56 protein-coding genes and 4 tRNA genes (2 of these 60 only partly in view) are annotated in these 55,213 nt (G+C 67.9%); 42 read left to right on the forward strand and 18 right to left on the reverse strand.

Translation table 11 applies throughout. The features are described from left to right. On the forward strand, positions 1–1,543 hold the 3' portion of the coding sequence (locus M2421_RS07000; RefSeq protein ID WP_259204500.1) for an FMN-binding glutamate synthase family protein. It extends 80 nt beyond the left edge of the window; only the last 1,543 of its 1,623 coding nucleotides appear in the window; the start codon falls outside the window, past its left edge; it ends in the stop codon at positions 1,541–1,543. Continuing rightward, complete coding sequence (locus M2421_RS07005; protein ID WP_259204501.1) at positions 1,543–2,040, forward strand: GNAT family N-acetyltransferase; 498 nt, start codon at positions 1,543–1,545, stop codon at positions 2,038–2,040. Before M2421_RS07000 ends, M2421_RS07005 begins: the two co-directional genes overlap by 1 nt. 56 nt (positions 2,041–2,096) lie before the next feature. Here M2421_RS07005 and M2421_RS07010 read toward each other — a convergent pair whose 3' ends face one another. Further along, positions 2,097–3,338, reverse strand: a complete 1,242-nt coding sequence (locus tag M2421_RS07010; RefSeq protein ID WP_259204502.1) for a TIGR03862 family flavoprotein — start codon at positions 3,336–3,338, stop codon at positions 2,097–2,099. Between the two features lie 9 nt (positions 3,339–3,347). Next, positions 3,348–3,788, reverse strand: coding sequence for an FKBP-type peptidyl-prolyl cis-trans isomerase (locus M2421_RS07015; protein WP_259204503.1), 441 nt, complete (start codon positions 3,786–3,788; stop codon positions 3,348–3,350). A 64-nt stretch (positions 3,789–3,852) separates the two neighbouring features. On the opposite strand from M2421_RS07015, the gene M2421_RS07020 reads away from it, so the two are divergent. The 4 genes from M2421_RS07020 to M2421_RS07035 all read left to right on the forward strand — a co-directional run bounded on the left by M2421_RS07020 (position 3,853) and on the right by M2421_RS07035 (position 7,016). After that, positions 3,853–4,218, forward strand: a complete 366-nt coding sequence (locus M2421_RS07020) for a DUF6164 family protein (RefSeq protein WP_259204504.1) — start codon at positions 3,853–3,855, stop codon at positions 4,216–4,218. Between the two features lie 54 nt (positions 4,219–4,272). Beyond that, positions 4,273–5,028, forward strand: a complete 756-nt coding sequence (locus M2421_RS07025; protein WP_259204505.1) for a sulfurtransferase — start codon at positions 4,273–4,275, stop codon at positions 5,026–5,028. Positions 5,029–5,345: 317 nt separating this feature from the next. Continuing rightward, a complete protein-coding gene (locus M2421_RS07030; protein WP_259204506.1) occupies positions 5,346–6,332 on the forward strand; it encodes an LLM class flavin-dependent oxidoreductase in 987 nt (328 codons plus the stop codon). Positions 6,333–6,506: 174 nt separating this feature from the next. Continuing rightward, entirely contained in the window at positions 6,507–7,016 is a 510-nt protein-coding gene (locus M2421_RS07035) for a pyridoxamine 5'-phosphate oxidase family protein (RefSeq protein WP_259204507.1), read from the forward strand. Between the two features lie 51 nt (positions 7,017–7,067). On the opposite strand, the gene M2421_RS07040 is transcribed toward M2421_RS07035, so the two are convergent. After that, positions 7,068–7,724 (reverse strand): exopolysaccharide biosynthesis protein, encoded by a 657-nt coding sequence (locus M2421_RS07040; protein ID WP_259204509.1) that lies wholly within the window; start codon positions 7,722–7,724, stop codon positions 7,068–7,070. Continuing rightward, positions 7,708–9,018: a hemolysin family protein gene (locus M2421_RS07045; RefSeq protein ID WP_259204511.1), complete on the reverse strand. Its 1,311-nt coding sequence runs from the start codon at positions 9,016–9,018 to the stop codon at positions 7,708–7,710. The genes M2421_RS07040 and M2421_RS07045 overlap by 17 nt, the downstream gene beginning before the upstream one ends. Positions 9,019–9,301: 283 nt before the next feature. Between M2421_RS07045 and M2421_RS07050 the strand changes: the two genes are divergently transcribed. Next, positions 9,302–9,928 carry a DUF47 family protein gene (locus M2421_RS07050; protein WP_259204513.1) on the forward strand — a complete coding sequence of 209 codons (627 nt, stop codon included), beginning with the start codon at positions 9,302–9,304 and terminating at the stop codon, positions 9,926–9,928. Positions 9,929–9,941: 13 nt separating this feature from the next. Beyond that, the gene (locus tag M2421_RS07055) at positions 9,942–11,063 is read left to right on the forward strand and encodes an inorganic phosphate transporter (RefSeq protein ID WP_259204515.1); all 1,122 of its coding nucleotides are present in this window, start codon (positions 9,942–9,944) and stop codon (positions 11,061–11,063) included. 130 nt (positions 11,064–11,193) lie between these two features. On the opposite strand, the gene M2421_RS07060 is transcribed toward M2421_RS07055, so the two are convergent. Both M2421_RS07060 and parE read right to left on the reverse strand, forming a co-directional pair. Beyond that, complete coding sequence (locus M2421_RS07060; RefSeq protein ID WP_259204517.1) at positions 11,194–11,745, reverse strand: GNAT family protein; 552 nt, start codon at positions 11,743–11,745, stop codon at positions 11,194–11,196. Positions 11,746–11,979: 234 nt separating this feature from the next. Continuing rightward, on the reverse strand, positions 11,980–13,869 hold the full coding sequence (parE, locus tag M2421_RS07065; RefSeq protein WP_259204524.1) for a DNA topoisomerase IV subunit B: 1,890 nt from the start codon (positions 13,867–13,869) through the stop codon (positions 11,980–11,982). 165 nt (positions 13,870–14,034) lie between these two features. Here parE and M2421_RS07070 point away from each other — a divergent pair, with 165 nt between their 5' ends. The 8 genes from M2421_RS07070 to truD all read left to right on the forward strand — a co-directional run bounded on the left by M2421_RS07070 (position 14,035) and on the right by truD (position 20,732). Continuing rightward, positions 14,035–14,274 (forward strand): hypothetical protein, encoded by a 240-nt coding sequence (locus M2421_RS07070; RefSeq protein ID WP_259204526.1) that lies wholly within the window; start codon positions 14,035–14,037, stop codon positions 14,272–14,274. 381 nt (positions 14,275–14,655) lie between these two features. Continuing rightward, positions 14,656–16,314 carry a CTP synthase gene (locus tag M2421_RS07075; protein WP_259204529.1) on the forward strand — a complete coding sequence of 553 codons (1,659 nt, stop codon included), beginning with the start codon at positions 14,656–14,658 and terminating at the stop codon, positions 16,312–16,314. Positions 16,315–16,351: 37 nt separating this feature from the next. Next, entirely contained in the window at positions 16,352–16,705 is a 354-nt protein-coding gene (locus M2421_RS07080; protein WP_259204530.1) for a hypothetical protein, read from the forward strand. Between the two features lie 124 nt (positions 16,706–16,829). Continuing rightward, a complete protein-coding gene (gene eno, locus M2421_RS07085) occupies positions 16,830–18,116 on the forward strand; it encodes a phosphopyruvate hydratase (RefSeq protein WP_259204532.1) in 1,287 nt (428 codons plus the stop codon). 4 nt (positions 18,117–18,120) lie between these two features. Further along, on the forward strand, positions 18,121–18,471 hold the full coding sequence (gene ftsB, locus M2421_RS07090; protein WP_259204535.1) for a cell division protein FtsB: 351 nt from the start codon (positions 18,121–18,123) through the stop codon (positions 18,469–18,471). Beyond that, on the forward strand, positions 18,468–19,163 hold the full coding sequence (gene ispD, locus M2421_RS07095; protein WP_259205043.1) for a 2-C-methyl-D-erythritol 4-phosphate cytidylyltransferase: 696 nt from the start codon (positions 18,468–18,470) through the stop codon (positions 19,161–19,163). Before ftsB ends, ispD begins: the two co-directional genes overlap by 4 nt. A gap of 37 nt (positions 19,164–19,200) precedes the next feature. After that, entirely contained in the window at positions 19,201–19,698 is a 498-nt protein-coding gene (gene ispF, locus M2421_RS07100; protein WP_259204539.1) for a 2-C-methyl-D-erythritol 2,4-cyclodiphosphate synthase, read from the forward strand. Beyond that, positions 19,695–20,732, forward strand: a complete 1,038-nt coding sequence (gene truD, locus M2421_RS07105) for a tRNA pseudouridine(13) synthase TruD (protein WP_259204549.1) — start codon at positions 19,695–19,697, stop codon at positions 20,730–20,732. The genes ispF and truD overlap by 4 nt, the downstream gene beginning before the upstream one ends. A 747-nt stretch (positions 20,733–21,479) precedes the next feature. Here the strand turns inward: truD and M2421_RS07110 are convergent. Beyond that, a complete protein-coding gene (locus M2421_RS07110; RefSeq protein ID WP_259204560.1) occupies positions 21,480–22,019 on the reverse strand; it encodes a Smr/MutS family protein in 540 nt (179 codons plus the stop codon). Positions 22,020–22,206: 187 nt separating this feature from the next. On the opposite strand from M2421_RS07110, the gene surE reads away from it, so the two are divergent. From surE to M2421_RS07130, 4 genes are read left to right on the forward strand one after another with little or no spacing between them, the layout of a single operon-like run. Further along, on the forward strand, positions 22,207–22,986 hold the full coding sequence (gene surE, locus M2421_RS07115; RefSeq protein ID WP_259204569.1) for a 5'/3'-nucleotidase SurE: 780 nt from the start codon (positions 22,207–22,209) through the stop codon (positions 22,984–22,986). Next, positions 22,983–23,660: a protein-L-isoaspartate(D-aspartate) O-methyltransferase gene (locus M2421_RS07120; RefSeq protein ID WP_259204577.1), complete on the forward strand. Its 678-nt coding sequence runs from the start codon at positions 22,983–22,985 to the stop codon at positions 23,658–23,660. The genes surE and M2421_RS07120 overlap by 4 nt, the downstream gene beginning before the upstream one ends. A gap of 19 nt (positions 23,661–23,679) precedes the next feature. Next, complete coding sequence (locus M2421_RS07125) at positions 23,680–24,294, forward strand: DedA family protein (RefSeq protein WP_259204578.1); 615 nt, start codon at positions 23,680–23,682, stop codon at positions 24,292–24,294. Further along, positions 24,291–25,067 (forward strand): peptidoglycan DD-metalloendopeptidase family protein, encoded by a 777-nt coding sequence (locus tag M2421_RS07130; protein WP_259204579.1) that lies wholly within the window; start codon positions 24,291–24,293, stop codon positions 25,065–25,067. Before M2421_RS07125 ends, M2421_RS07130 begins: the two co-directional genes overlap by 4 nt. Before the next feature lie 97 nt (positions 25,068–25,164). Here M2421_RS07130 and M2421_RS07135 read toward each other — a convergent pair whose 3' ends face one another. Beyond that, positions 25,165–25,539 (reverse strand): Mth938-like domain-containing protein, encoded by a 375-nt coding sequence (locus M2421_RS07135; protein ID WP_259204580.1) that lies wholly within the window; start codon positions 25,537–25,539, stop codon positions 25,165–25,167. 14 nt (positions 25,540–25,553) lie between these two features. Continuing rightward, positions 25,554–25,859, reverse strand: coding sequence for a ribosome assembly RNA-binding protein YhbY (gene yhbY / locus M2421_RS07140; RefSeq protein ID WP_259204588.1), 306 nt, complete (start codon positions 25,857–25,859; stop codon positions 25,554–25,556). 65 nt (positions 25,860–25,924) lie between these two features. Between yhbY and rlmE the strand changes: the two genes are divergently transcribed. The 20 genes from rlmE to M2421_RS07240 all read left to right on the forward strand — a co-directional run bounded on the left by rlmE (position 25,925) and on the right by M2421_RS07240 (position 48,037). Continuing rightward, a complete protein-coding gene (gene rlmE, locus M2421_RS07145) occupies positions 25,925–26,557 on the forward strand; it encodes a 23S rRNA (uridine(2552)-2'-O)-methyltransferase RlmE (protein WP_259204595.1) in 633 nt (210 codons plus the stop codon). A gap of 53 nt (positions 26,558–26,610) precedes the next feature. Further along, complete coding sequence (gene ftsH, locus M2421_RS07150; RefSeq protein WP_259204603.1) at positions 26,611–28,557, forward strand: ATP-dependent zinc metalloprotease FtsH; 1,947 nt, start codon at positions 26,611–26,613, stop codon at positions 28,555–28,557. A 100-nt stretch (positions 28,558–28,657) separates the two neighbouring features. Next, positions 28,658–28,846 (forward strand): hypothetical protein, encoded by a 189-nt coding sequence (locus M2421_RS07155; protein ID WP_259204604.1) that lies wholly within the window; start codon positions 28,658–28,660, stop codon positions 28,844–28,846. A gap of 92 nt (positions 28,847–28,938) precedes the next feature. Next, on the forward strand, positions 28,939–29,442 hold the full coding sequence (locus tag M2421_RS07160; protein ID WP_259204605.1) for a hypothetical protein: 504 nt from the start codon (positions 28,939–28,941) through the stop codon (positions 29,440–29,442). 57 nt (positions 29,443–29,499) lie between these two features. After that, on the forward strand, positions 29,500–30,399 hold the full coding sequence (folP, locus tag M2421_RS07165; protein WP_259204606.1) for a dihydropteroate synthase: 900 nt from the start codon (positions 29,500–29,502) through the stop codon (positions 30,397–30,399). Beyond that, positions 30,399–31,352, forward strand: coding sequence for a tRNA (adenosine(37)-N6)-dimethylallyltransferase MiaA (miaA, locus tag M2421_RS07170; protein ID WP_259204607.1), 954 nt, complete (start codon positions 30,399–30,401; stop codon positions 31,350–31,352). Before folP ends, miaA begins: the two co-directional genes overlap by 1 nt. Positions 31,353–31,458: 106 nt before the next feature. Next, positions 31,459–31,743, forward strand: coding sequence for an RNA chaperone Hfq (gene hfq / locus M2421_RS07175; RefSeq protein ID WP_038689130.1), 285 nt, complete (start codon positions 31,459–31,461; stop codon positions 31,741–31,743). A gap of 26 nt (positions 31,744–31,769) precedes the next feature. Beyond that, the gene (gene hflX / locus M2421_RS07180) at positions 31,770–33,080 is read left to right on the forward strand and encodes a ribosome rescue GTPase HflX (RefSeq protein ID WP_259204608.1); all 1,311 of its coding nucleotides are present in this window, start codon (positions 31,770–31,772) and stop codon (positions 33,078–33,080) included. Positions 33,081–33,232: 152 nt separating this feature from the next. Next, positions 33,233–33,727 carry a CinA family protein gene (locus M2421_RS07185; RefSeq protein WP_259204609.1) on the forward strand — a complete coding sequence of 165 codons (495 nt, stop codon included), beginning with the start codon at positions 33,233–33,235 and terminating at the stop codon, positions 33,725–33,727. 35 nt (positions 33,728–33,762) lie between these two features. Further along, entirely contained in the window at positions 33,763–35,439 is a 1,677-nt protein-coding gene (gene ubiB, locus M2421_RS07190) for a 2-polyprenylphenol 6-hydroxylase (RefSeq protein ID WP_259204610.1), read from the forward strand. Positions 35,440–36,463: 1,024 nt separating this feature from the next. Continuing rightward, positions 36,464–37,114: a transcriptional repressor LexA gene (gene lexA, locus M2421_RS07195; RefSeq protein WP_259204611.1), complete on the forward strand. Its 651-nt coding sequence runs from the start codon at positions 36,464–36,466 to the stop codon at positions 37,112–37,114. A gap of 204 nt (positions 37,115–37,318) precedes the next feature. Next, the gene (recA, locus tag M2421_RS07200) at positions 37,319–38,359 is read left to right on the forward strand and encodes a recombinase RecA (RefSeq protein WP_259204618.1); all 1,041 of its coding nucleotides are present in this window, start codon (positions 37,319–37,321) and stop codon (positions 38,357–38,359) included. 112 nt (positions 38,360–38,471) lie between these two features. Then, positions 38,472–38,963, forward strand: coding sequence for a recombination regulator RecX (gene recX, locus M2421_RS07205; RefSeq protein ID WP_259204619.1), 492 nt, complete (start codon positions 38,472–38,474; stop codon positions 38,961–38,963). A gap of 105 nt (positions 38,964–39,068) precedes the next feature. Further along, positions 39,069–41,717: an alanine--tRNA ligase gene (alaS, locus tag M2421_RS07210; RefSeq protein WP_259204621.1), complete on the forward strand. Its 2,649-nt coding sequence runs from the start codon at positions 39,069–39,071 to the stop codon at positions 41,715–41,717. A gap of 142 nt (positions 41,718–41,859) precedes the next feature. After that, positions 41,860–42,063 (forward strand): carbon storage regulator CsrA, encoded by a 204-nt coding sequence (gene csrA, locus M2421_RS07215; RefSeq protein ID WP_019183311.1) that lies wholly within the window; start codon positions 41,860–41,862, stop codon positions 42,061–42,063. 81 nt (positions 42,064–42,144) lie between these two features. Further along, positions 42,145–42,237 (forward strand) — tRNA-Ser (locus M2421_RS07220). Positions 42,238–42,694: 457 nt separating this feature from the next. Next, positions 42,695–43,375: an ankyrin repeat domain-containing protein gene (locus M2421_RS07225; RefSeq protein WP_259204623.1), complete on the forward strand. Its 681-nt coding sequence runs from the start codon at positions 42,695–42,697 to the stop codon at positions 43,373–43,375. 113 nt (positions 43,376–43,488) lie between these two features. Continuing rightward, positions 43,489–44,637 (forward strand): aldo/keto reductase, encoded by a 1,149-nt coding sequence (locus M2421_RS07230; protein ID WP_259204624.1) that lies wholly within the window; start codon positions 43,489–43,491, stop codon positions 44,635–44,637. A gap of 139 nt (positions 44,638–44,776) precedes the next feature. Next, positions 44,777–45,679, forward strand: coding sequence for a hypothetical protein (locus tag M2421_RS07235; protein WP_259204625.1), 903 nt, complete (start codon positions 44,777–44,779; stop codon positions 45,677–45,679). Positions 45,680–45,940: 261 nt separating this feature from the next. Further along, entirely contained in the window at positions 45,941–48,037 is a 2,097-nt protein-coding gene (locus M2421_RS07240; RefSeq protein WP_259205044.1) for a TonB-dependent siderophore receptor, read from the forward strand. Positions 48,038–48,094: 57 nt separating this feature from the next. Here M2421_RS07240 and M2421_RS07245 read toward each other — a convergent pair whose 3' ends face one another. Then, on the reverse strand, positions 48,095–48,796 hold the full coding sequence (locus M2421_RS07245; RefSeq protein ID WP_259204626.1) for a pirin family protein: 702 nt from the start codon (positions 48,794–48,796) through the stop codon (positions 48,095–48,097). A gap of 141 nt (positions 48,797–48,937) precedes the next feature. Between M2421_RS07245 and M2421_RS07250 the strand changes: the two genes are divergently transcribed. Both M2421_RS07250 and M2421_RS07255 read left to right on the forward strand, forming a co-directional pair. Beyond that, positions 48,938–49,864 (forward strand): LysR family transcriptional regulator, encoded by a 927-nt coding sequence (locus M2421_RS07250; RefSeq protein WP_259204627.1) that lies wholly within the window; start codon positions 48,938–48,940, stop codon positions 49,862–49,864. A 126-nt stretch (positions 49,865–49,990) separates the two neighbouring features. Continuing rightward, on the forward strand, positions 49,991–51,133 hold the full coding sequence (locus tag M2421_RS07255) for an alpha/beta hydrolase (protein WP_259204628.1): 1,143 nt from the start codon (positions 49,991–49,993) through the stop codon (positions 51,131–51,133). Positions 51,134–51,455: 322 nt separating this feature from the next. Here the strand turns inward: M2421_RS07255 and M2421_RS07260 are convergent. The 8 genes from M2421_RS07260 to M2421_RS07295 form a co-directional block, all read right to left on the reverse strand. Then, positions 51,456–51,532: transfer RNA gene (locus M2421_RS07260), tRNA-Arg, on the reverse strand. Positions 51,533–51,614: 82 nt separating this feature from the next. Further along, a tRNA-Arg gene (locus tag M2421_RS07265) sits at positions 51,615–51,691 on the reverse strand. Positions 51,692–51,744: 53 nt separating this feature from the next. Continuing rightward, positions 51,745–51,821 (reverse strand) — tRNA-Arg (locus M2421_RS07270). Positions 51,822–51,882: 61 nt separating this feature from the next. After that, on the reverse strand, positions 51,883–52,722 hold the full coding sequence (locus M2421_RS07275) for an alpha/beta fold hydrolase (protein WP_259204629.1): 840 nt from the start codon (positions 52,720–52,722) through the stop codon (positions 51,883–51,885). Further along, positions 52,719–53,528, reverse strand: a complete 810-nt coding sequence (gene thiD / locus M2421_RS07280) for a bifunctional hydroxymethylpyrimidine kinase/phosphomethylpyrimidine kinase (RefSeq protein WP_259204632.1) — start codon at positions 53,526–53,528, stop codon at positions 52,719–52,721. Before thiD ends, M2421_RS07275 begins: the two co-directional genes overlap by 4 nt. 34 nt (positions 53,529–53,562) lie before the next feature. Continuing rightward, the gene (locus M2421_RS07285) at positions 53,563–54,234 is read right to left on the reverse strand and encodes a YoaK family protein (protein ID WP_259204633.1); all 672 of its coding nucleotides are present in this window, start codon (positions 54,232–54,234) and stop codon (positions 53,563–53,565) included. A 30-nt stretch (positions 54,235–54,264) separates the two neighbouring features. Continuing rightward, on the reverse strand, positions 54,265–54,759 hold the full coding sequence (locus tag M2421_RS07290) for a hypothetical protein (protein ID WP_259205046.1): 495 nt from the start codon (positions 54,757–54,759) through the stop codon (positions 54,265–54,267). An 8-nt stretch (positions 54,760–54,767) separates the two neighbouring features. Continuing rightward, positions 54,768–55,213, reverse strand: partial view of a PhoH family protein gene (locus M2421_RS07295; protein ID WP_259204636.1) — the final stretch only. Its footprint extends 952 nt past the window's final position; 446 of the gene's 1,398 nt are visible here — the last part of the coding sequence; its start codon lies off the right edge, out of view; the stop codon is at positions 54,768–54,770.

The raw sequence follows: 55,213 nt of genomic DNA on the forward strand, positions 1-55,213 counted from the left end.
GTACTGGGGCGTCGGCACCAGCGCGGCGCTGGTCGTGCTGGGCACCTGGGATCTGCTGCAGACGCGCAGCACGCTGCGGCGCAACTACCCGGTGATGGCGCATTTCCGTTACGGCCTGGAGTCGATCGGCCCGGAGATCCGCCAGTACTTCGTGCAGAGCGACCTGGAGGACGTGCCGTTCTCGCGCCAGCAGCGCGCGCTGATCTACCAGCGCTCCAAGAACGAAATGGACGTGGTGCCGTTCGGCACGCTGCGCAGCACCTACGCGGTGGATTACGAGTGGATCAACCATTCGCTGGCACCGACCGAGATCGCCCACAGCGATTTCCGCGTGCTGATCGGCCCGAACTGCGCCAAGCCGTACTCGGCCAGCGTGTTCAACATCTCGGCGATGAGCTTCGGCTCGCTGTCGGCCAACGCGATCCGCGCCCTCAACGAGGGCGCGCGCCGCGGCAGCTTCTACCACGACACCGGCGAAGGCTCGATCTCGCCCTATCACCGGGAAATGGGCGGGGACCTGGTCTGGGAGATCGGCTCGGGCTACTTCGGCTGCCGCGATGAGGCGGGCGGTTTCAGCGAAGAAAAGTTCGTGGCCAATGCCAACACCGACCAGGTCAAGATGATCGAGATCAAGCTGTCGCAGGGCGCCAAGCCCGGCCATGGCGGGGTATTGCCGGCGGCCAAGGTCAGCGAGGAAATCTCGATCACCCGGGGCGTGCCGATGGGCGTGGACTGTGTCTCGCCGTCGAAGCATTCGGCCTTCAGCACGCCGGTGGAACTGCTGCAGTTCGTCGCGCGCCTGCGCGAGTTGTCCGGTGGCAAGCCGGTCGGGTTCAAACTGGCCATCGGCCATCCGTGGGAATGGTTCGGCATCGCCAAGGCGATGCAGGAAACCCAGCTGCTGCCGGACTTCATCGTGGTCGACGGGGCCGAAGGCGGGACCGGTGCGGCCCCGGCCGAGTTCATCGACCACGTGGGCGTGCCGATGCACGAAGCCCTGCTGCTGGTGCACAACACGCTGGTCGGGCTGGACCTGCGCGAGCGGATCAAGGTCGGCGCAGCGGGCAAGGTCACCAGCGCGTTCGAGATCGCCCGGACCATCGCGCTGGGCGCGGACTGGTGCAACGCCGGGCGCGGCTTCATGTTCGCGCTGGGCTGCATCCAGTCGCTGAGTTGCCACAGCGACAAATGCCCGACCGGCATCGCCACCCAGGACCCGCACCGCTGGCGCCACCTGGACGCCGCCGACAAGGCCACCCGCGTGCACCGTTACCACGACAACACCGTGCGCGCGCTGCGCGACCTGCTGTGCGCGGCGGGCCTCAATCATCCTGCCGAGCTGGGGCCCGAGCACATCCTGCGTCGGGTGTCGCCGGTGGAAATCCGCTCGCTGGCGTCGCTGTATCGTTACCTCAGCCCGGGCGAGCTGCTGCGCCAGGTGCCCGACCACGCGGTCTTCCATGACTACTGGAGCGATGCGCGCAGCGATTCGTTCCAGCCACCGGCGCGCATCCAGGCGCTGCGCAGCAGCAAGTCGCGATGATGACCGGGCATGCACCGCCAGCGCGGGATGCCGATACTGCCGTGCTGCGGGCGGGCCGGGTGGACGACGCCGATCGGTTGTGGGCGCTGCGCACGCGCTGCGTGCGTGAGCTGTGCAGCGCGGCGTATCCGCCGGAGGTGATCGCACCCTGGTCGGCCTCGCCGCCGCCGGCGCACTACCACGCGCTGATCGCTCAGGGCGGCTGCATCGTCGCCGAGGACGCGCAGGGACGGCTGCTGGGGTATGCGGTGATCGACCGCGACGGCAACGAGATCGACGCGTTGTTCGTGGATCCCGACTGCGGCGGGCGCGGGATCGGCATGCGGCTGATGGGGGCGATGCAGGCGCTGGCCGATCCGGGCCGGCCGTTGGTGTTGTCGGCATCGCTCAACGCCGTGCCGTTCTACCAACGCGCCGGGTTCGTGGCCCTCCGCGAAGAAACCTACCCGCACCCCAGCGGCATCGCCCTGGCCTCGGTGCGCATGCAGCGCGGTTGATGCCGGCCGGATGACGGCGCAGGGGGCCCCGGCCGCTGGCCGGCCCACGACGGGCACTACCCCAGGTAGGCGACCACGCCGCGTCCGGCACGCAGGCCGCTGGCGTAACAGGCGGTCAGCAGGTAGCCGCCGGTGGGCGCTTCCCAATCCAGCATCTCGCCAGCGCAGAACGTGCCGGGCAGCGCACGCAGCATCAGCTGCCGGTCCAGCGCTTCCAGCCGCACGCCGCCGGCGCTGCTGATCACCTCGGCGATCGGGCGCGGGCGCTGCGGCGACAGCGGCAACCGCTTGAGCGATGCGGCGATGCGCTCGGCCGGCAACTGCCCGGCATCCTTGCCCAGCACCTCGAACAGCAGCGCGGACTTGACCCCGCCCAGGCCGAGCTGGCGGCGCAGGTGTTCGCCGAAACTGCGGCCCTGTCGCGGCCGCAGCAGCTTGTCCAGCACCTGGGCTTCGGTCTGCCCCGGCAGCAGGTCCAACTGCAGCTGCGCCTGGCCATCGCGGGCCAGGGTGTCGCGCAGGTCGGCGGCCATCGCATACACCAGGCTGCCTTCGATGCCGTCGGCGCTGATCACGCACTCGCCCTGCTGCACGCACGCCTGCCCATCCAGCGCCGTCCAGTGCGCCACCACCGGTTTCAACGGCGCGCCGGCCTGGCGCTCGCGGAAGTAGTCGCTCCATGCGATGTCGAAGCCGCAGTTGGCCGGCTGCAGCGGGGCGATGTCGATGCCACGCGCCAGCAACGGGTCCACCCACCCCGCGTCCGAGCCGAGTTCGGGCCAGCTGCCGCCGCCCATCGCCAGCACCACCGCATCGGCCTGCACCCGCACCTCGCCCTCGGGCGTGGCCAGGCGCAGTGCGCCGTCGGCGTCCCACCCGACCCAGCGGTGTTGCACATGCAGGCGCACGCCTTGTTCCTTCAGTCGGCGTACCCATCCGCGCAGCAGCGGCGCGGCCTTGCGGTCGACCGGGAAGACCCGGCCGGAGCTGCCCACGTAGGTCTCCACGCCAAAACCGCGCGCCCAGTCGCGCAACGCCGGGCCGTCGAAGTCGGCCAACCAGTCGCCCACCTCGGCGGCCCGCTCGCGATAACGCGCGACGAACAGCGCCTGCGGATCGGAGTGGGTCAGGTTCAGGCCGCCCTTGCCGGCGATCAGGAACTTGCGCCCCGGCGATCCCTTGGCCTCGTACACATCGACCTGGTGGCCGGCCGCGCGCACGGTCTCGGCGGCCATCAACCCGGCCGGGCCGCCGCCGATGATCGCCACGCGCCGCGCCGGGCTGTCTGGACTACGCATGCAGCAGGCTCAGTTCGGCTTGACGTCGAGCAGCTCGACATCGAACACCAGCGAGGAACCCGGTTGGATCGGGCCGGCACCGCGGTCGCCGTAGCCGTACGCCGCCGGGATCATCAGCGTGCGCTTGCCGCCCACTTTCATGCCGGCAAAGCCTTCGTCCCAGCCCCTGATGACCTGGCCCTTGCCGAGGTCGAAGCTGAAGGGCTCGCCGCGGTCCACCGAGCTGTCGAACTTGTCGCCATGCTTGTCGGCGGCATGCTCGTTGTAGATCCAGCCGGTGTAATGCACGGTCACCTTGTTGCCGGGCGTCGCCTCGGCGCCGGTGCCCGGCTGGGTGTCGATCTTCTCGAACTGCGTGATCGTGCCTCCCGGCGGCGGGCCGGGCGGGGTGCAGGCGGCGAGCGCCAGCAGCATCAGGGGGGCGAGCAGGTAGGTGGGCAGACGGCGCATGACGGCTCCGGAATGCAAAAACGGGACGCAAGGGTAGCGCATCGCCGGGCGCTATCATGGGCGCATGTCAAAACTGCTGCTCAACCTGCGCAACGTCGCGGACGATGAAATCCAGGACGTCACCGCCCTGCTGGACCAGGCGGGCATCGCCCATTACCGGACCGAGCCGAGCCCCTGGGGCATCTCCTCGGGCGGGATCTGGATCCGCGAAGACCAGGACCATCCGCGGGCCAGGGTCCTGATGGCCGAGTACCAGGATGCCCGCGGGGTGCGGGTGCGCGCCGAGCGCGAGGCCGCGCTGCGCGACGGCACCGCCGAGACCTTCGGCAGCCTGCTGCAGCGCCGACCGCTGTTCGTGGCCGCGGTGCTGCTGGGGATGGTCGCGGCGGCGGCGCTGGTGCTGCTGCCATTCGTGCTGCTGCGCGGCTGAACCCCTCGGGCGAAGGGTCGGGGCAGCGCCGTCGGCGCGATTTATACTGCGCGCATGATCGCCAATACTGCCGCCTACCTGTTCACCCCCATCGCCGACACGGACGCGCTATGCGCGACCCTGTTGGCGCGGGCAACCGCCGCCGACCTGCGCGGCACGATCCTGGTGGCGGGCGAGGGCATCAACCTGTTCCTGGCCGGCAGCCGGGCCGGCATCGACGGCTTCTACGCCGCCCTGCAGGCCGATGCGCGTTTTGCCGACCTGCGGGTCAAGACCAGTATCAGCCAGAGGCAGCCGTTCGCCCGACTCAAGGCCAAGGTCAAGCCGGAGATCATCAGCTTCCGCATCGATGACGGCCAGCCGCTGGCCTATCCGCGCGCGCCGTCGGTCGACCCGGCCACCGTGCAGCGCTGGCTGCGGCAGGGCCACGACGATGCCGGCAAGCCGTTGGTGATGCTGGATACCCGCAACACCCAGGAAATCGCATACGGCACTTTCCAGGACGCCCTGGTCCTGCCGATCACCAAGTTCACCGACCTGCCCGATGCACTGGCCCCGCACCGCGATGCCCTGCGCGACAGCACCGTGGTCAGCTTCTGCACCGGTGGCATCCGCTGCGAGAAGGCCGCGCTGTGGATGCGCAACGACGGCATGGACAACGTGCTGCAGCTCGACGGCGGCATTCTGGGCTACTTCGAGGCGGTTGGTGGCGAAGGCTACGACGGCCGCTGCTTCGTGTTCGACGAACGCGTGGCGCTGGATGCCGAGCTGAAGCCGCTGGTCGATCAAGCGGAGACCGGGGCGGCCTGAGGGCGGTTTGCCGGGGGTGTCGGGGTTGCCGAAGGTGTCGGGGCTGCCGAGCATGGCTCGGCACTACCGGTCACGTGTACCAGGTAGTGCCGAGCCATGCTCGGCAGCCAGGCAGCCAGGCAGCCAGGCAGCCAGGCAGCCAGGCAGCCAGGCAGCCAGGCAGCCAGGCAGCCAGGCAGCCAGGCAGCCAGCAGCCCAGACCTCATCCGGCAACCTCACGAACCCGAACCGCAGGAATCAGCATCCCGCGATCGGCACTGGCGCGCGGCCGGCGCCGGCCCCATGTCAGTGGAATACTTTCTGGATGGAACGCGTTCATGCACCTGTCGATTCTTGACCTGGCCCCGGTCTGCGAGGGCAGCGACACCACCCAGGCCTTCGCCAACATGCTGGACCTGGCCCAGCACGCCGAAGGCTGGGGCTACCATCGCTACTGGCTGGCCGAACACCACAACATGCCCGGCATCGCCAGCGCCGCCACCGCGGTGCTGATCGGGCACGTGGCCGGCGGTACCCGGCGCATACGGGTGGGCTCCGGCGGCATCATGCTGCCCAACCACTCCCCGCTGCAGGTGGCCGAGCAGTTCGGCACGCTGGCCTCGCTGTATCCGGACCGCATCGATCTCGGCCTCGGGCGTGCCCCCGGCACCGACCAGCCCACCGCGCGCGCACTGCGCCGTTACTTCGACAGTGCCGACCAGTTCCCGCAGGACGTGCGCGAACTGCTGCACTACTTCGAACCGGCACAGGCCGGCCAGGCCGTGCGTGCCGTGCCCGGGGCCGGGATTCCGGTGCCGGTGTGGCTGCTCGGCTCCAGCCTGTTCAGTGCGCGCCTGGCCGCCGCGATGGGCCTGCCATTCGCGTTCGCCTCGCACTTCGCGCCTGACGCGATGGATGAAGCACTGGCCGTGTACCGTCGCGAGTTCCGTCCCTCGCAGTACCTGACCGCGCCGTACGCGGTGCTCGGCTTGAACGTCGTGGCTGCCGAATCGGAGGCCGCGGCCAAGCGCCTGTTCACCACCCAGCAGCAGAGCTTCGTCAACCTGCGCCGCGGCAAGCCCGGGTTGATCCCGCCGCCGATCGACGACATCGAGGCCTTCTGGCAGCCGCACGAAAAGCTCGGCGTGCAGAACGCGCTGGCCTGCGCGGTGGTCGGCGACGTGCGCCAGGTGGGCGAGGGCATGGCCGCGTTCGCCGCGCGCCACAGGCCGGACGAGATCCTGCTCACCGCCAACATCTACGACCACGCCGCGCGCAAGCGCTCGTTCGGTCTGGCGATGCAGGCGTGGCAGGCGAACGCTTGATCCCCACGGTAGAGCCACGCCATGCGTGGCCGGCGTCACCCCGCCTCGTTCAAGGTGCAGCCACGCATGGCGTGGCTCCACCCGGCAAGGATGCGAAGGGGATGTGACCCTGCGATTCACGCTGCCGTGGCCGCCGATCCGCTGTGATGGGGCCCCCGTTGCAGGAGTTACCCCATGGCAGAGCACGATCGCCAACAGCACATCAAACAACTGGCCGGCATGATCCGTGACGTGGACATCGCGATGTTCACCACGGTCGGCGTCGACGGCCGTCTTTACAGTCGCCCGCTCGGTACCCAGGAAGTCGAGTTCGACGGCGACCTGTGGTTCGCCACCGAAGCCGACAGCCCCAAGGTGGCCGAGATCGCGCTCAATCCGCGGGTCAACGTCTCCTATTCCTCGCCGTCGGGCAACACCTATGTGTCCGTGGCCGGTACCGCGCGCGTCGTTGATGACCGCGCCAAGATCGAGGAACTGTGGTCGCCGGCGATGAAAGTGTTCTTCCCCGGCGGCAAGGACGATCCGAACCTGCGGCTGATCCACGTCAGTGCCGAATCGGCCGAGTACTGGGATGGCCCGGGCGGCCTGCTCGGCAGCGCGCTGTATTTCGTGTTGTCGGCGGTGACCGATGATCCGGGCGCGTTGTCCGATACCGGTACGGTGGATCTCAAGCCGGGGGCGTAACGTCCCGGTGACCGGGGTGGCGCCGACCGATGGTCGGCTCCCCCTGGCCGCTCAGAACCAGCGCTGGACCTGCTCCATCGTGTAGCTCACCAGCTGGCCGGAACTGAAGCCGAAGAACAGCACCGCGGCCACCGCGCCGACCCAGTTGAACAGCATCAGCATGCCGTCGCGTTCCAGCAGGGCCAGGGCGAACAGCAGCAGCTGGAAGCCGAACAGATAATTGGTGAACGGGATCGGCAGCGACAGCAGCATCGCTACCAGGATCAGCAACAGGCCGGTGAACGCATGCGCCGGCCGCGGCACCAGCAGCGCCGGCAGGCGCGGCTTCAGCAAGCGGTCCAGCCGTCGCAGCGGCCGGTCGATGCGGGCCAGGAAGCGATGCATGGTGCCGCGCTTGGGCCCGCGGTTGGCCACGAAACCCGGCAGCCACGGGCGGCGCATCCCGAACAGCATCTGCGCACCGATCAACACGATCAGCGGCCCGCTGACCGCGCCGCCCACGCCGGGGATCGGAATGAACGCCGGCAGGATCGCCACGAACAGGAAGACGCCGAACGCACTCTGCTGCAGGTCGCGCAGGATCTCGCCCAGCAGCAGGCGGTGCTCCGGGTCGCCATGATCGAACATGGCCAGCAGCGTGCGGATGCCCTCGTTGCGGTACGCGGGCCGGCCGTCTTCCGGCGGCGTTGGCTCAGCCGGTGAGTTCATCGGTCTCTTCTTCGGACAGCGTGCGCAGCAGCAGCTTGTCCACCCGCGCGCCGTCGAGGTCGACGATCTCGATGCGCCAGCCGGCCCAGTCGAAATACTCGCCGGCGTGCGGAATGCGCCCGAAATAATGGATGCACATGCCGGCGAGGGTGTAGTAATCGCCGTCCTCGGCATCGGGCAGTTCGGCATTGCCCATCAGTTCGCGCAGGTCTTCGATCGACAGCGAGCCATCGACCAGGAACGAACCGTCCTCGCGCGTCACCACCAGCGCGTCTTCGTCCACGTTCTCCACCGACTGCAGGCGTCCGACCACCGCGCCCATCAGGTCGCTGATGGTCACCAGGCCCTGGATCTCGCCGTACTCGTCCACCACCAGCGCCATCGACTGCTGTTCCTCGCGGAAGATCTCCAGCAGCTTCATCGCATGGGTCGACTCGGACACGTACAGCGGTTCGCGCAGGTGCTGGAACAGCGAGTGGTCATCGCGCACCAGCCGCGTGACCAGGCTCTTTACCTCGAGCACGCCGACGATGTCCTGGTCGTTGTCGCGGTACACCGGGTAACGCGAGAACTCGTGCTCGCGCATCGTGGCGATGTTCTTTTCCGGGTCGGCCACGGTGTCCAGCCAGGCGATCCGGTTGCGCGGGGTCATCAGGCTGTCGGCGGTGCGGTCGCCCAGGCGCATCACCCGGTTCATCATGTCGCGCTCATGCGCGTCGATCACGCCGGCTTCGTGGCTCTCGGCCACCAGCATGCGGATCTCTTCTTCGGTGACCGAGGCGGCCTCGTCCTTGCCCAGGCCCAGCACCCGCAGCACCAGCCGGGTGCTGTGCGAGAGCAGCCACACCGCCGGGAAGGCGATCCGGGACAGCCAGCCCATCGGCCAGGCCACCAGGCCGGCGATGTCTTCCGAGCGGGTGATCGCCAGCCGCTTGGGCACCAGTTCGCCGAAGATCAGCGTCAGGAAGGTGATCAGGGCCACCGCCAGCGCCTTGCCGACCTGGGCGGCGTAGACGAAGTCGGGGAACAGGCCGTGCAGCCAGGTGGCGATGGCCAGGCCGATCGCCTCGCCGCCGAACACACCGGTCAGCACGCCGATCAGGGTGATCCCGATCTGGACGGTGGACAGGAAGCTCTCGGGCTTCTCGGACAGTTCAAGCGCGCGCTCGGCGCGCTTGCTGGTGCTGGCCATCTGCTTGAGGCGGCTCTTGCGCGAGGTCATGACCGACATCTCGGACATGGCGAAGAAGCCGTTGAGCAGGATCAGGGCCAGGACGATAATCAGTTCAAACACGGGCGGCGTCCCCGGTTGGTGGCAGGGAGGGCGTGTTCAAGCGGTGGCGGCATCCGGAGGGCGCGCAGGCGCGGCGGAGCGGCGGAGGGTAAGGGTCGTCTTCCATAGAGTGCACCCGAAGGTGCCCGCGCATCTTAACAAAAGGCCGGGGGAGGTAGGCAACCAGAGTCGTTCAGACTGGGGCGTCGGGATGTGAAGGGCAGGGGGGAGTACCCGCAATGGACATCAAACCGTCATAATTCCGCCCGGTGCCGTCCTTCCTCGACGGCGAATAGGTTTCTCAATGTTCTCTCTGCAGACCATTTTCGGCTCCGGCAAACAGTTCTACACCCTGCTGGACGAGGCTGCGCAGGCCGCCCAGGACAGCGCCAAGGCGCTGCACGCGATGCTGCGCGAGGCTGACCGCCAGCCGGCGCTGGACGCCTTCAAGCTGGCCCGCCTGCGCGAGCGCGCCGCCTCGGACAAGATCAGCCAGGCGCTGGTGGACAGCTTCATGACCCCGATCGAGCGCGAGGACATCGAAGCGCTGGGCTCGGCGCTGTACAAGATCCCCAAGCAGGTCGAGAAGTTCGCCGACCGCTACTCGCTGGCGACCAAGCACCTGGAACACATCGATTTCGCGCCCCGCGCCGCCATGCTCGAGCAGGCCGCCAGCGTGGTCGTGGAGATGGTCGGTGACCTGCGCCACATGAACCTGGACCGGATGACCGCGCTCAACGAGAAGCTGCGTTCGCTGGAAAACGAAGCTGACCGGCTGATGCTCGAGCTGTACCGCGACATCTACTCCGGCCGCCTGGACAACCTGCAGATGTTCCTGCTCAAGGAGTTCTTCGAGATCCTGGAAAAAGCCATCGACCGCTGCCGCGAGGCCGGCGTGGTGGCGTACCAGATCGTGCTGAAGAACAGCTGACGGACGCCACAGCATGCTGACCCTTGTCCTGGTGGTGATCCTGGCCGCGCTCGTCTTCGAGTTCATCAACGGCTTCCACGACACCGCCAACTCCATCGCCACCGTGGTGGCGACCAAAGTGCTCTCGCCCGGCTGGGCGGTGATGCTCGCCGCGTTCATGAACCTCATCGGCGCGCTGACCGGCACCGCCGTCGCGCTGACCATCGCCTCGGGCCTGCTCAACACCAACGTGGTCGACGTGACCCCGCAGGTGATCCTGTGCGCCCTGCTCGGCGGCATCATCTGGAACCTGATCACCTGGTGGAAGGGCCTGCCGTCCTCGTCCTCGCACGCGCTGATCGGCGGCCTGTGCGGCGCCGGCCTGGCCGCGGCCCACAACAACTGGGATGCGCTGATCTGGTCCGAACGGATCGGCACCTGGGCCCAGAACAAGGGCCTGCTGTGGAAGGTGTTCCTGCCGATGATCACCTCGCCGATCGCCGGCTTCCTGCTCGGTATCGTGGTGATGCTGCTGCTGTGGGCGATCATCGCCGGCATGGCCAAGGCCGGCGGCTGGCTGGGTCGCCTGGCCCGCCCGCGCATCGTCAACGCGTTCTTCGGCAAGGCGCAGATCGCGTCGGCCGCCTACATGGGCTTCGCCCACGGCCACAACGACGCGCAGAAGACCATGGGCATCATCGCCATGACCCTGATCGGCGCCGAGGCCACCGGTGCATTGAACGACCTGCCGTCCTGGCTGGCCTTCATGCATCCGCAGGCCAGTGCCGGTGACGGCATCGCGATGTGGATCGTACTCACCTGCGCGGTGGTGATGGCGGCCGGTACCGCGTCCGGCGGCTGGAAGATCATCAAGACCCTGGGCCACAAGATGGTGAAGCTGCACCCGATCCACGGCTTTGCCGCGGAGACCAGCTCGGCCACCATCCTCACCCTGGCCGCGCATTTCGGCATGCCGGTTTCGACCACGCACAGCATCTCGACCGCGATCATGGGCGTGGGTTACGCCAAGAACCCGCGTTCGCTGCGGTTCGGCGTGATCGAACGCATCGTGTGGGCCTGGATCCTGACCATCCCCGCCGCCGGCGGTTGTGCGTATCTGATCCTGCGCCTGTTCGAGCTGTTCGGCTGGGCGTAAGCCGCGTCGAACCGGCGGTGCCGGGCCATGCTCGGCTGCAACGAAAAACCCGCCGAAAGGCGGGTTTTTCGTTTCTTCTCCCAGCGCCCGAGCCAGTGACCACCGCCGAGCGCGGCGCCGCGCTATCCCCTCAGCGCCCGCGTTCCCGTGCCAGCAACCCGTACAACGCCGAATCGGACAGCTCACCGCCCACGCACCAGCGTTCGCGCAGCAGGCCTTCGCGCTGGAATCCGATGCGCTCCAGCACGCGTGCCGACGGCGCGTTGCGCGGATCGATCTCCGCCTCGAGCCGGCGTAGCCCGCGATCATCGAACAGGTGGTCCACGAAACACCGCAGCGCCTCGCCCATGTAGCCCTTGCCCTGTGCCAGCGGCGACAGGTGGTAGCCGATCTCCGCCCGGCGCGCATCGGCATCGATCGCAAACACCACGCAGATGCCGAGCAACGGCGCATCGGCATGCTCGCGGATGCCGAGTTTGAGCTGGGTGCCGGCCCGCTGCGCAGCCAGGTCGTCGAGGATCTGCGCATAGGCCTGCTGGATGTCGGTCCAGGCCGGGTGGTTCCAGTAACGCATCACCGCCGGGTCGGACTGGATGGCAAACAGCGCGGCACCGTCGCTGGCCCGGATCGGGCTCAGCACCAGCCGCGGGCTGCGCAGTTGAAGGGTCGAATCGAAGTACATGCAGGTCCGTGTCGGCAGCCGGCACGCGGCCGGTCGTGTCCGGGGATTATGCCGGGCCCCCCACGCTCGCGACAGACCCGATCCCGACACCGCCCGATCCCGACACCCCGTCCAGCCGCGCATCGCCGTACTCGATCCCCTGCGGCCCTTGGGACAGTCGCCCCTCGATCAGGAAGGAAACCCAAAAAAAAGCCCGCCGGGATGGCGGGCTCCTCTGCAGCGGTCAGGCGACTCTCAGACTTCAAGCGATGCCAGGTCGCCCTTGTTCTCCAGCCACTGCTTGCGGTCGCTGGCGCGCTTCTTGGCCAGCAGCATGTCCATCAGCGAATGGGTCTGCTCGCCATCATCGATCGTCAACTGCACCAGGCGGCGCGTATCGGGATGGATGGTCGACTCGCGCAGCTGCGGCGGATTCATCTCGCCCAGGCCCTTGAAGCGGGTCACGCTCACGGTGCCCTTGATCTTCTCGCGCTCGATCTTGTCCAGCATGGTGCGCTTTTCTTCTTCATCCAGCGCGTAGAACACCTGCTTGCCCACGTCGATGCGGAACAGCGGCGGCATCGCCACGAACACGTGGCCAGCATCCACCAAGGCCGGGAAGTGCTTGAGGAACAGCGCGGTCAGCAGCGTGGCGATATGCAGGCCGTCCGAGTCGGCGTCGGCCAGGATCACCACCTTGCCGTAGCGCAGCCCGGTGATGTCGTCCTTGCCCGGGTCGCAGCCGATCGCGATCGCCAGGTTGTGCACTTCTTCCGACGCCAGCACGCTGCCCGAGGACACTTCCCAGGTGTTCAGGATCTTGCCGCGCAGCGGCATGATCGCCTGGAAGTCCTTGTCGCGGGCCTGCTTGGCGCTGCCGCCGGCCGAGTCGCCTTCCACCAGGAACAGCTCGGTGCGCGACAGGTCCTGGCTGATGCAGTCGGCCAGCTTGCCGGGCAGGGCAGGGCCCTGGGTGACCTTCTTGCGGGTCACCAGCTTCTCGGTCTTCAGGCGCGCACTGGCGCGCTCGATGGCCAGCTGGGCGATCTTCTCGCCCATCTCCACGTTCTGGTTGAGCAGCAGGCTGAAGGCATCGTGCGCGGCACCTTCGACGAAACCGGCGGCCTGGCGCGAGGACAGGCGCTCCTTGGTCTGGCCGCTGAACTGCGGGTCGGTCATCTTCAGCGACAGCACGAAGGCGACCCGGTCCCACACGTCTTCCGGGGCCAGCTTGACCCCGCGCGGCAACAGGTTGCGGAAATCGCAGAACTCGCGCAGCGCTTCGGTCAGGCCGGTGCGCAGTCCGTTGGCGTGGGTGCCGTGCTGGGCCGTCGGGATCAGGTTGACGTAGCTTTCCTGGACCAGTTCGCCCTCGGGAATCCAGGCCAGGGCCCAGTCCACCACCTCGTTTTCCTTCTTCAGGTGACCCACGAACAGGTCGGCCGGCAGCATCTCGCGCTCGCCCAGCTCGGCCTTCAGGTAGTCGCTCAGGCCATCTTCGTAGTACCAGGTGTCCTGCTCGTCGGTGGCTTCATCGCGAAGCTTCACGGTCAGGCCCGGGCACAGCACCGCCTTGGCGCGCAGCAGGTGGCGCAGCGCGCGCAGGTTGTACTTGGGCGTGTCGAAGTACTTCGGGTCGGCCCAGAAGCGCACGCGGGTGCCGGTGTTCTTCTTGCCGACGCTGCCGACCACTTCCAGCGGAGTGGCGCGGTCGCCGTTGCGGAAGGTGATGCGGTGTTCGCTGCCGTCGCGCTTGATGTGCACCTCGACCAGGGTCGAGAGCGCATTGACCACGCTGACGCCTACGCCATGCAGGCCGCCGGAGAAGGTGTAGTTCTTGTTGTTGAACTTGCCGCCCGCGTGCAGGCGGGTGAGGATCAGTTCGACACCGGGGATCTTCTCCTCGGGGTGGATGTCCACGGGCATGCCGCGGCCGTCATCGCTGACCTCGCAGCTGCCATCCTTGTACAGGGTGACCTCGACCGTACGGGCATGCCCGGCCAGGGCTTCGTCGACGGCATTGTCGATGACTTCCTGCGCCAGATGGTTCGGGCGCGCGGTGTCGGTGTACATGCCGGGGCGGCGCTTGACCGGGTCCAGGCCGGACAGGACTTCAATATCGGCGGCGTTATAGCGGGCGTTCATCTGTCTTCAAAAAGCGCAAAGCGACGGCGAAGTTTGCGGTCTGGACGGTTTTTTTGCACGCCACACGTTCAGGGGCCGGCCGACCGGGGTTGGATAGAATGTGCGTGGTGGAAACCGGGCCCCCCGGCAACCCCATCCCAAGCCGAGACCGCGAGGAGTGACCCCATGAAGAAGTTGCTGACCGTCATCGCCATTGCCGCCGCCGTCGTGGCCGTGCCGCTGGCCATGGCCCAGAACGCCGGACAGGGCCAGCCCACGCCGCAGCAGGGCGAGCAGGCCGACAAGGCGCAGTCCGAGGCCGATGCCAAGGCCAAGCGCCGGGCCCAGGCCACCGCCGAGATGAAGGCCAGGGGCGAACAGGCCCCGCAGAAGGAAGAAGAGGAAGAAGCCAGGAAGAAGCGCTGACCCCTTCCGACCGCGTCATGGACGCCCCGGCACTGCCGGGGCGTCTTTTTTTTGTGAAGGGCGCACGCCAGTGCTTGGGCTTGTGGCCTCCAATCTGTAAACTAGCGCTTTCCGGGAGCAGTACGTGTCATCCATCAGCGAATGGACTGGCCTGATCGTGCGCGATCGCCAGCAGGGTAGGCAGAAGGTGACGGTCCGTTCAGCGACCGGCACGGCCAACCCGACCTCGCCGACCGGCCTGCCTGCTGCCCCCCTGATCCCGTCCCTGGCGCGTGTAGTGCCCGCAGCCAGCGGCCCGATCGCCCCCGTTTTCCCCTTCACGCCGTCCGTCGCCCCCCGCGCCGGCGTCGTTTCCCCCTTCCTGACAGGACACCCCCAGCCATGACTCCCTTGATCTTCGTAACCGGCGGCGTAGTGTCCTCGCTCGGCAAAGGTATTGCCGCCGCGTCACTTGCCGCCATCCTCGAAGCCCGTGGCCTGACCGTCACGATGATGAAGCTCGACCCGTACATCAACGTCGATCCGGGCACCATGAGCCCGTTCCAGCACGGCGAGGTGTACGTCACCGACGACGGCGCCGAGACCGACCTGGACCTGGGCCACTACGAGCGTTTCGTGCGCACCCGCCTGAGCCGCAAGAACTCGGTCACCACCGGCCGCATCTACGAGAACGTGATCCGCAAGGAGCGCCGCGGCGACTACCTGGGCGCCACCGTGCAGGTCATCCCGCACATCACCGATGAAATCCGCCGCTGCATGGACGAGGCCACCGAAGGCTTCGACGTGGCCCTGGTGGAGATCGGTGGCACCGTCGGCGACATCGAATCGCTGCCGTTCCTGGAGGCGATCCGCCAGGTGCGCACCGAGCGTGGGCCGGAGAAGGCCCTGTTCATGCACCTCACCCTGGTGCCGTATATCGCCGCCGCCGGCGAACTGAAGACCAAGCCGACCCAGCACTCGGTCAAGGAACTGCGCTCGATCGGCATCCAGCCGGACGTGCTGCTGTGCCGCTCCGAGCAGGTCGTGCCGGATTCGGAGCGTCGCAAGATCGCCCAGTTCACCAACGTGTCCGAGCGCGCGGTGATCAGCGTGCCCGACGTGGACGTGCTGTACCGCATCCCGATGGGCCTGCACGCGCAGGGCCTGGACGAAATCGTCATCAACCAGCTCAAGCTCGCCGACAAGGCCGGCCCGGCCGACCTGCACGAGTGGGAAGCAGCGGTGGATGCCACCCTGCACCCGCTGGACGAGGTCACCATCGCGGTGGTGGGCAAGTACGTGGACCACCAGGACGCCTACAAGTCGGTCGGCGAGGCCCTCAAGCACGGCGGCCTGCGCCAGCGCACGCGGGTCAACCTGAAGTGGCTCGAAGCCCAGGACCTGGAAGGCACCGACATGGGCGCGCTGAAGGACGTCGACGGCATCCTCGTGCCCGGCGGCTTCGGCGACCGCGGTTTCGAAGGCAAGGTGCTCACCTCGCAGTTCGCCCGTGAGCAGAACGTGCCGTACTTCGGCATCTGTTACGGCATGCAGGCCGCGGTGGTCGATTTCGCCCGCCACGTGGCCGGGCTGGACGGGGCCAACAGCACCGAGAACGACCGCCAGTCGCCGAACCCGGTGATCGGCCTGATCACCGAGTGGCGCACCGCCACCGGCGACGTGGAGAAGCGCGACGACAAGAGCGACCTCGGCGGCACCATGCGCCTGGGCCTGCAGGAGCAGCGGCTCAAGCCGGGCACGCTGGCCCGCGCGCTGTACGGCAAGGACGTGGTCTCCGAACGCCATCGCCACCGCTACGAGTTCAACAACCGCTACCGCACCCAGCTGGAAGATGCCGGGCTGGTGATCGCCGGCAAGTCGATGGACGACACCCTGGTGGAAGTCATCGAGCTGCCGCGCGACCAGCACCCGTGGTTCCTGGCCTGCCAGGCCCATCCCGAGTTCCTGTCCACCCCGCGCGAAGGCCACCCGCTGTTCATCGGCTTCATCCGCGCCGCGCGGGAGCGCAAGGCCGGTGGCGCCCTGGAAGCAGGCGCCTGACCGCGCCATGGCGCGGCCGCCCGCGCGGGCGGCCCGCATGAGCCAGGACCCGTGGGCGGCGCTGGAAGCGCGCCGCCAGCGCCGGCACTGGCGCCAGTGGCCGTGGGGCTGGGCCGCACTGCTGCTGTCCTTCGGCGCCTGGGTGTGCACCTTCATGCTGACGGTGCTGGTGATGGCCAGCGTCGGCATGCCCGGTGACGGCAGTCACGCCATGCAGGCCACCGCGCCCTATCTGTACATCACCCTGGCGCTGGGCGGGACCGCCCTGCTGGGCAGCGTGATCGCCAGCGTGCTGGCCCTGCGCCTGCGCCGCCAGGCCGGTGGCGGCGTGTCCGCGCTGGTGCTCGACGCGCTGCTGTTGGCGGTGCTGCTCGCTCCTGCGCTGTTGTAGACGCGCGCCGCCTGCCAGGCCGCACGCCGATTTGGCAAGCGGCAGGTGGATGGCGATAATCACGCGGCAGCTTTTCAGCGCTACTTTTTGGCGTCTCCCCTTCCTGACTGGTAACCGGCCCGCTATGACCACGATCCGCAGCATCCACGCCCGTGAAATCCTCGACAGCCGTGGCAATCCCACGCTGGAAGCCGATGTCATCCTCGAGGACGGTTCGTTCGGCCGCGCCGCGGTTCCCTCCGGCGCCTCGACCGGCTCCAAGGAAGCGGTCGAGCTGCGTGACGGCGACAAGACCCGTTACCTGGGCAAGGGCGTGCGCAACGCCGTGGCCAACGTCAACACCACCATCGCCAACGCGCTCAAGGGCTACGACGCCGCCGACCAGGACGCCCTGGATCGCCGCCTGATCGACCTGGACGGCACCGAGAACAAGGGCCGGCTGGGCGCCAACGCGCTGCTGGCCGTGTCCATGGCCAATGCCCATGCCGCCGCCGCGTCCAACAAGCAGGCGCTGTGGCAGTACCTGGCCAAGGGCCGCGACGTGACCCTGCCGGTGCCGATGATGAACATCATCAACGGCGGCGCGCATGCCGACAACAACGTCGACTTCCAGGAGTTCATGGTCCTGCCGGTCGGTTTCACCTCGTTCTCCGAAGCGCTGCGCGCCGGCACCGAAATCTTCCATTCGCTCAAGTCCGTGCTCAAGGGCCATGGCCTGAGCACCGCCGTGGGCGACGAAGGCGGCTTCGCGCCGGACTTCCGCAGCAACGTCGAGGCGCTGGACACCATCCTGGAGGCGATCGGCAAGGCCGGCTACACCGCCGGTGAAGACGTGCTGCTGGGCCTGGACGTGGCCTCCAGCGAGTTCTACGAGAACGGCAAGTACAACCTGGTGGGCGAGAACAAGCGCCTGACCTCCGAGCAGTTCGTCGACTTCCTGGCCGACTGGGCTGCCCAGTACCCGATCATCACCATCGAAGACGGCCTGGCCGAGAACGACTGGGCCGGCTGGAAGCTGCTCACCGACCGCATCGGCAGCAAGGTGCAGCTGGTCGGCGACGACCTGTTCGTGACCAACCCGAAGATCTTCAAGGAAGGCATCGCGTCGGGCACCGCCAACGCCATCCTGATCAAGGTCAACCAGATCGGCACCCTGACCGAGACCCTGGAAGCGATCGCGATGGCGCACGACGCCAACTACGCGGCCGTGGTCTCGCACCGTTCGGGCGAAACCGAAGACACCACCATCGCCGACATCGCCGTGGCCACCACCGCCACCCAGATCAAGACCGGCTCGCTGTGCCGCAGCGACCGCGTGGCCAAGTACAACCAGCTGCTGCGCATCGAAGAAGCCCTCGGTGCCGGTGCGCGTTACGCCGGTCGCGACGCGTTCGTGTCGCTGAAGCGCTGATCCCATGCGCAACTGGCGCTGGATGCTGCTGCTGCTCGCGCTGCTGCTGGCGTGGCTGCAGTACCGCTTCTGGTTCGGCCCGGGCAATTCAGGGGAAGTGATGGCCCTGGAGGCCCAGGTCGCCAGCCAGCAGCGTGACAACGCCGGTCTGCAACAGCGCAACGACGCGCTCGCCGCCGAGGTCAAGGATCTCAAGGAAGGCCAGGCGGCGATCGAGGAGCGCGCGCGCAGCGAGCTGGGCATGATCAAGCCCGGCGAGAAGTTCTACCGCGTGGTCGAAGACGCCCCGGTCGCGCCTGCGCGCGCACCGGTGGCGCCGGTCGATCCGGATGCACCGCACCAGGAGGTGCCCTGATGGGTACCGTATGGGCGGTGGTGCCGGCGGCCGGTCGCGGCACCCGCTTCGGCGGAGAGACCCCCAAGCAGTACCTGGTCGCGGGCGACCGGGTGCTGCTGGCGCACACGTTGGAGGCCCTGTTGTCGCACCCGGTCGTGGCCGGCGTGATGGTCGTGGTCGCCGAGGGCGACACCGACTGGCCGGGCTGGCAGTCGCTGGCGGACAAGCCGATCCTGACCTGCACCGGCGGCGCCACTCGCGCCGCGTCGGTGCTGGCCGGGCTGCAGGCTTTGCCGGACAGCGTGCGTGCCGATGATTTCGTGCTGGTCCACGACGCGGCGCGGCCCAACCTGGCCGCCGCCGACCTGGGCCGGCTGCTGGAAGTAGGGCGCAACGACCCGGTCGGGGCGATCCTGGCCGCGCCGGTACGCGACACCCTCAAGCGGGCCGGCGATGACGGTGGCATCGATGCCACCGAACCCCGTGCGCGCCTGTGGCGTGCGCTGACCCCGCAACTGTTCCGTCGCCACCAGTTGGCGCGCGCGCTGCAGGAGGCCGCCGCCGCCGGGATCGAGGTGACCGACGACGCCATGGCGATGGAGCGGCAGGGGCTGCGCCCGTTGCTGGTGGAAGGCAGCGAGGACAACTTCAAGGTCACCACGCCGGCCGACCTGTCCCGATTCGAATTCGAGCTGTCGCGCCGCGGATGACCCTCCGCGCGCGGCGCCACAACCGCAGGTCCTTGTCATGAACACCGCTCTTTTTCCCCCGGTCCGGATCGGACAGGGCTACGACGTCCACGCCTTCGGCGAGGGCGACCACATCATGCTCGGCGGCGTGCGCGTCGCGCACGAACGCGGCGTGCTGGCGCACAGCGATGGCGATGTGATCCTGCACGCGCTCTGCGATGCGATGCTCGGCGCGCTGTCGCTGGGTGACATCGGCCAGCACTTCCCGCCGTCGGACATGCGCTGGAAGGACGCGGACAGCAGCCAGTTCCTGGCGCATTGCAACGGCCTGCTGCGCGAGCGTGGCTGGCAGGTCGGCAACACCGATATCACCGTCATCTGCGAGCGGCCCAAAGTGGGTCCGCATGCGCTGGCCATGCGCGAGCGCATCGCCGCGCTGCTGGGGGTCGCGCTGGATGCGGTCAGCGTCAAGGCCACCACCTCGGAGAAGCTGGGCTTCACCGGGCGCGGTGAAGGCATCGCCGCCCAGGCCGTCGTGCTGCTGGTGGCGCTGTGATCCCGTTGCCGCTGGCGTTTGGCGCGCCCCTGCTGAGCGCGAAGATCCGCAGCGTCCCGGAGGATTTCCAGGTCGATGAACTGCCGGCCTTCGAGCCGAGCGGCGAGGGCGAGCACCTGCTGCTGACTCTCCGCAAGCGCGGCGCCAACACCGTGCACGTGGCCAAGGTGCTGGCGAAGTGGGCCGGGTTGCCGGAAATGGCAGTGAGCTATGCCGGCATGAAGGACCGCCATGCGGTGACCACCCAGCGCTTCAGCGTGCACCTGCCCAAGCGCGTCGCGCCGGATCCGGCCTTGTTGGCATCCGATGAGATCGAGGTGGTCGAGGCGACCTGGCACAACCGCAAGCTGCAGCGCGGTGCGCTGGCCGGCAATCGCTTCAAGCTGGTGCTGCGCGACGTGCGCGGAGACGCGGCGGCCATCGAGGAGCGCGTGTCGCTGATCGCCGCGCGTGGCCTGCCCAACTGGTTCGGCGAACAGCGCTTCGGGCGCGACGGCGGCAACGTGCCGGCGGCGCTGGCGATGTTCGGCGGCCGACGCGTGCGCCCGGACCAGCGGTCGCTGCTGTTGTCGGCGGCACGCTCGGCGCTGTTCAACCAGGTGCTGGCCGAGCGCGTCGCGCAGGGCAACTGGGACACCCCGCTGGACGGAGAGGTGTGGATGCTGGATGGGAGCCGCAGCGTGTTCGGCCCCGAGCCGTGGACCGACCTGCTGGCGGATCGCCTGGCGCGCTTCGACATCCATCCCAGCGGACCGCTGTGGGGCGAGGGCGAGCTGCGCAGTACCGGTGCGGCTGCAGCACTGGAGTTGGGGGCGATCAGCGACGAGCAGTCACGTGCCCTGCGCACCGGGCTGGAAGGCGCGCGCCTGAAGCAGGAGCGCCGCGCGCTGCGCCTGCGTCCGGCGATGCTGCAGCACGCCTGGTTGCAGCCGGACGTGCTGGAGCTCAGCTTCGCGCTGCCGCCCGGCTGCTATGCCACCGCCGTGCTGCATGAGTTGGGCCCGGTGCAGGACGCCAGCCAGGCCGACGCCTGACCCGGTAGAGCCGACCGTTGGTCGGCCGAGCGCGGTGCGTGGCGTCTTGGTGCCGGAGCGGAATGCAGCCGACCAACGGTCGGCTCTACGCGCGAAATGCGCGTCCCGAGCCACATCCGATCCGCGCTCCAATCCGCACCCGATGCGACCAGACCCCGATGCGATCCCGATCCGATCCCGATCCGACCCCGATCCGACCCCGATCCGACCCCGATCCGCGATCGGAACCCGGGTAGAGCCGACCGTTGGTCGGCTGCGCGCGGCGCGCGGGTTCTCGGTATCGGGGTGGGATGCAGCCGACCAACGGTCGGCTCTACGCGCGAGATGCGCGTCCCGAGCCACGTCCGATCCACACCCGATCTGCCTCCGATCCGCCTCCGATCCCGCCTCCGATCCCGCACCCGATCCGAACCCCGGTAGAGCCGACCGTTGGTCGGCTGCGCGCGGCGTGTGGCTTCTCGGTATCGGAGCGGAATGCAGCCGACCAACGGTCCGCTCTACGCGCGAGATGCGCGTCCCGAGCCACACCCGATCCGCGTCCGATCCACGCACGATCCGAACCCGATCCGCGTCCGATCCACGCACGATCCGAACCCGATCCGCGTCCGGTCCGCACCCGATGCGCACCCGATCTGCGTCCCGATCCGCGTCCCGATCCGAACCCGGGTAGAGCCGACCGTTGGTCGGCTGCGCGCGGTGCGTGGCGTCTTGGTGCCGGAGTGGAATGCAGCCGACCAACGGTCGGCTCTACCGATTGCTCAGCAGCACCAGCACCGCGCCGGTGCCGCCTTGCCCGGCTGGCGCCGAATGGAATGCCAGCACATCGTTGCGCTGGCGCAGCAGGCGATCGACCAGGTTCTTCAACACCGGCGCGCCGCCATCGGACTGCAGGCCCTTGCCGTGGATGATGCGCACGCAGCCGTACTCGTGTGCGTGCGCTTCGAGCAGGAACTGGCGGAGCAGGTTTTCCGCCTGCACTACCGTGGCGCCGTGCAGGTCCAGCTCGTCCTGCACCGAGTACTGACCCCGCTTGAGCCGCTGGAACATCCGCGCCGGCAGGGTGTCGCGCCGGTAGCTGGCGGTGTCGCCGGCCTCCAGCGGCGCGCTGTCGCGCAGCAGTCGCGCGAATTCGCCGCGCGCTTCGTCGTCGTCACGTTCGGCCATGCGCGCGCGCGGTTTCGGCTTCGGCGTGGGCGGCGGCGCGGCCGCCGGCTTGCGCAGCGGCTTGACCTCACCGATCGCCGAACGGAACAGGGCGGCGGGGTCTTCGTCTTCAGAATGTGACATGCGTACAGCCTACTGCCATGGCACGGCCGCTGCCTACCGTCGCCGGGGTAGGCCGATCTGCCCGCTTGCGGCACAATAGCTGACGCACTTGCGCGGTCGACCCGCCCCATCTGGGGCCGCGCCGGCTCCGCCAACGCTGGAAAGTGATGGAATCGAAGTCTTGAAAAATCAAGCGGTTAAATCGCAGATGCGGATTCTGGTCAGCAACGACGATGGCGTCGACGCGCCGGGGATCAGGATGCTTGCCTCGGTATTGCGTGACGCAGGGCATGAGGTGACGGTGTTCGCGCCGGATCGCGACCGCTCCGGTGCCAGCAACTCGCTCACCCTGGACCTGCCGATCCGGCTCAAGCGCATCGACCACTACACCTGTTCGGTGGCGGGCACCCCGACCGACTGCGTGCACCTGGCACTCACCGGCGTGCTCGAGTACGAACCGGACATCGTGGTCTCCGGCATCAACAACGCGGCCAACCTGGGCGATGACGTCATCTACTCCGGCACCGTGTCGGCGGCGATGGAAGGTCGGTTCCTGGGGTTGCCGGCGGTGGCGATGTCGCTGGTGACGCACAACCACGAGCCGCGCAACTTCGAGACCGCCGCGCGCGCCGCCGTGGAGATCGTGACCCGGCTCAAGGCCGATCCGCTGCCGGCCGACACCATCCTCAACGTCAACGTGCCGGACCTGCCGTGGAGCGAGATCCGCGGCTTCGAGGTGACCCGCCTGGGCAACCGTCACCGCGCCGAAGGCTGCATCGCCCAGCGCGACCCGCGCGGCAACGAGGTGTTCTGGATCGGGCCGGCCGGGCGCGAGCAGGATTCGGGCCCGGGGACCGATTTCCACGCAGTGCGCAGTGGCTACATCTCCATCACCCCGATCCAGGTCGATCTCACCCGTTACCAGGCGCTGGAAAAGGTGGCCAGTTGGGTCGGTGGCCTGACGGCTGCGCTGGACCGACCGGCATGAGCCAGCGTCTGCGCCTGCAACCTGAAGCGGTCGGCATCGGCATGACCTCCCAGCGCGTGCGCGACCGCCTGGTCGAACGCCTGCGCGAGGCCGGGATCGTCGACGAGGACACGCTCAACGCGATCCGCGTGGTGCCGCGCCACCTGTTCATCGACGAGGCACTGGCCTCGCGCGCGTATGAAGACACCGCGCTGCCGATCGGCCACGGGCAGACCATCTCCCAGCCCTGGGTGGTGGCGCGCATGACCGAGGCGGTGCTGCAGTCGGCGCCGAAGAACGTGCTGGAGGTGGGCACCGGCTCCGGTTACCAGGCCGCCATTCTGGGCGCGCTGGGGCTGGAGGTCTACACCGTCGAACGCATCGGCGACCTGCTGCGCCAGGCGCGCAAGCGCTTCCGCGCGCTGGGCATGAATATCCGCACCAAGCACGACGACGGCCGGGTCGGCTGGGCCGAGCATGGCCCGTTCGACGCAATCGTCGTCACCGCCGCCGCACCCGCGCTGGTGGATGCGCTGGTCGAGCAGTTGGCGGTCGGCGGGCGGCTGGTGGCGCCGGTCGGTGGGCCGGGTGCGCAGTCGCTGGTGCAACTGACCCGCCGCATCGACGGCAGCATCGAACACCAGGTGCTGGCGCCGGTCACGTTCGTGCCGCTGCTGTCTGGCATGCTGGATTGATTCACAGGAGCGTGGCGTCATGAAGATCTTTGGTCCGCTGTACGAGCGAGCGATGAAATGGGCCGCGCACGAGCGCGCGCCCACCTATTTGACGGTGTTGAGCTTCATCGAGGCGATCATCTTCCCGGTGATGCCCGAGGTGATGCTGGCGCCGATGTGCGTGGCCCAGCCCAAGCGCGGCTGGTGGTTCGCCACGCTGAGCCTGGCCGGCTCGATGGCCGGTGCGCTGGTCGGCTACGCATTGGGGCATTTTGCCTTCGAGGCGCTCAAGCCGGTGTTCGCCGCGCTGGGGATGCTGCCGAGCATCGAAGGCGGCATCGCGGTGGTGCAGTCCAAGATGGCCGAGTCGCCGTGGGCGGTGTTCACCTTCCTGGTGCTGGGCGGCTTCATGCCGATCCCGATGAAGGTCTTCACCTGGGCATCGGGTATCGTCGGCGTGCCGCTGCCGCAGTACTTCCTGAGCATGTTGATCGGCCGGGGCAAGCGCGTGTTCGTGCTGGCCGCGGTCATCCGTATTGGTGGCCCGCGCGCGGAAGCTGCGCTGCGGCGTTGGATTGAACCGCTGGGCTGGATCGCGACCGTGCTGGTCGTGGCGCTGGTCGCCTGGCTAGTCTGGAGGTCGAAGTTCGCATGAGTGCTGATCGTTTGAGCAGGGGGTTGCGTGCTGGCACGCTGGTGCTGGCCGTGGCCATGCTGAGTGCGTGCGGCACCGCCACCGTGGTGAAACCGGCGCCGGGCGGCCGCGGCGTGCACACCACGCCGCAGACCTCGGTGGCCAAGCCGGGCCAGACCGCCGTGGTACGGCGGGGCGACACGCTCTACGCGCTGGCCCGTATCCACAACATCACCCCGCGCGACCTGGCCGCCTGGAACGGCCTGGCCGAGCCGTACACGATCTACCCGGGGCAGACGCTGAAGCTGTACCCCGGCGGTGCCACGCCGGGTCGCGCGCCCACCACGGTGGTGACCGCGCCGCGTCCAGGCACCGCGCCCACGCCGGCGCCCACGCCGTCGCCGACGACCGCGATCAAGAGCAACATCAGTTGGCGCTGGCCGGCCGATGGCGCGCTGGTCGGCAAGTTCGTCGGCGCCGACGTGACCAAGCAGGGCGTGGACATCGCTGGCAGCAGCGGCCAGCCGGTGCGGGCCACGGCCCCGGGCGTGGTGGTGTACTCCGGTGCCGGCCTGGTCGGCTTCGGCGAGTTGATCATCATCAAGCACAGCGACCAGTGGCTGTCGGCCTATGGCCACAACCGCAAGCGCCTGGTCAACGAGGGCCAGAGCGTGAAGGCGGGCGAGCAGATCGCCGAGATGGGCCGCACCGGGACCACCCGCGACATGCTGCACTTCGAGATCCGCTACAACGGCAAGCCGGTCGACCCGCTGCTGTACCTGCCGCCGCGGTAACCGATCGGCCGGGGCGGCCACCCATCGGTGGCTGGACCCGCGCGGCCCACGAAAAAGGCCGCCATTGGCGGCCTTTTCTGAACGAAATCAGCGCATTTCAACCGGTCAGGATGAAGGCCGCCGCCACCTTGCGGCCTTCGCCGGCCAGGATGTTGAAGGTACGGGCCGCAGCCGGGTTGTTCATCACTTCCAGGCCGATACCACGGGTGAGGCAGGCGGCCATCACCGCGGCGGGCGGGAACACCTGGGTCGCTCCGGTACCCAGCACTACCAGCGCGGGGTTCAGGGCCAGCACCGGCTGCAGGTGTTCCGGGGTCAGCGCCGAGATATCGGCCACCGGCCAGGCTTCGATCAGCGTGTCCGGGGTCAGCACGAAGCTGCTGGCCAGGGTGCGGTCATTCACCTTCGCCGTGCGGCCATCGGCAGCGCGCAGCGCGTAAGCGTAATCGGGCAGTTCGTGGCTCAGTTGCATCTCGGATTCCCGGATCAGCCGCGCGGCAGGACGATCTGGCGCTGTTCCTTGCTGGGGCGGTACAGCACGGCCACATGGCCGATGCGCTGCACCAGGGCGCTCCCGGAGGCGGCGGCAAGCTCGGCGATCATGGCGTCGCGGGCATCGCGGTCTTCGGCGGCCACCTTCACCTTGATCAGCTCGTGGCGTTCCAGAACTTCGTCCAGTTCGGCCAGGAAGGCCGGGGTGACCCCCTTGCCGCCGATCTGCAGCAGGGCTTTCAGATCATGGGCATGGCCGCGGAGGAAGCGGGTCTGGGCAGAGGTCAGGGCAATAGACATTCAGGAACAAGCGGTTAACTGGGGCGATCAGGGTATCATGACCACCCGTTCCGGCCCTATTACCAATGGCTTCCCGTAGCAAGAGCAGTCAACGCTGGTTGAAAGAACACTTTTCCGACCCCTTCGTGAAGAAGGCCCAGGCAGAGGGCATGCGCTCGCGCGCGGCCTACAAGCTGGAGGAGCTGCTCGAGCGTGACCGGCTGCTGAAGCCGCACATGGTGGTGGTCGACCTCGGCGCCGCGCCGGGGGGCTGGTCCCAGCAGGTCCGGCGCCAGATCGGCGACACTGGCCGGGTGCTGGCCCTGGACATCCTGGAGATGCCGCCGCTGGCCGGCGTGGAGTTCCTTCACGGTGACTTCAGGGAGCAAACCGTCCTATCGGAGTTCGAGGCGATGCTGGGGGATCAGCCGGTAGACCTTGTGCTGTCGGATATGGCCCCCAATAAAAGTGGTATGGACGCGGTCGACCAACCGCGGATGATGCACCTGGCGGAGTTGGCGTTGGATTTTGCCGACAACCATCTCAAGCCGGGTGGCGCGTTCCTGATCAAGCTGTTCCAGGGCGTGGGCTTTGACGACTACGTGCGCGAGATGCGCCGTCGGTACGACAAGGTGGTCATCCGCAAGCCGGAGGCGTCCCGCAAGCGCTCCCCCGAGGTGTATGCCCTGGGGCGGGGCAAACGCGCGCAGATCAAGTAAGCTCAACCATACGAATCGCGTCAGGAATTAGAGGAACACCGGAGCCAATGAGGATGAACGACTTGACCAAGAACCTCCTGCTATGGGTGGTCGTCGCCGTGGTGCTGATGGTGGTGTTCCAGAGCTTCTCGCCCAAGCCGAACGGCGCGAGTGCCCAGGGCGCTACGTATTCGCAGTTCCTGGACCAGGTGGACAGCGGCAACGTCCAGAAGGTGACCTTCGCCGGGGATGTCCGCGGCGGCACCAGCCAGCTCTCCTACACCACCCGTGGCGGCCAGTCGGCCACCATCACCGCGCCCTACGATCGTGATTTGATCAACGTGCTGCGCGGCAAGAACGTGGAAATCGTCCAGGAGGAGCCGTCCAGCGGCATTTCGCTGGGCTCGATCCTGATGAACTTCCTTCCGGTGATCCTGATCATCGGCTTCTGGTTGTTCATCATGCGGCAGATGCAGGGCGGCGGTGGCGGCTCCAAGGGCGCCATGTCCTTCGGCAAGTCGCGCGCCAAGCTGCAGGGCGAAGACCAGATCAAGGTCACCTTCGCCGACGTGGCCGGTTGCGACGAAGCCAAGGAAGAGGTCGGCGAGCTGGTCGACTTCCTGCGCGACCCGACCAAGTTCACCAAGCTGGGCGGCAAGATCCCGCGCGGCGTGCTGATGGTCGGCCCGCCCGGTACCGGCAAGACCCTGCTGGCCCGCGCCATCGCCGGCGAGGCCAAGGTGCCGTTCTTCTCGATCTCCGGTTCGGACTTCGTGGAAATGTTCGTGGGCGTCGGCGCGAGCCGCGTGCGCGACATGTTCGAACAGGCCAAGAAGCAGGCGCCGTGCATCATCTTCATCGACGAAATCGACGCCGTCGGCCGCCATCGCGGTGCCGGCCTGGGTGGCGGCCATGACGAGCGCGAGCAGACCCTGAACCAGCTGCTGGTCGAGATGGATGGCTTCGAGGGAGGCGAGGGCGTGATCGTCATCGCCGCCACCAACCGTCCGGACGTGCTTGACCCGGCGCTGCTTCGCCCGGGCCGTTTCGACCGCCAGGTGGTGGTCGGCCTGGCCGACGTGCGCGGCCGCGAGCAGATCCTCAAGGTGCACATGCGCAAGCTGCCGCTGGCCGACGACGTCGAGCCGATGGTGATCGCGCGCGGTACCCCGGGTTTCTCCGGTGCGGACCTCGCAAATCTGTGCAACGAAGCGGCGCTGTTCGCCGCGCGTGGTGGCGAGAAGGAGGTCCGCATGGACCACTTCGACCGGGCCCGCGACAAGATCCTGATGGGTGCCGAGCGCCGTTCGATGGCGATGAGCGAAGAAGAGAAGACGCTCACCGCCTACCACGAGGCCGGCCATGCCATCGTCGGCCGCCTGGTGCCCGAGCACGATCCGGTCTACAAGGTCACCATCATCCCGCGCGGTCGTGCGCTGGGCGTGACCATGTACCTGCCGGAAGGCGACAAGTACTCGATGAACCGCGTCGCGATCGAATCGCAGCTGTGCTCGCTGTATGGCGGCCGCGTGGCCGAAGAGCTGATCTTCGGCACCGACAAGGTCACCACGGGGGCGTCCAACGACATCGAGCGCGCCACCAAGATGGCCCGCAACATGGTCACCAAGTGGGGCCTGTCCGACGAGCTTGGCCCGATCGCCTACGGCGAAGAGGACGATGAAGTGTTCCTCGGCCGTTCGGTGACCCAGCACAAGAGCGTCTCCGACGACACCGCCCGCCGTATCGACGAAGTGGTGCGCAGCATCCTGGACAAGGCGTACGCCCGTACCACCGAGCTGGTCACGGCCAACCTCGACAAGCTGCACACCATGTCCCAGCTGCTGCTGCAGTACGAAACCATCGACGCGCCGCAGATCGACGCCATCATGGAGGGCCGCGATCCGCCGCCGCCGATGGGCTGGAGCAAGTCGAACAAGGATGGCGGCAGCAGCAACAACAACGACAAGGGCGGCGACGCCCGTCCGGTGCCGCCCATCGCCGGTCCCGCCGAGCAGCTGTAAGCGGGCGCGGATGTGAATGGCAAAGGCCGGGGTGACCCGGCCTTTGTCGTTTCCGCGCGATAATGCGGCGCTCGTTCCTGTCCTTCGTCGCGGAGTTGCCATGTCCACCACGCCCCCCACCCCGGTATCGCATACCGCCGAGATGGTGATTGCCACGGTTGTCGGCGTTGGCATCGGCCTGTTCCGCGACAACTTCCTGCTGGGCGCCGGTATCGGCATCGCGCTGGGCATCCTGCTGAGCATCGCCAAAACCCTGTACGTGGATCGCAAGCGCCGCCAGCAACGCTGAGCGACGCTTGCATGGCGGCGGCGGGCGCGGCAGGATGCAGCCGGCGCCGTTCGCAGCCTGCGCTCGCGCCACCACTTTTCAGGGGGAAGTCCATGCGTCATTCGTCGTGCGCCGCGCTTGCGGTGCTGTTGTGCTGTACCGCGCCCGCGTTGGCGGCCGATATCCACGTGCAGGATCCGGTTCCGTTTTCCGAATCGGCCTACATCGCCGACAACATCAAGACCGAGTGCCGGATGGGCGCGCAGCTGGCCAGCGCGCTCGGCAGCAGTGCGCCCGCGCATGGCAACCGGATCGTGTTCGACAGCGCCCCGGTGAGCCCCGGCAGTGGTCGCGTGCTGCAGCTGGAGTTGGTGGAGGCGCAGAGCGCCGGCAATGCGTTTTCAGGCCATTTCAAATCGGCGACCGCGCGTGGCGTGCTGTTCCAGGACGGCCAGAAGGTCGCCGCGGTGACGGCACGACGGACCTCGCGCGGTGGCGCCTTCGGTGGTTTCAAGGGCTCCTGCGACGTGCTGGAGCGCGTGGTCACCGCGATCGGCGGCGACCTGGCCGAATGGCTGGCCAATCCGACCGACAACGCACGCCTCGGCGACTTCTGACGGGTACCCGGGTACGCCGGCGTAAACTACGCGCTGGCGTACTTCGTGGACCGGCCCATGTTCGACATTTCCCCCCAGCTTGATTGCGGCGGCCGCGTGCTGCGGTTGGATCGCCCGCGCGTGATGGGCGTGGTCAACGTCACCCCCGATTCGTTCTCCGATGGCGGTGCGCACGACACGCTGGCGGCCGCGGTCGCGCATGGCCTGCAACTGGTGGCCGAGGGGGCCGACCTGCTGGACATCGGTGGCGAATCCACCCGCCCGGGCAGTGCGCCCGTGCCCTTGGACGAAGAGCTGCGTCGGGTGATCCCGGTGATCGAGCAGTTGGCCGCGCAGACCACGGTGCCGATCAGCATCGACACCTTCAAGCCGGAGGTGATGCGTGCCGCGGTGGCCGCCGGCGCCGGCATGCTCAACGACATCCACGCACTGCGCCAGCCGGGCGCGCTGGCCGCGGCGGCCGACCTCGGCGTGCCGGTGGTGCTGATGCACATGCAGGGCGAGCCCGGCAGCATGCAGGACACCCCGCATTACGATGACGTGGTCGCCGAGGTGCACCGGTTCCTGGCCGAGCGCCTGTTTGCCGCCGAAATGGCCGGCATCGCGAAGAAGAACCTGGTGATCGACCTGGGCTTCGGCTTCGGCAAGACCACCGAACACAACATGATCCTGCTGGCGCGCTCGGCGCGGTTCCTGGAACTGGGCGTGCCGATGCTGGCCGGGCTGTCGCGCAAGCGCAGCATCGGCGAGCTGACCGGCCGGGCCGCGCCGCGCGAACGCGTGGCCGGTTCGGTCGCCGCGCACCTGATCGCCGCCCAGCGCGGCGCGGCGATCCTGCGCGTCCATGACGTGGCGGCCACCGTCGACGCACTCAAGGTCTGGGCGGCGGTGGATGCGGTGCCGATGCCGCGTGCCGCTGCGGCACCGGCCATGCCGCGTTGGCCGGACGAGGACTGATGGGCATCGACCGCCGCCCGCTGGCGATCGCGGTGATGGGTCCGACCGCCTCGGGCAAGACCGCCACCGCGATCGCGCTCGCCCGCCAGTTGGGCGGGGAGGTCGTCAGCGTCGATTCCGCGCTGGTCTATCGCGGGCTGGACATCGGTTCGGCCAAGCCCGACGCCGCCGAGCGCGCGCAGGCGCCCCACCACCTGCTGGACCTGCGCGACCCGTGGCAGCCCTATTCGGCGGCCGAGTTCGCGGTGGATGCGGCGCGCGCGGTGGCCGACATCGTGGCCCGCGGCCGCATGCCGATCCTGGCCGGCGGCACCGGTCTGTATTTCCGCGCCCTGCTGCAGGGCCTGTCGCCGATGCCGCCGGCCGACCCCGATACCCGTGCCCGCATCGCGGAGGAGGCCAACGCCCACGGCTGGCAGGTGCTGCATGCCGAGCTGGCCAGGGTCGACCCGGCCGCGGCCGCGCGCATCCATGCCACCGATCCGCAGCGCATCCAGCGTGCGCTGGAGGTGTACCGGCTCAGTGGCACGCCGATCAGTGACTGGCAGAAGCTGCCCGGCGTGGACCGGCTGCCGGTGCGCACCCTGAAGCTGGTGTTGGCCCCGCGCGAGCGCAGCGTCCTGCACCAGCGCATCGAAGCCCGTTTCGACGCCATGCTGGCGCAGGGCCTGCTGGACGAGGTGCGGGCGCTGCGTGCGTTGCCGGAAATGGCCGGGGTGGCCGCGCCGCTGGACCTGCCTGCCATCCGCGCCGTCGGCTATCGCCAGGCGTGGGAGTTCCTCGACGGGCAGGGCAGCGCCAGCCAGTTCCGTGAACGCGGCATCCAGGCCACCCGCCAGCTGGCCAAGCGCCAGCTGACCTGGCTGCGGGGGGAGCTTGATGTGCGCTGGTTCGACCCCCATCTGGATCAGGCTTCCCTGGCGGATGCGGTGTCGGTCTTCGTCGCACGCTGACTCCACGCCTTCCCCCCTCCGGCCCGTGTACCATCAAGGATTCCGGTGGGCGGCGGGGGCCGCGGAACTGCCGGAAGACCATAAAAACAATAATCAGGAGTTCGCAATGTCCAAGGGGCAATCGCTGCAGGATCCGTTTCTGAATGCACTTCGGCGCGAACGCGTGCCGGTGTCGGTGTATCTGGTCAATGGCATCAAGCTGCAGGGAACGATTGAATCGTTCGACCAGTTCGTGGTGCTGCTGCGCAATACGGTGAGCCAGATGGTGTACAAGCACGCCATCTCGACCGTGGTGCCGGCGCGCAATGTGCGGGTCGGCCCAGGCGGCGGCTATGTGCAGTCCAATGAAGGTGGCGCCGATGGCGTCCAAGGTGAAGACGACGTTGAGTAACCCGTTCGGTATTACCGGAGAACTGCGTGTTTGACCGTTCAAAGCGAGGCGAACACGCACTCCTGATCCAGCCGCATGCCGGCCGGCTCGAAGAAGACGTGCTGGAAGAATTCACCGACCTGGCGCGCTCGGCCGGGGCCAGCATTGCGGCCACGTTGACCGCGCGCATCGATCGACCCAGCCCATCGATCCTGATCGGCACGGGCAAGCTGGACGAGGTCAAGGCGGCCGCCGATGCCACCGGCGCCGACCTGATCCTGGTCAACCATTCGCTGTCGCCGGTGCAGGAGCGCAACCTGGAGCGCTTCCTGGAGCGCCGGGTGATCGACCGTACCGGCCTGATCCTGGACATCTTCGCCCAGCGTGCGCACAGCCACGAAGGCAAGCTGCAGGTCGAGCTGGCGCAGTTGCGGCACATGGCCACCCGGCTGGTGCGCGGGTGGACCCATCTGGAGCGCCAGCGCGGTGGTGCCATCGGTCTGCGCGGCCCGGGTGAAACCCAGCTGGAAACCGATCGCCGCCTGTTGCAGAAGCGCGTCGAACAGCTGCAGAAGAAGCTGGAGAAGGTCGAAGTGCAGCGCACCCAGATGCGCCGTGCCCGCGTGCGCAGCGAACTGCCGCGCGTAGCCCTGGTGGGCTACACCAATGCCGGCAAGTCGACCTTGTTCAACGCCCTGACCGGCGCCGAGGCCTATGCCGCCGACAAGCTGTTCGCCACCCTCGACCCGACCGTGCGCCGGATCATCGTGCCGGGCGGCAGCGTGGTGCTCGCGGATACCGTGGGCTTTGTCCGGGACCTGCCGCACGAACTGGTCGCCGCGTTCCGCTCCACCCTGAGCGAGGCGCGCGAAGCCGACTTCCTGCTGCACATCGTCGATGCCGCCGATCCGCACCGTGAGGAGCGCATCGCGCAGGTCGACGAAGTGTTGACCGAGGTGGGGGCGGGCGACCTGCCGCAGTTGCTGGTGTTCAACAAGATCGACCGCATCGACGGCGCCGACGTCCGCCACGACGCGCAGGACGGCATCCCCGACGACGCCCGCCGCGAACGGGTATGGATTTCCGCGCGCGACGGGGCGGGCCTGCCGTTGCTGCAGTCGGTGCTGGGCAAGCGCCTGGGCTTGCAGCACGTCACCGGCGAACTGCGCCTGCCGCCCAGCGCGGGCCGCTTGCGGTCGCGCCTGCACCAGCTGGAAGTGGTGCGCCGCGAACAGGCCGACGAAGACGGCTGGCTGCTGGACGTCGACCTGCCGATCGCCGAGGCCGAGAAGCTGGCCGCCGGCGAGGGCGGTGAACCCATCCGCGCGCTGTTGCCGGAGAAGCTGCCCGAGTGGTAACCCGTGGTGGCCGGCCCCGGGCCGGCTGCCCTGCGCGCCGATCGGCGGCAGCTCCACGGGCGCGACACGTCGTTGCGCCGCGTGGACGGGACATGACGGTCGAATTCGGCTAAAAAAGGGGGCGTCCGTCCCCCCGATGAACCAGGATTTCCATGAGCGTCCCCACCGATGCCGACCTAGGCGTCCTTGCCCGAGAGGTCGGCCAGCGCCTGCAGCAGGCTTCGCTGCAACTGGTCAGTGCCGAAAGCTGCAGCGGCGGCTGGATCGCCAAGGCGATGACCGATATCGCCGGTTCGTCGGCATTCTTCGACTGCGGGATGGTGGTGTACAGCTACGAAGCCAAGCAGCGCCTGCTGGGCGTTCGCGCGCAGACGCTGGAGCAGTTCGGGGCGGTCAGCCGCGAGACCGTGCTGGAGATGGTGTCCGGCGCGCTGGTCAATTCCGGCGCCGGCGTTGCCGTGGCGGTCACCGGCATCGCCGGGCCCGGCGGCGGCAGCCCGGACAAGCCGGTCGGAAGCGTCTGGATCGGCTGGAAGCAGCGCGGTGGTTACGCCCGGGCGCAGCTGTTCCAGTTTGACGGCGACCGTGACGCCATCCGCCGGCAAACCGTGCAGCAGGCCCTGACGGGAATTTTCGCCCCGGTGTGACATCCTCACGGTGTGCGTGGACAGGAGTTGCACCGATGTGGGAAACGCTGGGAACCGTGCGTGACCTGGGGCGATTGCAGGAAATCGCCTCGGTCCTGATCCGCTATGGCTTTGGCGACCTCGTGCGCCGGATCGGCCTGGCCGACGTGCTCGAGCGCGCCGGGCGCCTGCTGCACTGGAATGACACGGAGATGCTGCGCATGACCGCCCCGGTGCGGGTGCGTCGCGCGATGGAAGACCTGGGGCCGACGTTCGTCAAGCTCGGCCAGGTGCTGGCCACCCGCGTGGATCTGTTTCCGCCGGACTGGATCGCCGAATTCTCCGAACTGCAGAACGCGGTGCCGCCGCTGCCGTACGCCCAGGTCCGCGACCAGCTGGAGGCCGACCTCGGCGCGCCGGCGACCGAGGTGTTCGCGTGGCTGGATGAAACCCCGATGGCCGCCGCCTCGCTGGCGCAGGCGCACCGCGCCACGCTGCAGGACGGTACCGCGGTGGTGTTGAAGATCCGCCGGCCCGGGATCCGCGAGGTGATCGAGGCCGACCTGCGCCTGCTCGCGCGACTGGCCGAGATCGTCGAGGCGCGCCTGCCGGACCTGCAGCGCTACCGCCCGGCCGAAGTGGTGCAGCAGTTCCAGGTCTCCTTGCGCCGTGAGCTGGACTTCGCCGCCGAATGCCGCAATGCCGAGCGCATCGCGCGCAATTTCCAGGGCCGCCAGGACATCCTGATCCCCAACGTGCACTGGCAGTGGACCTGCGAAAGCCTGAACGTGCAGGATTTCGTCGACGGCATTCCCGGGCGCGATCTGCCCGGCGTCGATGCGGCCGGCCTGGACCGCGTCCAACTCGCCCGCCGCGGCGCCCATATCGTGCTCAAAATGGTGCTCGAAGACGGCTGTTTCCACGCCGACCCGCACCCGGGCAACATCATCTACCTGCGCGACGGGCGTATCGGGGTGATCGATTTCGGCATGGTCGGGGCCATCTCCGAACAACGTCGCTTCCAGGTCGCGCAGCTGCTGCACGGGCTGGTCAACCAGGAGCCGGAGTCGGTGGCTGATGTGCTGCTGGACTGGGCCGGCGGCGTGGACGTGGACGAATCGCGCCTCCAGCAGGACATCAGCACCTTCGTCGACCAGTACCGCGGCGTGCCGCTCAAAGACCTGCACATGGGGCTGATGCTGGGCAACATCACCACGCTGCTGCGCCAGTACGCGCTGACCCTTCCGGCCGACCTGGCGCTGATGATCAAGACCTTCCTGACCCTGGAGGGCATGGGGCGTCAGCTCGACCCGCAGTTCGACATGGCCAGCGCCGCGCGCCCCTACCTGGAGCGGGTGATGTGGCAGCGCTATGCGCCCGGTGCCGTGCTGAAGCGCGGCAAGCGCAGCCTGGTCGGGGTGATGGACCTGCTTGGCGACCTGCCACGCGACGTGCGCCGCCTGTTGCAGATGGCGCGCCGCGGCCGGCTGCAGTTGAAGGTGGAAACCACCGCGTTGCAGGGGTTTGGCGACCAGGTCAATCGTGCCGCCAACCGCCTTGTCATGGGCATCGTGACGGCCGCGCTGATCATCGGCTCGTCCATCGTGATGCACAGCGTGGGCGGCGTCTCCAGCCGCTGGCTGCTGGCGCTCGGCGTGGCGGGCTTCGTCGGCGCCGGCGTCTGCGGCGTGTGGATCCTGTTCTCGATCTGGCGCAGCGGCAAGAACCCGTAGGGCTCTCGCCGCCGGGATCCGCAGGCCCCCGCGCCGTGCCGCCAGCGCGGCAAAGCACGCGTAGAGCCGACCGTTGGTCGGCTGCTTTTCCCGGGGCGGCTCATGACCGCCGGCCTTCCGTCCTTCCGTCCTTCGGCACCCGCGACCCAACCCCGTAGAGCCCACCGTTGGTCGGCTGCCTTGTCCCAGGGCGCCTCATATGAGCGCCGGCCTGATCGCTGCCCTTCGTCCGCCGCCCATGAGCGCCTGACCCATGGGGTTGCATGGGTTAAACCCCGGAGACAAGACCGAAACCGACACGCGACCGCGCCGTCACGCATTGCCGCGCGTGCGCGCGGTCACCGACCAATGGTCGGTGGCTACGACGGCTTCGGTGGGGGTGGGATGGTCCTGCTGCTTCCTGCTCTTCTTCGGTGGGCACGTGCGTGCCCACCTCGGTAGAGCCGACCGTTGGTCGGCTGCTTTTCCCGGGGCGCCTCTTATGATCGCTGCCCTTCGTCCGCCGCCCATGAGCGCCTGACCCATGGGGTTGCATGAGTTAAACCCCGGAGACAAGAGAGAAACCGACACGCAAGCGCACCGTCACGCATTGCCGCGCGTGCGCGCGGTCACCGACCAACGGTCGGTGGCTACGAACTGCTGAGGGCTTCGGTGGGGGTGGGATGATCCCATTGCTTCCTGCTCTTCTTCGGTGGGCACTTGCTTGCCCACCTCGGTAGAGCCGACCGTTGGTCGGCTGCTTTTCCCGGCCGGCTCATATGATCGCCGGCCCGACGCTGCCCTTCGTCTGCCGCCCATGAGCGCCTGACCCACGGGGTTGCATGGGTTAAACCCCGGAGACAAGGCCGAAGCCGACGCGCGACCGCGCAGTCACGCATTGCCGCGCGTGCGCGCGGTCACCGACCAACGGTCGGTGGCTACGAACTGCTGAGGGCTTTGGTGGGGGCGGGATGATCCCATTGCTTCCTGCTCTTCTTCGGTGGGCACTTGCGTGCCCACCTCGTTAGTAGTAATACTACTAACCATGGAACTGACCGACACCCAGCAGGCGATCCTGCAGTTGATCGCCGAGCGTATCGAGACCGATGGCGCACCGCCGTCGCAGACTGAAATCGCACGCGCCTTTGGCTTCAAGGGCGTGCGCGCCGCCCAGTATCACTTGGAGGCGCTGGAGCAGGCGGGGGCGATCCGCCGCATCCCCGGCCAGGCGCGCGGCATCCGGCTGGTCCAGGCGCCGCCCTTGCAGGACGGCCTGCCGGCCTCGCTGTCGGTACCCGCGCTGCCGGATCATGTGCTGCGCCTGCCGGTACTGGGCCGGGTCGCAGCGGGTCTGCCCATCGGGGCGGACATCGGCTCGGATGATTTCGTGGTGTTGGACCGGGTGTTTTTCTCGCCCGCGCCGGATTACCTGCTCAAGGTGCAGGGCGACTCGATGATCGACGAAGGCATCTTCGACGGCGATCTCATCGGTGTGCACCGCACCCGCGACGCCCGCTCCGGCCAGATCGTCGTGGCGCGGATCGATGACGAGATCACCGTCAAGCTGCTGAAGATGGGCAAGGACCGCATCCGCCTGCTGCCGCGCAATCCGGACTACAAGCCGATCGAAGTCCTGCCCGACCAGGATTTCGCGATCGAAGGCCTGTACTGCGGCCTGCTGCGCCCCAACCGCTGATCCTTCCATTAGGCACTACCTGCACGGTCTTTTGTGGCGATTCTCTGGTTCCGCTGAGGTTGGTACGGATGTCCGATAATTTTTTTCCGAACGCCGGGCAGAATCTCAGCCTGTGCGATACGCCAGCCTTAAAGTGACCCCATGGCCAAGAAGACTTCCAAAGACAGCACCTCCACCGATACGACCTCTGCAAGGACCACTCCGATGGACGAGAACAAAAAGCGCGCCCTTACCGCCGCCCTGGGCCAGATCGAAAAGCAGTTCGGCAAGGGCGCCGTGATGCGCATGGGCGACCGCGTCGTCGAAGCGGTCGAGGTCATTCCGACCGGTTCGCTGATGCTGGACATCGCACTCGGCATCGGCGGCCTGCCCAAGGGCCGTGTCGTGGAAATCTACGGCCCGGAGTCCTCGGGCAAGACCACCCTGACCCTGCAGGCGATCGCCGAATGCCAGAAGAAGGGCGGCACCGCCGCCTTCATCGATGCCGAGCACGCCCTGGATCCGATCTACGCGGCGAAGCTGGGCGTCAATGTCGATGACCTGCTGCTGTCCCAGCCGGATACCGGTGAGCAGGCGTTGGAAATCGCCGACATGCTGGTCCGCTCCGGCTCGGTGGACATCGTGGTGGTCGACTCGGTCGCCGCGCTGACCCCCAAGGCCGAAATCGAAGGCGAAATGGGCGACCAGCTGCCGGGCCTGCAGGCCCGCCTGATGAGCCAGGCGCTGCGCAAGCTGACCGGCAACATCAAGCGTTCCAACACGCTGGTGGTGTTCATCAACCAGCTGCGCCACAAGATCGGCGTCATGATGCCGGGCCAGAGCCCGGAAGTGACCACCGGCGGCAATGCGCTGAAGTTCTACGCCTCGGTGCGCCTGGACATCCGCCGCATCGGCGCGATCAAGAAGGGCGATGAGATCATTGGCAACCAGACCAAGATCAAGGTCGTCAAGAACAAGCTGGCGCCCCCGTTCAAGCAGGTCATCACCGAGATCCTGTACGGCGAAGGCATCAGCCGCGAAGGCGAACTGATCGACATGGGCGTGGACGCCAAGCTGGTCGAGAAGGCCGGCGCCTGGTACAGCTACGGTGAAGAGCGCATTGGTCAGGGCAAGGACAACGCCCGCGGCTACCTGCGCGACAACCCGCAGATCGCCCAGCGCCTGGAAGCCGAACTGCGCGAGAAGTTCCAGCCGGCCGAAGCCTCACGCGAAGGCGGCGACGACGCCGAGGACGCCGACGAGTAAGTTTCCTGCGGGGCAGGGCGGCGCCGTCAGTGACGCCAGCCCTGTCCCGCGGTTTCCGTATTCCCCCGACGGGGGGAGCGCCAGGGACGGCGCATCTGATTGAAAGGTTGCCATGCAGGACTCCGACGCCCCGGCACCGCGCCGTAAACGCCGTGTCATCGAACAGACCCCGGTCCAGCGGGCGCTGGGCCTGCTGGTGCGCCGCGAGCACTCCCGCAAGGAGCTGACCCGCAAGCTGCAGGCCCGGGGCATCGAAACCGAGGCTGCGGTGGCGGCGGTGGACAAACTGAGCGAGGCCGGCTGGCAGGACGACACCCGGTTCGCCGAGAACCTGGTGCGCATCCGCGCCAATACCGGCTACGGCCCCCTCCATATCCGCGCCGAACTGGGTACCCACGGCCTGGACAGCGAGCAGATCGCCCTGGCCATGGACACCTTCGAGGGCGATTGGGGCGAGAATGCGCGTGATCTGGTCTGCCGCCGCTTCGGCGACGGCGGCCCGCAGGAGCTGGCCCAGCGCCGGAAAGCGGCCGATCTGCTGGCCCGGCGGGGCTTCGACGGGGATACCATCCGCCGCGCCACCCGTTACGACCCTGACGACTGAGGGCTCCGGGCCTGATACCCTTTGTGGTTTCGGCGGTCCTGCAGCGACACCCGGCCATTGGGGCTGTGTGCCAAGGACCGGCCGGCCCGCACAAAGCCAGCCCCCATGAACGCATCCGTCAAATTCACTACCTCCCAGATCCGCAGCGATTTCCTTGAATTCTTCAAGGGAAAGGGCCACACCATCGTGCCGTCGGCGCCGCTGGTGCCGGGCAATGATCCGACCCTGCTGTTCACCAACTCCGGCATGGTGCAGTTCAAGGACGTCTTCCTTGGCGCCGAGAAGCGCAGCTACGTGCGCGCCGCGGACGTCCAGCGCTGCCTGCGCGCCGGTGGCAAGCACAACGATCTGGACCAGGTCGGCTATACCGCGCGCCACCACACCTTCTTCGAAATGCTGGGCAACTGGTCGTTCGGCGACTACTTCAAGAAGGATGCCATCGCCTGGGCGTGGGAGCTGTTGACCCAGGTCTGGAAGTTGCCCGCCGAGCGTCTGCTGGTCACCGTCTACCAGACCGATGACGAGGCCTACGCGCTGTGGCGCGACATGATCGGCATTCCGGAAGACCGGATCGTGCGCATCGGCGACAACAAGGGCGCGCCGTTTGCCTCGGACAACTTCTGGCAGATGGCCGAAACCGGCCCGTGCGGCCCGTGCACCGAGATCTTCTACGACCATGGCGACCACATCGCCGGTGGCCCGCCGGGCTCGCCGGATGAAGACGGCGACCGCTTCATCGAGATCTGGAACCTGGTCTTCATGCAGTTCGACCGCCAGCCCGACGGCACCCTGGTACCGCTGCCGGCCCCGTGCGTGGATACCGGCATGGGCCTGGAGCGTCTGGCCGCGATCCTGCAGCACGTCCACACCAACTATGAAATCGACCTGTTCCAGGCGCTGATCCGCAAGGCCAGCGAACTGACCGGCATGGCCGATCTGGAGAACAAGTCGCTGCGCGTGATCGCCGATCACATCCGCGCCTGCTCGTTCCTGATCGTCGATGGCGTGCTGCCGTCCAACGAAGGTCGCGGCTACGTGCTGCGCCGGATCATCCGCCGCGCCCTGCGCCATGGCTGGATGCTGGGCGTGCGCCAGCCGTTCTTCAGCAAGCTGGTGCCGACGCTGGTCGAGCAGATGGGCGTGGCCTATCCGGAACTGCCGGCGCAGGCCGACACCGTCGTGCGCGCCCTGCAGGCCGAAGAAGAGCGTTTCGCTGAAACGCTCGACTCGGGCATGAAGATCTTCGACGACGTGGCGGCCAAGGTCGGCAATGGCGTGATCCCGGGCGCGGATGCGTTCCGCCTGTACGACACCTACGGCTTCCCGCTCGATCTCACCCAGGACATCGCGCGCGAGCGCAACCTGACCGTGGACATCGACGGCTTCAATGCCGCGATGGACACCCAGCGCGAGACCGCGCGCGCGGCCGGCAAGTTTGGCGGTGGCGTGACCCTGTCGGCCGATCTGGTCGCCACGCTCAAGCCGACCGTGTTCCTCGGGTACGACCGTCTGCAGGCCGACGACCTCACCGTGGTCGCCATCCTCAAGGATGGCCGCCCGGTGGAGCGTGCCCAGGCCGGTGACGACGTCATCGTGCTGACCCAGCAGACCCCGTTCTACGCCGAGTCCGGTGGCCAGGTCGGCGACAACGGCACCCTGTCCGGCGCCGGCGTGCAGGTGGACGTCAGCGACACCCAGAAGTTCGCGGGCCAGTTCCATGGGCACGTGGGCAAGCTCACCGAGGGCAGCCTCAAGGTCGGCGACGTGCTGTCCGGCCAGGTGGATGGCCAGCGCCGCGGCGCGACCATCCTCAACCACTCGGCCACCCACCTGCTGCATGCCGCCCTGCGCGAAGTGCTGGGCACCCACGTGCAGCAGAAGGGCTCGCTGGTCGCGCCCGATCGCCTCCGCTTCGACTTCTCGCACTTCGCGCCGATCAGCGCCGGGGACCTGGCGGTCATCGAGCGCAAGGTCAACGAGCAGGTGCGTGCCAACAACGCCGCTGAAGTCCACACCATGGGCATGCAGGAAGCGCTCGACTTCGGCGCGATGGCGCTGTTCGGCGAGAAGTACGGCGAGCATGTGCGCGTGCTGAAGATGGGCGACTACTCCACCGAACTGTGTGGCGGTACGCATGTCTCGCGCACGGGCGACATCGGCCTGTTCAAGATCACCTCCGAAGGCGGCGTGTCCTCGGGCGTGCGCCGCATCGAAGCGGTGACCGGGCAGGGCGCCCTGGATTACGTGGCCCATGAGGAAGCGCAGCTGAGTGAAGCGGCCGCACTGCTCGGCGGCAATGCCGGCGACGTGGTCGACAAGATCCGCCAGCTCGGTGAGCGCCAGAAGAAGCTCGAACGCGAACTGGACGCACTCAAGGCCAAGCAGGCCGCCGGTGCCACCGCCGATCTCGGTGCGGCGGCGGTGGAGGTCAATGGCGTCAAGATCCTGGCCTCGCGCCTGGAAGGCTTCGATGCCAAGGCGCTGCGCGACGCGATGGACCGCCTCAAGCAGCAGCTGGGCGATGCGGTGATCGTGCTGGCCGGCACCCAGGACGGCAAGGCCGCGCTGGTTGCGGGCGTGAACGGCAGTGCAATGGGCAAGGTCAAGGCCGGGGAACTGTTGTCCCACATCGCCAGTCAGATCGGGGGCAAGGGCGGCGGCCGCCCGGATCTCGCCCAGGGTGGTGGCGAGGACGGGCCCGCCCTTGCTTCTGCGCTTGCCGCAGTCGTGGGTTGGGTCACCCCCCGTATCTGAACACCCTGAAGCCTCCTGCTCCTTGAAGGGGCGGGAGGCCTGACGGTACTATGGCGAATCCTTTCCCTTTGTCGTGTGGCGTTCCTTGGCTGGGCGCCGAGCCGGTGGGGAAGATCCACCGGTTCCCTGGAGACTTGCAAAAATGTTGATCCTGACTCGCCGCGTAGGCGAAACCCTGATGATCGGTGACTCGGTCAGCGTGACCGTGCTCGGCGTCAAGGGCAACCAGGTGCGTATCGGTATCACCGCTCCGAAGGACGTGGCCGTGCACCGCGAAGAGATTTACCAGCGGATCCAGCGCGGCGATGAGCCCAATGCATCCGGAAGTGAAAATTCTTCGGATTAAGGCTTTACCTTCGGGCGCGGAAAACGTTATTATTCGCGCCCCCGCTGAGATGAAACACGGCAGCGGCGGAACCAGAACACTGGAGCGGTGCCCGAGTGGCTGAAGGGGCTCCCCTGCTAAGGGAGTATAGGGCTTAAAACTCTATCGAGGGTTCGAATCCCTCCCGCTCCGCCAGTAGTAGAAAAGGCCTCCGTGCGCGAGCACGGAGGCCTTTTTCTTTGGCTCGCGCGGGGCGGGCTCGCGCTGCCGGGCGACTGGATCGGTGCGTGGATCACCGCCTTGATCCTGTGCCCATTCGGGTCGATCAGGCAGGCGGTGTAGCAGTGATCGCCGTAGTCCTCGCGCAGACCCGCCGCGCCGCTGCAGGTGCCGCCGCTGCCAGCCCGGCGCGGTGGAACGCCGCCGCCTGGCGCGAGATCACGCACGCCACATGAGGTGTGATGCAGCAGGGGATGCGTTTTCGTAGTGACTACAGCGCAGCCTCGCATGACGTCGGGAGGGGGGGCTCGGCGGGACTATTCGAACGGCACATGACCTCGATCCGCATTCTTCATTGGTGCTGCAACGGCGGCTCGGCTACGTTCTTGTCGAGCGCCGACATCCCCTGGCGCTGCCGGCGTAAGGAGCAAGAATGTCGATTCAACGGATGTCGCTACGTGGCTGGGTGGTCCTGGGCATGCTGATGGGCATGGTCATGCCGGTCAGTGCTGCATCGTTGGACGAGCGCCTGCATCGGGCGGCGGAAAAAGGCAATGATGCGGCCGTGCGGACGCTGCTGGGGCAGGGCGCGGCGGTGGACGCACGCGATGCAGCCAAGGCGACGCCGCTGCTGGTGGCCACCCGCCACAACCACGTGGATGCAGCGCGTGCGCTGATCCAGGCCGGTGCCGACGTGAATGCCAAGGATGCGATCCACGACAGCCCGTACCTCTACGCCGGGGCGCGAGGGCATCTGGAAATCCTGCAGGCGACCCTGGCGGCCGGCGCGGATCTGAAGAGCACCAACCGCTACGGGGGCACCGCACTCATTCCGGCTGCCGAACGCGGGCATGTGCAGGCGGTGGCGATGCTCATCGCGGCCGGCGTCAATGTGGATCACGTCAACAACCTGCAATGGACTGCACTGCTGGAGGCGATCATCCTGAGTGATGGCGGTCCCCGGCACGTGCAGATCGTCCGTCAGCTGATCGACGCGAAGGCGGATGTGAACCTGGCCGACGGTGACGGCGTCACCCCCTTGCAGCATGCGCGCCGGCGCGGCTACCGCGAGATCGAGTCGATGCTGCTCGCCGCTGGCGCGGACCAGGGCTGAGCAACGGCAAGACGGGAAGGCGAACTGTTACCGCTGCCTTGACGCGGCGCAGGCATGCTCTGCACCACCGCTCTGCGAAGCTGTCTGCTTCCCCCGCAGAAACAGGAGTCGCCGTGAATACACGTCGCCACTTCCTCTCCGTTGCCGCTGCCGGTACCGCGGCGCTCGCCGCCTCGCCGTTGATGGCGCAGGCCGCCGGCCCGGGCAGCGTGCTGCCCACCCGGGGCCGAGCGGCGGCGACGCCATTGCGGGGCAACCCCGCGCAGCCGGGCGGCCGCTACCGCCCGCTGACCCGCCTGGGACTGGGCGGGGTGGCGATCGGCAACGGATTCGCGGCCAGCACCGATGCGCAGAGCGAGCAGACGCTGGCAGCCGCATATGCGGCAGGCGTGCGCTGTTTCGATACCTCGCCGTGGTACGGGCTGGGTCTGAGCGAGCGGCGGTATGGTCATCATCTGCATACCCACCCGGCGCGCGATTACACCTTGTCCACCAAGGTGGGGCGGTTGCTGACCGCAACCCGTGGCGAACTGCAGGACACGATGTGGCAGGACCCGTCGCCGTTCCACTACCGCTACGACTATTCCGCCGATGGCGTGCGCCGTTCGGTCGAGGACAGCCTCAACCGGCTCGGTGTCTCGCAGCTGGACGTGGTGTTCATCCACGACCTGTCGCCGGACAACGAAAAAGATCTCGGGATGCCGTGGGAGCAGCGTTTCGCCGAGGCTGCGAAGGGCGCGATGCCGGCGTTGACCCGGATGCGCGAGGAGGGGCTGATCAAGGCCTGGGGGTTCGGCGTCAATCGCCCCGAGCCCGCCCTGCGCGCGATCGCCGAAGCGGACCCGGACATCTTCCTGCTGGCCTGCCAGTACTCGCTGCTGGACCATGACGAGGCCCTGCATGCGACCTTCCCGAAGATCGCCGCACACGGCGCGTCGGTGGTGGTGGGTTCGCCGCTGTTGGCGGGCTACCTGGCCGGTCGCGACCGGTATCTTTATGACGGCACGGTGCCGTCGTGGGCACCGGAAAAGCGCGCGAAGGTGCAGGCCGTCTGCGACCGTCACGGCGTGGACCTGCGCACGGTGGCGCTGCAGTTCGCCGACGCGCCTGAGGTGGTTTCGGCGATCATTCCCGGTGCCCGCACTGCCGAACAGGTGCAGGCCAACGTGGCCTCGATGGCGATCGCGGTGCCGTCCGGGCTGTGGGCCGAGCTCAAGCAGGAGCGACTGATCGCCGAAGATGCGCCCGTTCCCGCAGGGTGAGTTGCGTCGGCGCTGGGCAGGCCGGGCACCCTTTCCGGTGCCCGGCCTACTTCATGGTGTCGTGCCGCCGGGCTGACTTAAGATCAGGCCCTCGGGCAGGAAAGGAATCCCTTCCACGCCATCCACAGGGAGCATGTGCATGCCGAATTACAGGATCCGCCTTCTTGCCATCGCGCTGCTGGCCTCGACGTCGGCGGCACACGCTGCCAGCTGCGACGCCGGGCTCCAGATCGTGGGCGATGCGCGCAACGGGCAGGTCTACATCGCGCAGGTGACGGTCCCGGGCCTGGCGGTGGACAGCGCCCTGGGCCAGGTCCGTGCGGGCGCGGTGCGGGAAAAGTTCGTGGTCGGCAACGACCTGATCACGCCGAAGAAGGGCACGCTGTACCTGGTGGCGAACAGTGCCAATCCGCCGCTGGTGGTGCTGACCACGGCCGAGGCGGGCGGTCAGGTCTCGCTGCGGACACGGTTGGCGCCGGGCCAGACCATGACACCGGAAAACGCGCGGACGGCAATGTGTGGCCTGCTGAACTCGCTCAAGCCCGGCAAGGAGGGCGCCGCCATCGCCGCGGCGGCCCGCAGCGCCAGCGGCACGGACAAGGTGATCGATATCGATGCGGTCTCGTTGTCGGTCGCGTTGGAGAAGGAGAGCGAGGCGACGCAGCGCTCGCTCAATGCCAGCGGGCTGAAGGGCGCGTTCACCGGGAAGATGGCGCCGCATGCCGGGTACCAGCCGATGCAGATCCGCTTTCTCGGGCAGCGCCTGCGCATCGATGGGCAGGTCTATACGGTCACGGTCGATCCGCTGGACAGGAAGACGGTGGAGGTGGCGTATCTGGTGACCCGCAAGAAGGGGGTGCTGCGCCTGCGCGAGGGCCGGGACAGCAACCGGGCCAACTACGCGGTCGAGTGCACCCTGGCGGACGATCAATCTGCCCTGGCCGGGACGTTGCGCCCGAATGACTGGGTGACCTTGGCCGGCACCGTGGATGACGTCGGGCCGTCCCGGGTCCATCTGCGCGACTGCCGCCAGGCCAATTGAGTTCGTGCACGCGGCGGGTGGAGCGTCGCGCAATCGCGCGCTCCAGCATCCAGCGATAGCCGGTGCCTTTCGCCGCAGCCGCAGATGCGGCATCATGCGGCCCATCGTTACCTCCAGCCGCCGCCAGAGGATTCCCATCCTGCCTCTGGAGGCGTTGCCGTGTCCGTTGCTCCGTTGCGTGTTGTCCCGACCCTTGCCGGTCGCCGTCCCGTCACCCCGTCGTCCTCCGTCCTGACACTGGCGCTGTCCGCCGCGCTTGGCCTGGCCACGACGCCCGCCAGCGTGCGCGCGGAAGATGCGCCCCCCGCCGACAGTGCGCAGACGTTGCAGACCGTGCAGGTCACCGCCAATCAGCTCGGCACCGTGACGGAAGGCAGTGATTCCTACACGCCCGGCACGATCGCCACCGCGACCCGTCTGGTGCTCAGCCCGCGCCAGACCCCGCAGTCGATCAGCGTGATTACGCGGCAGGAAATGAACGACTTCGCCCTCAACGGCATCGATGACGTCATGAAGGTCACGCCGGGCGTGAGCATCGTCACCTACGACAGCGAGCGCACCGAGTACTACGCGCGCGGCTTCGCGGTGCAGAATTTCCAGTACGACGGCATTCCGATGGCGCGCGATTCGGCGTATTCGGCCGGCAACACGCTCAGCGACATGGCCATCTACGATCGCGTGGAAGTGCTCAAGGGCGCCACCGGCCTGCTCACCGGCATGGGCGACCCGGGCGCGACCATCAACCTGGTGCGCAAGAAGCCCACCCGCGAGCTGGCCGGCAGTGCCACGCTGGGCGTCGGTTCCTGGGACAGCTACCGCGCCGAGGTCGATGTCGGTGGCCCGCTCACCGGGAGCGGGCGCGTGCGCGGCCGCGTCGTGGGCGCCTACCAGGACAAGCATTCCAACGTCGACCACTACCAGCGCAGCAATGAGGTGTTCTACGGCATCCTCGAAGCCGACCTCGGCGAGAGCACGCTGCTGACCGTCGGTGCCGATTACCAGGACAGCGATCCGGAAGGCTCCAGCTGGGGCGGTATTCCCCTGCTGGACAGTGCAGGCAACTTCAACGACATGCCGCGCGCGTTCAACAACGGCGCGCGCTGGAGCCGCTGGGGCCAGTACGCCCGCACCGGCTTCGCCACGCTGGAACACACCTTCGGCAATGACTGGGTCGCCAAGCTGCAGCTCAACCACCAGGTCAACGGCTATGACGCCTCGCTGGGCGCCGCGGCCGGTGGCAACCCGGATCCGGTCACCGGGGAGGGCGTGAGCATGTGGCTGGGCCAGTACATCGGCAAGACCACCAGCAACGCGGCCGATCTGTACGTCAGCGGAAAGTTCGAGTGGTTCGGCCGGCAGCATGAGCTGGTGGTCGGAGGCAGCGTGTCGCGCAAGCGCTGGGTCAACAACGGCTACTCGCCGCAGCCGGGCTACGTGAGTGACGTCGCCGACTACTACGCATGGACTGGCGATGTACCCGAGCCGGATTGGCAGTGGGGCTACGGTGACAACCAGGTCACCCGCGAAAGCGGTGCCTATGTGGTGGGCCGTTTCGACCTGGCCGATCCGCTCAAGCTGATCGTCGGCAGCCGCATCGCCAACTACACATCCCCGGACACCGATGAGAGCGGCGTGGTCGTGCCATACGCCGGCCTGGTGTACGACCTCAACCGCAACTTCTCGGTGTTCGCCAGCTACAGCACCATCTTCAAGCCGCAGGGCAACCAGGACGAGCAGGGCCGGGTGCTGGATCCGCTGGAAGGGCGCAGCTACGAAGCCGGCCTGAAGGCGGAGTTCTACGAGGGTCGCCTCAACGCCAGTGCGGCGGTGTTCCAGCTGGAGCAGGACAACTACGCGCAGCCGACCGGCGGCAGGACGCCGAGTGGCGGGATCGCCTATGAAGGCCTGATGGGCGTGCGCACCAAGGGCTATGAGCTGGAGGTATCGGGCCAGTTGGCGCCAGGTTGGCAGATCCAGGGCGGTTACGCGCACAAGATCGCGCGCCAGCAGTCCACCAAGGTCTCCACGCTGGAGCCGGAAGATCAGTTCAGCGTGCACACCAGCTATCGCCTCACCGGTGCGGCCGACGGCTGGAGCGTCGGCGGCGGCGCGCGCTGGCAGGGCAGCACGTTCGGCACGATCACCAACCCGGCCACCGGCGGAAGCCAGGTCCACCGCACCGAGCCCTACTGGCTGCTCGATGCGATGGCGCGGTACCAGTTCAACGACCAGCTCTCGGCGACGCTCAACGTCAACAACCTGCTGGACAAGCACTACTACACGATCTTCAGCTGGTACAGCACCTACACCTGGGGTGAGCCGCGCAACGTGCGCCTGACCCTGAACTACAGGTTCTGATCCAGGCCACCAACGACACCCCGGGCAACCGGGGTGTCGGCGTCTGCGGCCAGGTGGTTACAGGGCCAGCTCGAACACGATCACTTCCGCGTCGTTGGCGTTTTCCAGCGTCAGCTGCGCCTCGTCGGTGACCTGCAGTGCGTCGCCGGTGTCCAACGTGATGCCGTTGACCTGCAGCTGCCCGCGGGCAACCTGCACATAGGCACCACGGCGCGGGGCCAGCGGCAGGTGGACGCGGTCGTCGCCGTCCAGGATCGTGGCGTAGATGTTCGCGTCCTGGTGGATCAGCAGTGAGCCCTCACGACCATCGCGCGAGGCGATCAGGCGCAGCTGGCCGCGCTTGGTGTCCGGCGCGAAATGCGTTTCCTGGTAGCTCGGGGTGATGTTCTCCTGGTCGGGGAACAGCCAGATCTGCAGGAAGTGCACCGCCTCGTCGGCGGAGTGGTTGAACTCGCTGTGGCTGACCCCGCTGCCCGCGCTCATGCGCTGCACGTCGCCATACCGCAGCACCGAGCCGGTGCCCATCGAATCCTTGTGCTCCAGCGCCCCGCCCAGCACGTAGGAGATGATCTCCATGTTGCTGTGGCTGTGCGTGCCGAAGCCCTGGCCACCCTGGACGCGGTCTTCATTGATCACCCGCAGCGGGCCGAAGCTGGTGTAGCGCGGGTCGTAGTAGTTGGCGAAGGAGAAGGTGTGCATGGAGTTCAGCCAGCCATGGTCGGCCTTGCCACGGGTGTTGCTCTTGCGGATCTGCAGCATGGTGAATCTCCTCGGTGTTCGACGGTTTCGATGGTGGTTCAGGGCGGCGGGTGCCGGTCCCTTTCCTGTTGCGGCCAGTATCCGCTTGCTCCGGCGCGTTGAAAAACGGATAGTTTCGCAAGCCATCATCGAAAAATTCGAATGCTCAAGCTCAGTCTAGACGCCCTGCAGATCCTGGACGCCATCGACCGCCGCGGCTCGTTCGCCGCCGCCGGCAAGGCCCTGCACAAGGTGCCCTCGACCATCTCCTATACCGTCTCCAAGCTGGAGGAGGACCTGGGCGTACAGCTGTTCGACCGGGTGGGCCCGCGCGCGCACCTGACCCCGGCGGGCGAGGCACTGCTGGAGGAGGGGCGCCATCTGCTGCGGGCGGCGCGGGAGCTGGAGATGCGCGTGCGGCGGGTGGCGTCCGGCTGGGAGGCCGAGCTGACGGTGGCGGTCGACTCGATGTTCGTGCCGGCGCTGCTGGCCGAGGACGTGCGTGCCTTCAACGCGGTGGCCGAACAGACCCGGATGCGGCTGATCAGTGAATCGCTGTCGGGCACCTGGGAAGCGCTGCTGGACCGACGTGCGGATCTGCTGGTCGGTGCGGCGGGTGAGGGGCCCAGTGGCGGGGGCTATGTCGTCGAGCCGATGGGCGTGGTGCAGTTCGTGTTCGCCGTGTCGCCCTCCCATCCATTGGCGGCTGCGCCCGAGCCGCTGGGCCGTGAGCAGCTGGCCGCCCACTGCGCGATCGCCGTGGCCGATTCGGCACGGCGGCTGCTGCCGCGCACGGTCGGGCTGCTGATGGGGCAGGAGACGGTCACCGTGCCGGACATGGTCAGCAAATTCCGTTTGCAGTGCGCCGGGCTGGGCTTCGGCTTCCTGCCCGAGCCATACGTCCGGCAGGCGGTTCGGGATGGCAGGCTGGTGATCAAACAGGTGGAGGAGCCCAAGCCGGACGAGACGTTCTGGCTGGCCTGGCGCACCGGCGAGGAGGGGGCCGCGCTGACGTGGTGGCGCGAGCGCATGCAGCGGCCGGCGGTGTTGGCAGGCTGGTGGCCGACCATGGAGGGCTGGCTGGGCTGAGCCACCGCAGCGGGAGGTGGCTGAATGCCTCCTGCGCTGTCATTGAATGGTCATCCGGATGCGATAGAGCGCCGCCGGCACCATCGGTAACCTGTCGGACTCGTCTGGTTTTTCGCCCCTATCCCCATGAAGCGCTTGCTGCTGTTGCTGCTGGCCGGGGCCGGCCTGTGGCTGGCTGCCTGCTCCTCCCTGACCTCCACCGCTGCCTCCACCTCGCTGAGCGATCGGCTGATCGCGCCCGGTGGCGTGTCCACGCTGCTGGACATGCCGCGCATCGCCGAAGCGGTGGACAGCGTCCCCAACCGCCATGGTCGGGTCACCGGCCGCGCCGGCGTGCCGATCTTCTGGCGTGCGTTCGATCCCGGTCAGTACGGGGTGCGGTATGAGTATCTGCCCCAGCAGCACGACAACGGCGAGCCGCTGCGTACCGGCATGGCGTTGGACCTGCCGCACCCGTTCCAGCCGCAGGCGCCGCGCGGCACGGTGGTGCTGCTGCACGGCTGGATGATGAACGGTGATGCGATGCTGCCGTGGTCGCTGCAGTTGGCGCAGTCCGGCTACCGGGTGGTCACCATCGACCTGCGCAACCATGGCCGTTCCGGTGCGGGCCCGTCCGGTTACGGGACCTTCGAATCGGATGACGTGGTCGATGTCATCGCCGCGCTGAAGGCGCGCGGGGAGGTGGTCGGGCCGCTGTATCTGTTCGGCGTCTCCTACGGTGCGGCCACCGCGCTGTTCACCGCCGACAAGCTCGGCGACCAGGTTGCCGGCGTGGTGGCGATGGAGTCATTCGCCAATGCCGGTGATGCGATCCGCAGCATGATCCCGCACCTCATGTCGCTGCAGCCGACCGCCTGGAAGGCGCAGGCGATGGCTGCCTACGGCCGCTGGCGCTACGGCGGCCAGGACATCAACCAGGTCATCGTGGCTGCCAGCCAGCGGCTGGACCTGGACCTGGATCGTGTCGATGTGACGCGCGCGCTGGCCGACACGCGCGCCTGCGTGCTGCTGCTGCATGGCCAGGACGACCAGCATGTGCAGGTGAGCCAGGGGCGACGGCTGGCGGCGGCGAGTCCGCGGGTGCATTACATCGAGATGCGCGGCGAAGACCACATCACCCTGCCGTTGCGGGTGGATTTGCTGGGCGGGGTGGTCGACGACTGGCTCGCGCAGGAAGCGCGTGCCGGCGCGCGGTGCGCGGCGCCGGAGATCCCGCGCGAGGCAGACCGGATGGCGATGGCGCAGGTGGCGGCCACGCCGCGCGGGTGATGCGCCGTTCCGTCGTCGGGTAGTGCCGGCCGTTGGCCCGCTCCGGGCACACTGCCCCGCATGCATCGAGCGGTGTCTTCGCTCCGGGTGTGTCGCGAGTGTTTGGGCCCCGTACCGGCCACTGCGGGGCTCGGCTTGCGGTACGCATGCCGAAGCCAGGCTCTTCCTGTGTCAGCAGGTGGGTCGGGCCCGGCGCCCGGCCCACCGGCTCGCCAAACGGCCGCGCGGGAAAAGATCCAAGGCGCGCTTCGTGCTTGCCCCGCATGGGAGCGAAGAAGCAAAAAAAAACAGCAGCCGATGGCTGCCGTCTTCGTCGATGCAATGGTGCGCCCGGAGAGATTCGAACTCCCGACCGCCTGGTTCGTAGCCAGGTACTCTATCCAACTGAGCTACGGGCGCATTTGCATTGTCTGGTTGTATTTCCCGTCGGTGTGTCGCCACATTCGACAAGAGGGCAGGGCAGGCCTGCCGCGCGATGTAATGGTGCGCCCGGAGAGATTCGAACTCCCGACCGCCTGGTTCGTAGCCAGGTACTCTATCCAACTGAGCTACGGGCGCATTTACATCACGTTGTACTGCTGATGCCGGCGGCGGAGCCGGCAACCTGTTGATGGTGCGCCCGGAGAGATTCGAACTCCCGACCGCCTGGTTCGTAGCCAGGTACTCTATCCAACTGAGCTACGGGCGCGTCAACAGGAGCGGAATTATGCGGATGCAGGCCGCATTCGTCAACGCTTTTGTGAAGGTCTTCATTCCAATGAATGAAACAGCAGCGCGGCCACGGCCTGCGGGGCGGTCATCCAGGCGAAGTGATCCGCACGCACGCCAAGCGCGGCGGGCGACACCACGCTGAGCGTGGCGGTCGTCTGCGGCATCTTGGCCAGCAGGCCGTGCATGGAGGTGGCCGGTGCCAGCCAGTCCTGTTCCATCACCACGGCGGTGGCGCGCGCACACACCCCACGCAGCCCGGCTTCAAGATCCTCGCCAATGCCCGCGCCGGCATAGCGGTTGTTCAGCCCCACCTTGGCCCAGTCGGTGATCAGGCCGCGCGCCTCGGTGCCGCCGAAGCCGAGCCGACGACCGGGCAGCACGCCCTGGCGGTGTGCCAGCCACGGCAGGAACCGGTAGATCAGCGGCAGGGTCCAGCCGCGCGGGGCCGGGAAGGTGCGCCAGTAGGGCGTGCCACTGGCGACCAGCCACAGGCGTTGGAAAACACCGGGATGCTGCCCGGCGAAACAGCAGGCCAGCTGTCCGCCGAGGCTGTGACCGCCAATGACGCCTTGGGTGGGGGCGCCCGCAGCGAGCTGGGCCAGGCTGGCGGGCAGGTCGAGCGTGAGCAGCTCGCGATAGCCCCAATCCTGCGTGCGTGAGGGGCGCAGGCTGCTGCTGCCGTTGCCGCGCCACTCGTGCAGGTACACCGCCACGCCATGTGCGGCCAAGGCATCGGCCAGCGGCAGGTAATGGCGCGCGGCCACGCCCAGCGCGGGCAACCACAACAGGTGTGCGCGCGGCTGCGCGGGTACCCGGGCGAGCAGTTCGAAACGGTGGCCGTCGGCGGCGGTGATCGGTACGGCGAGCGCGTCGATCATGCCGGTCGCGCTGCGCCGAAGTGGTCGATTACCACGACCTCGCTGCGGCCCGGGTAGTAGCCGCCCTGCAGGCCGCGCGCGACGTAGTCGATCGCCGCCTCGCAGGCATTGGGCAGCGACAGGCCCTGGCACAGCTGCGCGGCGATGGCCGAGGCCAGCGTGCAACCGGTGCCATGTGCATCGACCGGCAAGCGCGCATGGATGAACTCTTCGTGGCTGACACCATCGAAATAGCGGTCGATCACGCGCGGGCCTTCATGCAGGTGGCCGCCCTTGAGCAGCACCGCGCCAGCGCCAAGGTCGAGCAGCGCGGCGGCGGCGTTCTCGGCATCGTCGGCGCTGCTGATCGTGCGCCCGAGCAGCAGCTCGGCTTCGGGAATGTTCGGGGTCAGCAGCGTGGCCAGCGGCAGCAGTCGCTCACGCATGGCCCGCAGCGCGCTCTCCTCCAGCAGCCTGGCGCCGCTGGTGGCGACCATGACCGGGTCGAGCACGACGTGGGTGGGGCGATGGCGCTCCAGCGCGCTGGCAACGAGCTCGATCACCTCCGCATTGGCGAGCATGCCCAGCTTCACCGCATGGATGTCGAAGTCGGCGAAGCAGGCCTCGATCTGCGCGTGCAGGAAGTCCAGCGGCGGCACGTGCACGGCGGTCACCCCCCGCGTGTTCTGCGCGGTCAGGGCGGCAATCGCGGACAGGCCATGGACGCGGTGCGCGGCGAAGGCCTTGAGGTCGGCCTGGATGCCGGCACCGCCGCCGGAATCGGAACCGGCGATGGTCAGGGCGGAAACAGGGGCGGGCGGGGTCATGCGCTGATTGTGCAATGTTTGCCGCGGCATTGCTTCAGGGCCGGCGCAGCAGCACCCATTGCCGGTACAGCACGTAGCCCAGGCCGGTGCAGCCGGTCAGCAGCGCCGGGGCGAGCAGGGCGTCGTAGCCGAAGCGGAGGAACAACGCTGCGCCGATCACGCCGCCGGCGAGGAAGCCGCTGACGATCAACCCGCTCAGGGTGAGGCGCCGGATCGGCAGGGGCAGGCCACGCAGCAGGTGGCCCAGGCCGATGCCCAGGTCGGTGAACATGCCGCTGAGGTGGGTGGTGCGCACCACCGCGCCGCTGAAGGTGGTGGCCATGGCGTTCTGCAGGCCGCAGGCCATGGCGGCGGCCAATGCGCCCCAGATCTGCTGCTGCTTGAACAGGGGAATGGCCGCCAGCAGCAACAGCGATTCCAAAGTGAGGACCACGCCGTAGCGCCGGCCCAGCTGCAGCGCGCTGTCCTGGATGATCATGCCGCTGAGCATCGCGCCCAGGCAGAACGCGATGAGCAGGCCCCACAGGTGCCCGACCACGCGCCAGTCGCCCTGCGCCAGCGCCATGCCGAGCTGGCTGGTGGTGCCGGTCATGTGGCTGACCGCCTGGTGTTCGAACCCCAGGAAGCCGACCACGTTGACCATGCCGGCCACGCACGACAACGCGACCGCGCCGATCCAGACCCAGGTGGGCAGCCGGATGCTCATCGAGCCTGGATGGGCGTGGCCACGGCAGGCTCAGGGGGTGTCGAGCGCGCCGTTGAAGCGGACGTCGGTGAACTGCGCGCTGGCCGGATCGAATACGGCGCCCCAGAACTGGCGGCCCCCGTCGCAGACCCGGATCGCCTCGCGCGCCGGATCGATGTCGGCATCGTCGGGCAGGTGGAAGGCATTGAGGTAGATCAGCTTGCGTCCGTTCATTTCGATGCCGACGTACTGGCGATCGAAATCAACGGCCTTGGGCACCTGTGCCTCCAGGGTAGGCAGGGCTGCCTCCAGCTGTTCGACCTCCTTGCGGCTGGGCGCCCAGTAGCCGGTGACCCGCCCGGCCTCGCGGCCGGGACTGTCGCGCGAGCAGGTATCGAGCACCTGGGCGGCGACGATCGGTCGCGTCACCACCCAGGACTGGCCGGTCTTGACCGCGGTCGGGACGCTGGCGCCCGGCCGCGTGTTGGCGGGCGTGCACGCGGCCACCAGCGCGGCAAGCGCCAGCGGCAGGACGGCACGGGACAGGGACTGGTTCACAACACCTCCGAAGCGTAGTCGGCCAAGCGCGAACGCTCGCCACGGCGCAGCGTGACATGGGCGCTGTGCGGCCAGTTCTTGAAGCGGTCCACCGCGTAGGTCAGGCCCGAGGTGGTCTCGGTCAGGTACGGGGTGTCGATCTGTTCGACGTTGCCCAGGCAGACGATCTTGGTGCCGGGGCCGGCACGGGTGATCAGGGTCTTCATCTGCTTGGGGGTGAGGTTCTGTGCTTCGTCCAGGATCAGGTAACGCGACAGGAAGGTACGCCCGCGCATGAAATTGAGCGAACGGATCTTGATCCGGCTGGCGATCAGGTCGTTGGTTGCCGCACGGCCCCACGCGCCGCCTTCCTGGGTGTGGGTGAGCACTTCCAGGTTGTCGGTGAGCGCGCCCATCCACGGGGTCATCTTCTCTTCCTCGGTGCCGGGCAGGAAGCCGATGT

Origin of the sequence: Stenotrophomonas sp. BIGb0135 (assembly GCF_024810105.1) — a bacterium.
Lineage (GTDB): Bacteria > Pseudomonadota > Gammaproteobacteria > Xanthomonadales > Xanthomonadaceae > Stenotrophomonas > Stenotrophomonas maltophilia_AB.

Bases quoted from the DNA above. Each gene is read 5' to 3' on its own strand.
- M2421_RS07005 (WP_259204501.1), top strand. From the start codon at position 1,543: ATGACCGGGCATGCACCGCCAGCGCGGGATGCCGATACTGCCGTGCTG.
- M2421_RS07010 (WP_259204502.1), bottom strand. From the start codon at position 3,338: ATGCGTAGTCCAGACAGCCCGGCGCGGCGCGTGGCGATCATCGGCGGC.
- M2421_RS07015 (WP_259204503.1), bottom strand. From the start codon at position 3,788: ATGCGCCGTCTGCCCACCTACCTGCTCGCCCCCCTGATGCTGCTGGCG.
- M2421_RS07020 (WP_259204504.1), top strand. From the start codon at position 3,853: ATGTCAAAACTGCTGCTCAACCTGCGCAACGTCGCGGACGATGAAATC.
- M2421_RS07025 (WP_259204505.1), top strand. From the start codon at position 4,273: ATGATCGCCAATACTGCCGCCTACCTGTTCACCCCCATCGCCGACACG.
- M2421_RS07030 (WP_259204506.1), top strand. From the start codon at position 5,346: ATGCACCTGTCGATTCTTGACCTGGCCCCGGTCTGCGAGGGCAGCGAC.
- M2421_RS07035 (WP_259204507.1), top strand. From the start codon at position 6,507: ATGGCAGAGCACGATCGCCAACAGCACATCAAACAACTGGCCGGCATG.
- M2421_RS07040 (WP_259204509.1), bottom strand. From the start codon at position 7,724: ATGAACTCACCGGCTGAGCCAACGCCGCCGGAAGACGGCCGGCCCGCG.
- M2421_RS07050 (WP_259204513.1), top strand. From the start codon at position 9,302: ATGTTCTCTCTGCAGACCATTTTCGGCTCCGGCAAACAGTTCTACACC.
- M2421_RS07055 (WP_259204515.1), top strand. From the start codon at position 9,942: ATGCTGACCCTTGTCCTGGTGGTGATCCTGGCCGCGCTCGTCTTCGAG.
- M2421_RS07060 (WP_259204517.1), bottom strand. From the start codon at position 11,745: ATGTACTTCGATTCGACCCTTCAACTGCGCAGCCCGCGGCTGGTGCTG.
- parE (WP_259204524.1), bottom strand. From the start codon at position 13,869: ATGAACGCCCGCTATAACGCCGCCGATATTGAAGTCCTGTCCGGCCTG.
- M2421_RS07070 (WP_259204526.1), top strand. From the start codon at position 14,035: ATGAAGAAGTTGCTGACCGTCATCGCCATTGCCGCCGCCGTCGTGGCC.
- M2421_RS07075 (WP_259204529.1), top strand. From the start codon at position 14,656: ATGACTCCCTTGATCTTCGTAACCGGCGGCGTAGTGTCCTCGCTCGGC.
- M2421_RS07080 (WP_259204530.1), top strand. From the start codon at position 16,352: ATGAGCCAGGACCCGTGGGCGGCGCTGGAAGCGCGCCGCCAGCGCCGG.
- eno (WP_259204532.1), top strand. From the start codon at position 16,830: ATGACCACGATCCGCAGCATCCACGCCCGTGAAATCCTCGACAGCCGT.
- ftsB (WP_259204535.1), top strand. From the start codon at position 18,121: ATGCGCAACTGGCGCTGGATGCTGCTGCTGCTCGCGCTGCTGCTGGCG.
- ispF (WP_259204539.1), top strand. From the start codon at position 19,201: ATGAACACCGCTCTTTTTCCCCCGGTCCGGATCGGACAGGGCTACGAC.
- M2421_RS07110 (WP_259204560.1), bottom strand. From the start codon at position 22,019: ATGTCACATTCTGAAGACGAAGACCCCGCCGCCCTGTTCCGTTCGGCG.
- surE (WP_259204569.1), top strand. From the start codon at position 22,207: ATGCGGATTCTGGTCAGCAACGACGATGGCGTCGACGCGCCGGGGATC.
- M2421_RS07120 (WP_259204577.1), top strand. From the start codon at position 22,983: ATGAGCCAGCGTCTGCGCCTGCAACCTGAAGCGGTCGGCATCGGCATG.
- M2421_RS07125 (WP_259204578.1), top strand. From the start codon at position 23,680: ATGAAGATCTTTGGTCCGCTGTACGAGCGAGCGATGAAATGGGCCGCG.
- M2421_RS07130 (WP_259204579.1), top strand. From the start codon at position 24,291: ATGAGTGCTGATCGTTTGAGCAGGGGGTTGCGTGCTGGCACGCTGGTG.
- M2421_RS07135 (WP_259204580.1), bottom strand. From the start codon at position 25,539: ATGCAACTGAGCCACGAACTGCCCGATTACGCTTACGCGCTGCGCGCT.
- yhbY (WP_259204588.1), bottom strand. From the start codon at position 25,859: ATGTCTATTGCCCTGACCTCTGCCCAGACCCGCTTCCTCCGCGGCCAT.
- rlmE (WP_259204595.1), top strand. From the start codon at position 25,925: ATGGCTTCCCGTAGCAAGAGCAGTCAACGCTGGTTGAAAGAACACTTT.
- ftsH (WP_259204603.1), top strand. From the start codon at position 26,611: ATGAACGACTTGACCAAGAACCTCCTGCTATGGGTGGTCGTCGCCGTG.
- M2421_RS07155 (WP_259204604.1), top strand. From the start codon at position 28,658: ATGTCCACCACGCCCCCCACCCCGGTATCGCATACCGCCGAGATGGTG.
- M2421_RS07160 (WP_259204605.1), top strand. From the start codon at position 28,939: ATGCGTCATTCGTCGTGCGCCGCGCTTGCGGTGCTGTTGTGCTGTACC.
- folP (WP_259204606.1), top strand. From the start codon at position 29,500: ATGTTCGACATTTCCCCCCAGCTTGATTGCGGCGGCCGCGTGCTGCGG.
- miaA (WP_259204607.1), top strand. From the start codon at position 30,399: ATGGGCATCGACCGCCGCCCGCTGGCGATCGCGGTGATGGGTCCGACC.
- hfq (WP_038689130.1), top strand. From the start codon at position 31,459: ATGTCCAAGGGGCAATCGCTGCAGGATCCGTTTCTGAATGCACTTCGG.
- M2421_RS07185 (WP_259204609.1), top strand. From the start codon at position 33,233: ATGAGCGTCCCCACCGATGCCGACCTAGGCGTCCTTGCCCGAGAGGTC.
- ubiB (WP_259204610.1), top strand. From the start codon at position 33,763: ATGTGGGAAACGCTGGGAACCGTGCGTGACCTGGGGCGATTGCAGGAA.
- lexA (WP_259204611.1), top strand. From the start codon at position 36,464: ATGGAACTGACCGACACCCAGCAGGCGATCCTGCAGTTGATCGCCGAG.
- recA (WP_259204618.1), top strand. From the start codon at position 37,319: ATGGACGAGAACAAAAAGCGCGCCCTTACCGCCGCCCTGGGCCAGATC.
- recX (WP_259204619.1), top strand. From the start codon at position 38,472: ATGCAGGACTCCGACGCCCCGGCACCGCGCCGTAAACGCCGTGTCATC.
- alaS (WP_259204621.1), top strand. From the start codon at position 39,069: ATGAACGCATCCGTCAAATTCACTACCTCCCAGATCCGCAGCGATTTC.
- csrA (WP_019183311.1), top strand. From the start codon at position 41,860: ATGTTGATCCTGACTCGCCGCGTAGGCGAAACCCTGATGATCGGTGAC.
- M2421_RS07225 (WP_259204623.1), top strand. From the start codon at position 42,695: ATGTCGATTCAACGGATGTCGCTACGTGGCTGGGTGGTCCTGGGCATG.
- M2421_RS07235 (WP_259204625.1), top strand. From the start codon at position 44,777: ATGCCGAATTACAGGATCCGCCTTCTTGCCATCGCGCTGCTGGCCTCG.
- M2421_RS07245 (WP_259204626.1), bottom strand. From the start codon at position 48,796: ATGCTGCAGATCCGCAAGAGCAACACCCGTGGCAAGGCCGACCATGGC.
- M2421_RS07250 (WP_259204627.1), top strand. From the start codon at position 48,938: ATGCTCAAGCTCAGTCTAGACGCCCTGCAGATCCTGGACGCCATCGAC.
- M2421_RS07255 (WP_259204628.1), top strand. From the start codon at position 49,991: ATGAAGCGCTTGCTGCTGTTGCTGCTGGCCGGGGCCGGCCTGTGGCTG.
- M2421_RS07275 (WP_259204629.1), bottom strand. From the start codon at position 52,722: ATGATCGACGCGCTCGCCGTACCGATCACCGCCGCCGACGGCCACCGT.
- thiD (WP_259204632.1), bottom strand. From the start codon at position 53,528: ATGACCCCGCCCGCCCCTGTTTCCGCCCTGACCATCGCCGGTTCCGAT.
- M2421_RS07285 (WP_259204633.1), bottom strand. From the start codon at position 54,234: ATGAGCATCCGGCTGCCCACCTGGGTCTGGATCGGCGCGGTCGCGTTG.